49 protein-coding genes (2 of these 49 only partly in view) are annotated in these 57,671 nt (G+C 45.4%); 27 read left to right on the top strand and 22 right to left on the bottom strand.

Annotation, left to right across the window (positions count from 1 at the left end):
* On the top strand, positions 1-488 hold the end of the coding sequence (locus tag ACMA1I_RS12370; protein ID WP_337068656.1) for a glycosyltransferase family 61 protein. 736 nt of this gene lie to the left of the window's left edge; the window shows 488 of its 1,224 coding nt (coding positions 737-1,224); its start codon lies beyond the left edge, outside the window; the stop codon is at positions 486-488.
* A gap of 201 nt (positions 489-689) precedes the next feature.
* On the opposite strand, the gene ACMA1I_RS12365 is transcribed toward ACMA1I_RS12370, so the two are convergent.
* On the bottom strand, positions 690-1,178 hold the full coding sequence (locus ACMA1I_RS12365) for a ferritin-like domain-containing protein (protein ID WP_337068655.1): 489 nt from the start codon (positions 1,176-1,178) through the stop codon (positions 690-692).
* Between the two features lie 426 nt (positions 1,179-1,604).
* Here ACMA1I_RS12365 and ACMA1I_RS12360 point away from each other — a divergent pair, with 426 nt between their 5' ends.
* Positions 1,605-2,489: a cyanophycinase gene (locus ACMA1I_RS12360; protein WP_337068654.1), complete on the top strand. Its 885-nt coding sequence runs from the start codon at positions 1,605-1,607 to the stop codon at positions 2,487-2,489.
* 284 nt (positions 2,490-2,773) lie between these two features.
* Here ACMA1I_RS12360 and ACMA1I_RS12355 read toward each other — a convergent pair whose 3' ends face one another.
* Positions 2,774-3,697 carry an isoaspartyl peptidase/L-asparaginase gene (locus ACMA1I_RS12355; RefSeq protein WP_337068653.1) on the bottom strand — a complete coding sequence of 308 codons (924 nt, stop codon included), beginning with the start codon at positions 3,695-3,697 and terminating at the stop codon, positions 2,774-2,776.
* Between the two features lie 164 nt (positions 3,698-3,861).
* On the opposite strand from ACMA1I_RS12355, the gene ACMA1I_RS12350 reads away from it, so the two are divergent.
* From ACMA1I_RS12350 to ACMA1I_RS12340, 3 genes are all read left to right on the top strand, one after another.
* The gene (locus ACMA1I_RS12350; RefSeq protein WP_337068651.1) at positions 3,862-4,239 is read left to right on the top strand and encodes a DUF3127 domain-containing protein; all 378 of its coding nucleotides are present in this window, start codon (positions 3,862-3,864) and stop codon (positions 4,237-4,239) included.
* Between the two features lie 211 nt (positions 4,240-4,450).
* The gene (locus tag ACMA1I_RS12345; protein WP_337068650.1) at positions 4,451-6,295 is read left to right on the top strand and encodes a glycoside hydrolase family 3 protein; all 1,845 of its coding nucleotides are present in this window, start codon (positions 4,451-4,453) and stop codon (positions 6,293-6,295) included.
* 165 nt (positions 6,296-6,460) lie between these two features.
* Positions 6,461-7,171, top strand: coding sequence for a hypothetical protein (locus ACMA1I_RS12340; protein ID WP_337068649.1), 711 nt, complete (start codon positions 6,461-6,463; stop codon positions 7,169-7,171).
* A gap of 44 nt (positions 7,172-7,215) precedes the next feature.
* Here ACMA1I_RS12340 and ACMA1I_RS12335 read toward each other — a convergent pair whose 3' ends face one another.
* Together ACMA1I_RS12335 and ACMA1I_RS12330 are read right to left on the bottom strand one after the other, a co-directional pair.
* A complete protein-coding gene (locus ACMA1I_RS12335; RefSeq protein ID WP_337068648.1) occupies positions 7,216-7,737 on the bottom strand; it encodes an NUDIX hydrolase in 522 nt (173 codons plus the stop codon).
* A 225-nt stretch (positions 7,738-7,962) separates the two neighbouring features.
* Positions 7,963-9,195, bottom strand: coding sequence for an ABC transporter permease (locus ACMA1I_RS12330; RefSeq protein ID WP_337068647.1), 1,233 nt, complete (start codon positions 9,193-9,195; stop codon positions 7,963-7,965).
* Between the two features lie 135 nt (positions 9,196-9,330).
* Between ACMA1I_RS12330 and ACMA1I_RS12325 the strand changes: the two genes are divergently transcribed.
* A complete protein-coding gene (locus ACMA1I_RS12325; protein WP_337068646.1) occupies positions 9,331-10,596 on the top strand; it encodes an asparagine synthetase B in 1,266 nt (421 codons plus the stop codon).
* 184 nt (positions 10,597-10,780) lie between these two features.
* On the opposite strand, the gene ACMA1I_RS12320 is transcribed toward ACMA1I_RS12325, so the two are convergent.
* The 3 genes from ACMA1I_RS12320 to lpxK all read right to left on the bottom strand — a co-directional run bounded on the left by ACMA1I_RS12320 (position 10,781) and on the right by lpxK (position 14,832).
* Positions 10,781-11,404 carry a tRNA-(ms[2]io[6]A)-hydroxylase gene (locus ACMA1I_RS12320; RefSeq protein ID WP_337068645.1) on the bottom strand — a complete coding sequence of 208 codons (624 nt, stop codon included), beginning with the start codon at positions 11,402-11,404 and terminating at the stop codon, positions 10,781-10,783.
* A 172-nt stretch (positions 11,405-11,576) separates the two neighbouring features.
* Positions 11,577-13,535: a putative porin gene (locus tag ACMA1I_RS12315; protein ID WP_337068644.1), complete on the bottom strand. Its 1,959-nt coding sequence runs from the start codon at positions 13,533-13,535 to the stop codon at positions 11,577-11,579.
* Positions 13,536-13,782: 247 nt separating this feature from the next.
* A complete protein-coding gene (gene lpxK, locus ACMA1I_RS12310; RefSeq protein WP_337068643.1) occupies positions 13,783-14,832 on the bottom strand; it encodes a tetraacyldisaccharide 4'-kinase in 1,050 nt (349 codons plus the stop codon).
* 70 nt (positions 14,833-14,902) lie between these two features.
* Between lpxK and ACMA1I_RS12305 the strand changes: the two genes are divergently transcribed.
* The 3 genes from ACMA1I_RS12305 (at position 14,903) to ACMA1I_RS12295 (ending at position 18,288) form a co-directional block, all read left to right on the top strand.
* The gene (locus ACMA1I_RS12305) at positions 14,903-16,003 is read left to right on the top strand and encodes a Nif3-like dinuclear metal center hexameric protein (RefSeq protein ID WP_337068642.1); all 1,101 of its coding nucleotides are present in this window, start codon (positions 14,903-14,905) and stop codon (positions 16,001-16,003) included.
* 3 nt (positions 16,004-16,006) lie between these two features.
* Positions 16,007-16,738, top strand: a complete 732-nt coding sequence (locus ACMA1I_RS12300) for a zinc ribbon domain-containing protein (RefSeq protein WP_337068641.1) — start codon at positions 16,007-16,009, stop codon at positions 16,736-16,738.
* A 254-nt stretch (positions 16,739-16,992) separates the two neighbouring features.
* Positions 16,993-18,288: an anthranilate synthase component I family protein gene (locus tag ACMA1I_RS12295; protein ID WP_337068640.1), complete on the top strand. Its 1,296-nt coding sequence runs from the start codon at positions 16,993-16,995 to the stop codon at positions 18,286-18,288.
* A gap of 179 nt (positions 18,289-18,467) precedes the next feature.
* Here the strand turns inward: ACMA1I_RS12295 and ACMA1I_RS12290 are convergent, their stop codons facing one another.
* Positions 18,468-18,968 (bottom strand): DUF2062 domain-containing protein, encoded by a 501-nt coding sequence (locus ACMA1I_RS12290; RefSeq protein WP_337068639.1) that lies wholly within the window; start codon positions 18,966-18,968, stop codon positions 18,468-18,470.
* Between the two features lie 358 nt (positions 18,969-19,326).
* On the opposite strand from ACMA1I_RS12290, the gene ACMA1I_RS12285 reads away from it, so the two are divergent.
* From ACMA1I_RS12285 to ACMA1I_RS12275, 3 genes are all read left to right on the top strand, one after another.
* The gene (locus tag ACMA1I_RS12285) at positions 19,327-21,684 is read left to right on the top strand and encodes a TonB-dependent receptor (protein WP_337068638.1); all 2,358 of its coding nucleotides are present in this window, start codon (positions 19,327-19,329) and stop codon (positions 21,682-21,684) included.
* 68 nt (positions 21,685-21,752) lie between these two features.
* On the top strand, positions 21,753-22,097 hold the full coding sequence (locus ACMA1I_RS12280; protein ID WP_337068637.1) for a hypothetical protein: 345 nt from the start codon (positions 21,753-21,755) through the stop codon (positions 22,095-22,097).
* A gap of 460 nt (positions 22,098-22,557) precedes the next feature.
* Positions 22,558-25,350 (top strand): TonB-dependent receptor, encoded by a 2,793-nt coding sequence (locus ACMA1I_RS12275; RefSeq protein WP_337068636.1) that lies wholly within the window; start codon positions 22,558-22,560, stop codon positions 25,348-25,350.
* Between the two features lie 86 nt (positions 25,351-25,436).
* Here the strand turns inward: ACMA1I_RS12275 and ACMA1I_RS12270 are convergent, their stop codons facing one another.
* Positions 25,437-26,549 carry an AI-2E family transporter gene (locus tag ACMA1I_RS12270; protein ID WP_337068635.1) on the bottom strand — a complete coding sequence of 371 codons (1,113 nt, stop codon included), beginning with the start codon at positions 26,547-26,549 and terminating at the stop codon, positions 25,437-25,439.
* A gap of 126 nt (positions 26,550-26,675) precedes the next feature.
* On the opposite strand from ACMA1I_RS12270, the gene ACMA1I_RS12265 reads away from it, so the two are divergent.
* From ACMA1I_RS12265 to ACMA1I_RS12255, 3 genes are all read left to right on the top strand, one after another.
* Positions 26,676-28,055: a DEAD/DEAH box helicase gene (locus ACMA1I_RS12265; protein WP_337068634.1), complete on the top strand. Its 1,380-nt coding sequence runs from the start codon at positions 26,676-26,678 to the stop codon at positions 28,053-28,055.
* Between the two features lie 286 nt (positions 28,056-28,341).
* The gene (rmuC, locus tag ACMA1I_RS12260) at positions 28,342-29,670 is read left to right on the top strand and encodes a DNA recombination protein RmuC (RefSeq protein WP_337068633.1); all 1,329 of its coding nucleotides are present in this window, start codon (positions 28,342-28,344) and stop codon (positions 29,668-29,670) included.
* Positions 29,671-30,331: 661 nt separating this feature from the next.
* On the top strand, positions 30,332-31,288 hold the full coding sequence (locus ACMA1I_RS12255; RefSeq protein WP_337068632.1) for a bestrophin family protein: 957 nt from the start codon (positions 30,332-30,334) through the stop codon (positions 31,286-31,288).
* 164 nt (positions 31,289-31,452) lie between these two features.
* Here ACMA1I_RS12255 and ACMA1I_RS12250 read toward each other — a convergent pair whose 3' ends face one another.
* Positions 31,453-32,679, bottom strand: coding sequence for an erythromycin esterase family protein (locus ACMA1I_RS12250; RefSeq protein WP_337068631.1), 1,227 nt, complete (start codon positions 32,677-32,679; stop codon positions 31,453-31,455).
* 394 nt (positions 32,680-33,073) lie between these two features.
* On the opposite strand from ACMA1I_RS12250, the gene ACMA1I_RS12245 reads away from it, so the two are divergent.
* The 3 genes from ACMA1I_RS12245 (at position 33,074) to ACMA1I_RS12235 (ending at position 36,532) form a co-directional block, all read left to right on the top strand.
* Positions 33,074-33,640: a hypothetical protein gene (locus ACMA1I_RS12245; protein ID WP_337068629.1), complete on the top strand. Its 567-nt coding sequence runs from the start codon at positions 33,074-33,076 to the stop codon at positions 33,638-33,640.
* Positions 33,641-33,937: 297 nt separating this feature from the next.
* The gene (locus tag ACMA1I_RS12240; protein ID WP_337068628.1) at positions 33,938-35,881 is read left to right on the top strand and encodes an AAA domain-containing protein; all 1,944 of its coding nucleotides are present in this window, start codon (positions 33,938-33,940) and stop codon (positions 35,879-35,881) included.
* Positions 35,882-36,019: 138 nt separating this feature from the next.
* The gene (locus ACMA1I_RS12235; RefSeq protein WP_337068627.1) at positions 36,020-36,532 is read left to right on the top strand and encodes an FKBP-type peptidyl-prolyl cis-trans isomerase; all 513 of its coding nucleotides are present in this window, start codon (positions 36,020-36,022) and stop codon (positions 36,530-36,532) included.
* 194 nt (positions 36,533-36,726) lie between these two features.
* On the opposite strand, the gene ACMA1I_RS12230 is transcribed toward ACMA1I_RS12235, so the two are convergent.
* Positions 36,727-37,650 carry a universal stress protein gene (locus tag ACMA1I_RS12230; RefSeq protein ID WP_337068626.1) on the bottom strand — a complete coding sequence of 308 codons (924 nt, stop codon included), beginning with the start codon at positions 37,648-37,650 and terminating at the stop codon, positions 36,727-36,729.
* 166 nt (positions 37,651-37,816) lie between these two features.
* Here ACMA1I_RS12230 and ACMA1I_RS12225 point away from each other — a divergent pair, with 166 nt between their 5' ends.
* The 7 genes from ACMA1I_RS12225 to mnhG all read left to right on the top strand — a co-directional run bounded on the left by ACMA1I_RS12225 (position 37,817) and on the right by mnhG (position 43,815).
* Positions 37,817-40,126: a putative monovalent cation/H+ antiporter subunit A gene (locus ACMA1I_RS12225; protein ID WP_337068625.1), complete on the top strand. Its 2,310-nt coding sequence runs from the start codon at positions 37,817-37,819 to the stop codon at positions 40,124-40,126.
* A gap of 5 nt (positions 40,127-40,131) precedes the next feature.
* Complete coding sequence (locus ACMA1I_RS12220) at positions 40,132-40,674, top strand: MnhB domain-containing protein (protein WP_337068624.1); 543 nt, start codon at positions 40,132-40,134, stop codon at positions 40,672-40,674.
* 6 nt (positions 40,675-40,680) lie between these two features.
* Positions 40,681-41,040 (top strand): Na+/H+ antiporter subunit C, encoded by a 360-nt coding sequence (locus ACMA1I_RS12215; RefSeq protein WP_337068623.1) that lies wholly within the window; start codon positions 40,681-40,683, stop codon positions 41,038-41,040.
* A 75-nt stretch (positions 41,041-41,115) separates the two neighbouring features.
* Positions 41,116-42,636 (top strand): proton-conducting transporter membrane subunit, encoded by a 1,521-nt coding sequence (locus tag ACMA1I_RS12210; protein ID WP_337068621.1) that lies wholly within the window; start codon positions 41,116-41,118, stop codon positions 42,634-42,636.
* 1 nt (position 42,637) lies between these two features.
* Positions 42,638-43,132, top strand: a complete 495-nt coding sequence (locus ACMA1I_RS12205) for a Na+/H+ antiporter subunit E (protein WP_337068620.1) — start codon at positions 42,638-42,640, stop codon at positions 43,130-43,132.
* Positions 43,129-43,398, top strand: coding sequence for a monovalent cation/H+ antiporter complex subunit F (locus tag ACMA1I_RS12200; RefSeq protein WP_337068618.1), 270 nt, complete (start codon positions 43,129-43,131; stop codon positions 43,396-43,398). The genes ACMA1I_RS12205 and ACMA1I_RS12200 overlap by 4 nt, the downstream gene beginning before the upstream one ends.
* A gap of 3 nt (positions 43,399-43,401) precedes the next feature.
* Positions 43,402-43,815 carry a monovalent cation/H(+) antiporter subunit G gene (gene mnhG / locus ACMA1I_RS12195; protein WP_337068617.1) on the top strand — a complete coding sequence of 138 codons (414 nt, stop codon included), beginning with the start codon at positions 43,402-43,404 and terminating at the stop codon, positions 43,813-43,815.
* Positions 43,816-43,823: 8 nt separating this feature from the next.
* On the opposite strand, the gene ACMA1I_RS12190 is transcribed toward mnhG, so the two are convergent.
* On the bottom strand, positions 43,824-44,648 hold the full coding sequence (locus ACMA1I_RS12190; RefSeq protein ID WP_337068616.1) for a metallophosphoesterase: 825 nt from the start codon (positions 44,646-44,648) through the stop codon (positions 43,824-43,826).
* Between the two features lie 189 nt (positions 44,649-44,837).
* On the opposite strand from ACMA1I_RS12190, the gene ACMA1I_RS12185 reads away from it, so the two are divergent.
* Positions 44,838-46,619, top strand: a complete 1,782-nt coding sequence (locus ACMA1I_RS12185) for a chloride channel protein (RefSeq protein ID WP_337068615.1) — start codon at positions 44,838-44,840, stop codon at positions 46,617-46,619.
* 426 nt (positions 46,620-47,045) lie between these two features.
* Here the strand turns inward: ACMA1I_RS12185 and ACMA1I_RS12180 are convergent, their stop codons facing one another.
* A complete protein-coding gene (locus tag ACMA1I_RS12180; RefSeq protein WP_337068614.1) occupies positions 47,046-47,606 on the bottom strand; it encodes a TetR/AcrR family transcriptional regulator in 561 nt (186 codons plus the stop codon).
* A 610-nt stretch (positions 47,607-48,216) separates the two neighbouring features.
* On the opposite strand from ACMA1I_RS12180, the gene ACMA1I_RS12175 reads away from it, so the two are divergent.
* Complete coding sequence (locus ACMA1I_RS12175) at positions 48,217-49,092, top strand: alpha/beta fold hydrolase (RefSeq protein WP_337068613.1); 876 nt, start codon at positions 48,217-48,219, stop codon at positions 49,090-49,092.
* A 254-nt stretch (positions 49,093-49,346) separates the two neighbouring features.
* Here ACMA1I_RS12175 and hisIE read toward each other — a convergent pair whose 3' ends face one another.
* The 9 genes from hisIE to mgtE all read right to left on the bottom strand — a co-directional run.
* A complete protein-coding gene (hisIE, locus tag ACMA1I_RS12170) occupies positions 49,347-49,958 on the bottom strand; it encodes a bifunctional phosphoribosyl-AMP cyclohydrolase/phosphoribosyl-ATP diphosphatase HisIE (protein ID WP_414703907.1) in 612 nt (203 codons plus the stop codon).
* Positions 49,959-50,093: 135 nt separating this feature from the next.
* Positions 50,094-50,882 carry a hypothetical protein gene (locus tag ACMA1I_RS12165; RefSeq protein WP_337068612.1) on the bottom strand — a complete coding sequence of 263 codons (789 nt, stop codon included), beginning with the start codon at positions 50,880-50,882 and terminating at the stop codon, positions 50,094-50,096.
* An 84-nt stretch (positions 50,883-50,966) separates the two neighbouring features.
* A complete protein-coding gene (locus tag ACMA1I_RS12160) occupies positions 50,967-51,287 on the bottom strand; it encodes a hypothetical protein (protein WP_337068611.1) in 321 nt (106 codons plus the stop codon).
* 195 nt (positions 51,288-51,482) lie between these two features.
* A complete protein-coding gene (locus ACMA1I_RS12155; RefSeq protein WP_337068610.1) occupies positions 51,483-52,838 on the bottom strand; it encodes an IS110 family transposase in 1,356 nt (451 codons plus the stop codon).
* A 370-nt stretch (positions 52,839-53,208) separates the two neighbouring features.
* The gene (locus tag ACMA1I_RS12150) at positions 53,209-53,829 is read right to left on the bottom strand and encodes a hypothetical protein (RefSeq protein ID WP_337068609.1); all 621 of its coding nucleotides are present in this window, start codon (positions 53,827-53,829) and stop codon (positions 53,209-53,211) included.
* Between the two features lie 89 nt (positions 53,830-53,918).
* Entirely contained in the window at positions 53,919-54,677 is a 759-nt protein-coding gene (gene hisF, locus ACMA1I_RS12145) for an imidazole glycerol phosphate synthase subunit HisF (protein WP_337068608.1), read from the bottom strand.
* On the bottom strand, positions 54,671-55,393 hold the full coding sequence (hisA, locus tag ACMA1I_RS12140) for a 1-(5-phosphoribosyl)-5-[(5-phosphoribosylamino)methylideneamino]imidazole-4-carboxamide isomerase (RefSeq protein WP_337068607.1): 723 nt from the start codon (positions 55,391-55,393) through the stop codon (positions 54,671-54,673). Before hisA ends, hisF begins: the two co-directional genes overlap by 7 nt.
* Positions 55,390-55,971: an imidazole glycerol phosphate synthase subunit HisH gene (gene hisH, locus ACMA1I_RS12135; RefSeq protein WP_337068606.1), complete on the bottom strand. Its 582-nt coding sequence runs from the start codon at positions 55,969-55,971 to the stop codon at positions 55,390-55,392. The genes hisA and hisH overlap by 4 nt, the downstream gene beginning before the upstream one ends.
* Positions 55,972-56,388: 417 nt before the next feature.
* Positions 56,389-57,671, bottom strand: partial view of a magnesium transporter gene (mgtE, locus tag ACMA1I_RS12130; protein WP_337068605.1) — the 3' portion only. 61 nt of this gene lie beyond the right edge of the window; only the last 1,283 of its 1,344 coding nucleotides appear in the window; the start codon falls outside the window, past its right edge — the gene reads right to left on this strand; the stop codon is at positions 56,389-56,391.

Here is a 57,671-nt window from a genome sequence, read left to right as displayed (position 1 = left end):
GCGATTACCTGAAGAATGCCTTTTTGCCTCTTGTGGCCAATGAGACTTCTGATATAAGTACACCTTCACGAATTTATATTAGCAGAAGCGACTCCAACATGAGAAACGTGCTAAATGAAACAGACCTTGTAAAAGAGCTGCAGCCTTTTGGATTCGAAAGTATAGTGTCGAGCAAGTACACGATAAAAGAGAAGCTGCTCATGTTCTCAAAAGCGGAGGTAGTAGTGTCGGCAACTGGAGCTGGTCTGGTTAGTATTTTATTTTGTCAGCCAGGCACCAAGGTTATTGAGATCTTTAATGAGGGTTTTGTAATTGAACCGTTCTATGATATCGCTACTAAAACCGATCTGGATTACGATTACATCATTTGCCCGAGCCAGAAAAAAATTACAGATGCAGCCAAAGGTCAGCGCGAAAATTTACTGGTGGACCTTCACAAGCTAAAGAGCAAGCTTGGAAAACGACTGCAGCCAATCGAAAATAACTGAATACCTCAAGTTTAGGGTTTTGATTAGCCGTTTGTAGGCTAATTTCTGCTAATCTTTAAGTTTAAAGATTGGTTCATAAAGTAAAACTTGTATAAAAACAAAAATCCTCTTTCACCTTCTGACCGGCTTGTTTGGCTCGGGGAAGGAAAGAGGATTTTTCTATTTCATCTCAGCAGTATAAGCTACCGGAAGTATTCTAGCCTATTGCGCTTTAAGGTTGATGGAGGTTTCCGCAATCTGGGTCAATAACTGGTCTGTCATTTTCTCTTCTTCCAGCGTTTCGTGCAGCAGGTCCATTACATCGGTTAAGCCAAGTTGTTTAGCATAGGTACAAACGGTGCCATAGGCAGCAATTTCGTAATGCTCCACTCTTTGGGCCGAAGCAATCAAAGCGGCATCCATCACCTCGGCTTCAGCTTTCTCCTTCATCATAGATTCGGCTTCTTTAATAATGCCCTCCATGGCTTTACAATGCTCGCCTGAAGCTTTCTGGCCCATCAGTTCAAATACTCTGTCCAGACGGTCAATCTGGCGTTCTGTCATTTCCAGGTGATCCTGAAAGGCAGTACGCAGCTTGTCAGAAGAGCAAGCTTCCATCATGACAGGCAGAGCTTTGGTAATCTGATTCTCTGCGCTGTAAATGTCCTGTAACTCGTGCAGGAATAGGTCATTCAAATTATTAAGTTTCATAGCTTGGAAAGGTTAAGGTTCATTTATCTCCGAAGCAAATCGCCTCGTGATGTTTCTATACGACATCCTTCCCTTGAGGTTAAAAAATATAAATTAATTAGGGTTAAAGGCCAAAATAACTTGGTAAAGGGTTTTATATAGGCTTTTTTTTATATATTATAATGTACAGACATGTAATTATACTAGGGGCAGATAAGTATTAATTGGATGCTTTTACAACGAATTTTAAAAAATACTGGTACTTCTTCTTAGCAGGACGCAGGAGCTGCCGGTATAGGTGCAGAGACGATTAAATTTTATGCTACCCCCACCGTCGGCAACCAGATGGTCAATAATGTGCCTGCATGCTTGCAAAAGGCGCAGCAATTATGTTTTTTGTGTCAAACGAAAGTTTTAATTCTCATAATCCTGAAAAATATAGTTACAGTGGAAAAACCAAAAGGTAAACTTATAGCAGTTGGTGGAAACGAAGACAAAGGCAGTTATCCTAATTCCAAATCAAAGAAAAAGTATTACCTTGACTTTTTTGAATTAGGAATCTTAAAAAGATTTCTGGGCGAAATTCCGGTACAACACCCTCGAATTGAGGTAATTACTTCTGCTTCGCTTATTCCGGAAGAGGTCGGCGAACGTTACCAAAGTGCCTTCGGCATTTTAGGCTGCGAAGAAATCGGCCTGATGCATATTAAGGATGCCTCTGAAACACACCAACCTGCTTACCTGGAGCGCTTGCAAAAAGCCGATGGCATCATGTTCAGTGGTGGCGACCAATCCAGGCTGACGCGCTTTTTTGGCAACTCCCCCTTCCTGGAAATTATGAAGGAGCGCTATTGGAACGAGAACTTTGTAATAGCCGGGACCAGCGCGGGTGCCATGGCCATGTCTGAGATCATGATCAGAGGCGGAAGTGCCAAAGAAGCTCTGCTGAAAGGCTCCGTCCGTATCAGCCAGGGACTCGGACTAATAGGAGGAGTTATTATAGATTCACATTTTATTATCAGGGGGCGTTTTGGTCGATTAATGGAAGCCGTCGTGTCTCACCCCAGAACAGTTGGTATAGGGTTGGGTGAGGATACAGGCGTACTCATCACAGAGGGCCACCTGATTGAAACTATTGGATCTAACCTGGTGGTGATTATAGACGGGCATGAGCTGGGCTATTCTAACATATCAGAAATAGAAAGAGGAAAGCCCGTTGCCATTGAGCATATGCTCATGCACGTATTAGCAAAAGGCAATGTGTATGATATTAACTCCAGAGTATTTTATAAAGACAAAGAGGCACTACAGCTTGCACAACTGAAAGAGTAAAATCGTTGGCCATTGTAAATGCTTTTCCGCTTCTCCTGGTTCTCTGTTGCTGGTAGCCTCAGCAGAAGCAGGACGAGTTACATCAACTAAATTCTGCTAATGAAAAGAGCCTTCCGGAGCTTTTTTAGTGTCACCAGGCCTAAGGCTATTCCTCTTCAATTTAGCTTTTATAGACCAGTAGAGTTTGTTGTTTAGTACATGATAAAGCCAGCCCCAATTCTTCTAATGAAAATAGCCTTCCAGAGCGGTTCTTAGACAAAGAATGGCAAGGGTTTAACTTGAGTTTATTTATAGATTCCAACAAAGGTTTCCTGATTTTGCTTTTTACTGGCGCGGTACATTCCTTCCGAGTTGAAAGGCAAAGCAATTTCGCCAGTAGCGTCTACGGCTATCAGCCCCCCCTCACCGCCAAATTCTACCAGCTTTTCGTGTACAACCTGCTGGCATGCCTGGTGCAGGCTAAGGCCCTTATACTCCATTAAGCAGGATACATCGTAGGCCACCACTGCCCTTAAAAAAAATTCTCCATGGCCGGTGCATGAAATGGCGCAGGTCTTATTGTTGGCATACGTGCCGGCTCCAATAACCGGGGTGTCTCCTATTCTGTTAAAATTTTTATTCGTCATGCCTCCTGTTGAGGTTGCAGCAGCCATGTTTCCCTCTGCATCTAAGGCTACTGCCCCTACTGTCCCAAACTTTTCGTCAACGGTGTGGTCGAGCACAAACAGGTCGGTTTCGCGGACTTCCCGCCACTGCCTGTGGCGGAAAGCATCGTAAAAATACTCTTCCGGCTCAAAGGCCACCTGGTGCTTTCGGGCAAATTCCTCTGCTCCGTAGCCGCTCATAAATACATGGTCCGAGTGATCCATAATGGCTCGGGCAAGCGTTATGGGATTTCGTATGCTTCTCACGCCAGCCACTGCCCCGGCATCCAAGTTTTTACCGCACATAATGGCCGCATCCATTTCGTGCCGACCATCCTTTGTGAAAACGGAGCCTTTACCGGCATTAAACAGCGGCACATCCTCGAGCAGCACAACAGCTTGCTCTACGGCATCTAAGGCAGATCCACCGGCAGCAAGAGTGGCATAGCCAGCTTCCACCGTGTTTCGAAGAGCAGCTTTGTAGGCTTTTTCCTGCTCGGGTGTCATGGAAGCTGGTGTAATTGTGCCGGCTCCACCGTGTATGGCAATGGCAAATGGGTACATAATTGCAATGTTTGGTAGTTGGTCGTATTCGTTTACGCCTCTTTGGCAAAGGCAGTTTTCAGGAGGTTCTAACCTCAAAAAAAATTAAGGCTAAGGGGTTTTTAGCTCCCGATTTTAGATCAAAATGAGTACCTTTGTACATTCTAAATAAATAAATTTTAATTATGTCGTTTGAAATCCAAGGTAAGCTTTACGAAGTGTTTGATGAACAACAAGTGAGTGATAAGTTCAAGAAGCGGGAATTTGTACTGGAAATTCCGGATGGGCAATATACCCAATACCCTAAGTTCCAACTTACTCAAGACAAGTGCTCTCTGCTGAACCAATACAAGGCTGGTGACGAACTTAAAGTAACCTTTAACCTGACTGGTAAGCCATTTGTGAAAAACGGCACTACTATGTATTTTACTAACCTGCAGGCTTGGCGTGTAGAGGCTGCAGGTGCAGGATCTTTTGGTGCTCCTGCCGGTTCGCAACAAGCTCCCGACGCTGCTGCTCCATCGTTCTACAGCAGCGATGCTGATAATGATCTTCCTTTTTAATTTCTGAAAATTGAAATAAGTAAAGCGGGCTAAAAGGTCCGCTTTTTTTATGGATGAACATGTTCAAAAAATGCTTGGCACAGGCACCCGCCATTATAGGTATTCTCTTACAGTAGAGCCACAAACACAGAAATACTCACCTGACCGAAAGTAAAAGAACAGAACCAAAAAAGCTAAAGGCAGTATGTACTTGTTGCATCAATGATTTTATATGTTCTCCTTAAATTTAAAATCAGGTTTAGCCATTTTATCAAGATTAAGCCTCTGCACCATCAGTTTTGTAGCTTTGCTTTTGAGCGCGTGCGAGAGCGCAGGCACCAAAAAAAACGTTCTCTCCAAAAAGATTGGAGTTATTGTCGCCACTCCTCCGGAAAAGCCTCGAGCAGCGGCAACGAACCTTCTGGAGGCACTGGAGCAGCCTTCTGCCTGGGTCGACTCCGTGTACAGTACCCTAACAGAGGAGGAGCGCATAGCTCAATTGATTATTATCGAAGCCTTTTCAGACAAAGGAGCCAAATACGAAGCGGAAGTGCTGAACATGGTATTGAAGTATAATATCGGAGGGATTATCTTTTTTCAGGGAGGCCCGGTTAGGCAGGCCAAGCTCACCAACAAGTACCAGGCGGCAGCAAAAACCCCTTTACTGATTTCTATGGATGCCGAAACCGGCATCGGCATGCGTCTGGACAGTACCGTGGAATACCCCTTCCAGATTATGCTAGGCGCTGTGGAAGACAATGGCCTGGTGTACCGCATGGGGGCTGAAATAGGTCGGGAGTTTAAGCGGCTGGGCATGCACGTAAACTTTGCACCGGTAGCGGATATAAATAACAACCCGAACAACCCTATTATAAGCTACCGCTCTTTTGGAGAAGACAGGTTAGCCGTAACTGCTAAAAGCCTGGCTTTTATGCGTGGTATGCAGGAGAATGGCATTATTGCAACAGCCAAGCACTTTCCAGGTCATGGCGACACCGACATCGACTCTCATCACGACCTTCCTATTATTCCATTCGAAAGGCAAAGGCTCGACTCACTAGAGATGTACCCCTTCAGAGAACTGATCCGGAATGGTGTGGGTGGCATTATGGTAGCGCACATGCACATACCACAGCTCGACCCCACCGAGAACCTGCCTTCTACCCTATCCAAACCCATCGTAACTGACCTTCTGAAGCAGGAGCTTGGTTTTAAGGGCTTGGTATTTACAGATGCCATGGTTATGAAAGGAGTTACCAAGTATTTTCCGCCAGGCGAAGCAGAGGCACGTGCCCTGATAGCTGGTAACGATGTGCTGGAGCGGCTGAATAGCGTAGAGAAAACCATTGCGGCCATACAGCAGGCTATACAAAATGGCGAAATTTCCTGGGACGAGATTGAAATACGCTGTAAGAAAATGCTTTCGGCAAAGCAATGGGTGGGGCTGGACAACTACCAGCCGATTGAACTGGAGAACCTTTACCAGGACCTGAACCCAGCGGAGGCAGACAGCACTAATAAGGCAATAGCAGAAGCGGCTCTTACCTTGCTGAAAAATGAAAAAAGGGTACTGCCGGTAAGGCAACGGGGGAATTTTAAAATTGCTACGGTATCTTTTGGTGCTACGCGGCCAACGGTTTTTCAGAGGGAAATAAAAAAGTATGCTCAAACCAGCGACTTTATCATTTCCCGAAAAGCTAATGCCAAAGAAGTAATAAAACTGCAGCAACAGCTGCGGTCCTACGACCTTGTGCTGGTGGCGCTCTATGGCCCCAGCGTGCGGCCGAGCAACAACCTGGGCTACTCGCAGCACACTACGGCTCTTATTCATCACCTGGCAAAATCGCAGAAATCATTTATAACCTTGTTTGATAACCCGTACACGCTCAACCAGTTCGACGGCATACAGAAAAGCAAAGGACTGCTGTTGGCTTACCAGCCTCACTTGCATGCTCAAAAAGCCGCCGCCAGATTATTGTTCGGAGGCTTGCCAGCACGTGGTAAGCTGCCTGTTACGGTGAACGACTATTTTAAATATGGCGATGGCATTAGTAAAGACAAACCTATCTTACCTTAAGTTTGTCAGAAAGCCCTGAGGCTGAATAATAAAAAAAATCCTCCCAAAGGCCTTTTTGTTTGAAAAATTTACCCGAACTGTCATATTGAGGTCTGTGATACAAAGCAAAACAAGGGTTCTCTGTTGCCGTAATAAGAACAGAACCTGATGGCAAAATGAAAACAGATGAGCAAGCAATTAATTAGCATAAAATATTTTACCCTAATCCTGGCGAGTTCCCTGTTATGGTCTTGCGAAGGAAACAGGACGGCAGAAAATACTACCGAGCGGGTACTGGATCTGTCGGAGTCGACTGACACAGTTCAGGTAGTAAAAACCGGAAAAACTGCCGATGACCATTTGGCCGATTTCCGGGAATGGATCAATTCCAAAACAGGAGACGGTGACTCTTCCGGCACTAACCGGGGTGGTGCTGCCAAAGAAGAATTCAAGAAAAGAACTGCTCAGGTAGAAACCCGGCTAGACAGCCTGTCGGCTAGATCTAAGGCGGAGTATGAGCAACTGAAGGGAAAATACCAGCGATGGGAAGAGCGCCAGGAGCGCCGACAAAACACGCCGCTCGATGCCCAGAAGCTGAGCCAATGGCAGGACCAGTTGCTTCGGGAGTTCAAGGATTTAAACGGCATAACCAACCAGAATATGCGCGAAGCTTATCTTACTTTTATGGGAGAAGTAAGAGCCAAGCGCCAGAACTGGAATCAGGACGATTGGGATTACGTGGACCACGTGTATGGCCTGCTGAACCAGCGCATGGGCCAAATCGACAACCAAATTGCGACTGCTGATAAAGTTAAAATTAAAACCTTACAGGCTGAATACCTGAGCCTAGAGGCAGCCGCTGACACGCGCAGCATGCTGGGCAGCATGAGAGATTAAGTCAACCCACAGGTGCTCCAGCAAGTACCTGTGGGTTGCATACTTTATTTTCCTGCTTGCTGCAGGCGCAGCCATAATTGGGCAATGATGGTTTTGGCATCTGTGAACTGCTGTTCTACAAATTCTTCGGGGCTGTAGCGCACAATCTCAATGTTTTCGTGCTCCCCTTCTTTACCTCCGCCTGCTCCATGCTGGTGCGATACTTCGGCATAATACAAAAGCACCCGCTCCGTACAGCATCCCGGCGAGGAGTAGAAAGTGTAGAGGTAGTCGAGTTTGTTTACGTGATAGCCTATTTCTTCTTCAATCTCCCGTGTTATACTTACTTCCGGAGACTCTCCCTCGTCTATCATGCCAGCCACTATTTCCACCATTTCTGACTCCGAGCCAATTCTAAATTGTTGGGTGAGCACGTAGCGTCTATCTTCCGTGTCGTATACCAAAGCGGCTACTGCCTCTCCCCTGTCGAACTGTTCGCGGGTAAAGGTGTGTCCCTTCTGCTCCACTGTAAGCTCGTACATTTTGAAATAACCATCGTAAACTTTTTCGCGTCCTTTAATTTTCATAGTACTTGAATTAACCAAGGCAACATTTGCCGCCCCTTAATAGCTTTTATGTTAAAATTGGAATGTGAGTTTAGAAACTACTGGAGGAGCTCCCAGAACAGCAAAAGGTTTGGTAACTGGTTAGCAATCTTTCCAACTAACACTCTTTCTATAATTCTGCTAATGAAAATGGCCTTCCGGAGCTAAAACACACTTTTTGCAATCAGGGCACTACTCCCTTGGTTATTACTCATACCGCAGCGACTCAATAGGATCTAGTTTAGAAGCGCGGTACGCGGGGTACGAACCAGATATAACACCTACCGTTACACAAATGGTAAGGCCTACTACCACCCACATCCAGGGTACAATAAAGCCACCCTGGCCAATCATGGCAGAAATTCCATTGCCAGCCAGAATACCCAAGACAATTCCTACAAACCCGCCCAGCAAACAAATAACCACGGCTTCTATCAGAAACTGCTGTCGTATCTGAAAAGCGGTGGCACCTAAGGCTTTGCGAACTCCTATTTCCCTGGTCCGTTCGTTTACAGATACCATCATTATGTTCATCAGACCAATAGAGGCCCCTAGAAGCGTAATAAAGCCAATTATAAAGCCACCTGCCTTCATATAGCCCGATATCTCGTCTAGCTTTTGCATGGCGGTGTCGCTGCGGCTAATTTCAAAAGAATCGTCCTGCCCTAACCAGTCCTGCCGCACGGCGCGCATTACGCCGGTTGCCTCGCCCATTACATAATCCAGCTCCTCTGGGGTAGGCAGAATAGTTTTAATTTCATAGCTCAGGCTGTTTCCGTTCAGCGGTATTTGCCGGCCTGTTTCCAAGGGTATGATAATTGTTCTGTCGGCGCTGGTGCCGCCCATACTGCTGCCGGTTTTCTCGGTAACGCCTATAATCTTGAACCTGCGCCCCAAAAAGGTAATATGGTCGCCAATTGGCTCAGACTTCGGAAAAAGCTTATCTACAATCTCTACTCCTACAATGGCCACACTCGTGCCGTTCTCTAGTTCAAAGGCCGAAAAGCTGCGCCCGCTGGCTATGTTAATGTTGCGGCTAGGCATATAATTCTCATCGCCGGCTACAATATTTATGTTCGGATTCGTTTTATCGGTGTTGCTCTTTACTACCGTGGAGCCCGATACATGCGCCGATAAACTTACCTGCGCCTTTTCCTCCATCAGGGTTTTATACTTGGTGGCCTCGTTGTAAGAAATGGCTGCATACACTTTACCGGCCTTGCCCTCACTGTAGTTGCTCCATTTTTGCTGGATATCGAAAGAGTTGGCACCAAGATTGGAAAAAGTCTGTTGAAGGGAGTACTTCATGCTGTCTACAGCCGTAAGAATACCTACCAGCGACATGATGCCAACAGAAATAATTAGGCCGGTTAGGATGGTGCGCAGCAGGTTGCTGACAATTGCCCGTAGGCCTTCCCGTATGTTTTCTATCAGGTTCATTCGCGGAAACAGAATTGGTCTTTTATGGCAGTTTCCCCTTTAGAATTGTATTAAAGGAGAGACATCTAAGATAATTGCATTTTCTGAAAGAACATCCATTTTTAGTATATTTGTTGAGACCACACTATTGCATCCATGTTAATTCGCTTTTTAACCATATTGCTGACCATTGGTATTTTCTCCGCCAAGAGCCTTGCCTCAACCGTGCTTATACCCATGGACGAAACACAAAAAGACCACCTGAAATCTTACGGCGTTGCCTATTGGGTTCTATCCAAAAACCTTCAGGTAGACTGGCTGCTGAACTACCGTGGCGGCAGCTTTGCATTTCAGTATGCGCCGCAGCTGGAGAGCGAGCTGATTGTGCGAGGTGTTAGCTACCAGGTTATTTCAGATGCCCAATATACTACTGTGCTTTCGCAGATAAGCGATGCAGAAGCCAATATGGATGTAATGAAGCTGGAGAAGGTGCCAAAGGTGGCGGTGTATACTCCAAAGTCTAAAATGCCCTGGGACGATGCCGTAACGCTTGTGCTTACCTATGCTGAAATTCCTTACGACAAAATTTACGATGAGGAAATCATGCGTGGCGACCTGCCCAAGTACGATTGGCTCCACCTGCACCACGAAGACTTTACCGGCCAGTACGGTAAATTTTATGCCAGTTACAAGCATTTTCCGTGGTACCAGGAGCAACAACAAACCGCTGAGGAGTCGGCCAAAAAGCTTGGGTTTAGCAAAGTGTCGCAACTGAAATCGGCTGTGGTGAATCGTATAAAAGAGTTTTGTGCTGGCGGCGGTTTCCTATTCGCCATGTGCTCTGCCACCGATACCTACGACATTTCACTGGCCGCAGAAGGAGTTGACATAGTAGATGTGATGTACGATGGTGATGGCGTAGACCCTAAAGCGCAAGAGAAGCTGGACTACTCTAAGACCTTTGCTTTTCAGGATTTTAAGCTTGTGCGGAACCCACTTGAGTACGAGTATTCGAATATAGATATGCAGCCGCAGGAGCGCAATGTTTCGGAACACAACGACTTTTTTCAGCTGTTTACTTTTTCAGCTAAATGGGACCCTATTCCGACAATGCTCTCCCAGAACCATACCCGCACTATTAAAGGCTTTATGGGGCAAACCACTGCCTTCCGGAAGAGACTTGTGAAACCAGAGGTAATTGTAATGGGCGAGAACAAAGAACTTGGTGAAATCCGGTATATGCACGGCACCTACGCCCAGGGCACCTGGACCTTTTATGGCGGCCACGACCCCGAAGATTACCAGCACCTGGTTGGCGAAGATCCCACTGACCTTGCCTTGCACCCCAACTCCCCTGGCTACAGGTTAATCCTGAACAATATCCTTTTCCCGGCTGCCAAAAAGAAAAAGCAGAAAACCTGATGGTAATGTGCTAATAGTGTGAAATGCTGATGTGCTGATGTGCTAATTATTTATTCTATGGAGGAAAATGTATTGAATTATTAAATTAAAACCTTAGACAGCGAAAAATTTGTAGCCATATTGGTTTTGCTGATTAATTTCTAAACAGCCCAATCAGCACATTAAATCATTAGCAAATTAAAAATTAGTGCATCCTATCGGGGCGGGGTTCCAGGCTGGTTATAATGGCGGCTTCTATTTCTAAAAGTTCTTTTAGGCGGGCATCTACTACTGCGGGAGGCATATATTCTTTGGCAAGTTTAACAAAGCTAACGTAATGCCCTGCCTCCGATACCATTAACTCGTAGTAGAACTTCTGTAGCTCCTCGTCTGCAATGTTTTTCCAGAGCAGCTTAAACCGCTCACAGCTTCTGGCTTCAATTAAAGCGTTAATAAGCAGGTGGTCCATGAGCTGGCGGCCCCGCTGGCCACCTTTTCTAATGTGCTTGGCCAGCTCCACCACGTACTCATCGGGGCGATTGCGACCCAGGCCATAGCCTCGTTTTTTCAGCTCCGCCAGCACCCGCTCAAAATGACTCCATTCTTCCGCAACCAGGTCAGTCATTTCTTCTACTAGCCGCGTTTTATCAGGATATTTCACGATCAGCGAAATTGCCGAAGTAGCTGCTTTTTGCTCGCAGTAGGCGTGGTCAACCAGAATCTCTTCTATATTTTTTTCAGCAATATTCACCCAACGCGGATCGGTGGGGAGCTGCAGTTTCAGAATGGTTTTGGTAGGTTGTAAAGGAAGATTTTCTTCAGTTTCCATTCGCTCTTGTTGCTAAGGGGTACTATTAATATGTTTATAATAAGATATAGGGCATGTTTCTTCTAAGTGTCTACCTGCCGCTTGTTTCCTAAAATTCTGCTAATGAAAATGGCCTTCAAGAGGCTTTTTTCATTATTAAGCCTTGGGCTATGGTTTTCTTGGCTCCATGGCCTTAGTCAAAGAACATCCATTTGATTCCGAAAATAAAGCTGCGCCGCATGTTAGGGTAACCAGGAGTTGACCAATAAGCTGGCGTTATAAGCCCATCGTTTACATGCGACATTTTCAGAAAGAGGTTCAGTGTTTTAATGTCAGCATTCAAAAATACGTCTACTACCGGGTAGGTTGGTATCATAAAGTTGTTCTGCAAGTAGAACTGCTGAGCAACAGGCATATAGGCATCAGCCATGTAGGCCGATGGCATTGTCATCTCCACGCCGAACTGCCCGAAAAGCGCCTCCTTGAACAAAGACCCCTGGAAGTAAAGTTTTGAATTAAGGAGCCACTCCGGAATTCGAATGGTGTGAGCTTCGTCGGTGTTGGTATAGGCAACGGTGTTATCGAAGTGGAGGGAGCCGAAACGAATCCGGTGCTCCAGCTGCGCCCCTACTATACGCTGATTTCCTGTGAGCTGCTCTGGCTGTGCCCCTTTGTTAAATTCGTTAAAGAAAATATGGCGCTTTATGTTGGTATAATATCCTTTAAATTTTACATACTGCCTACCTCCTAATTTACCAACGTAGCTAGCCTGGATGTAATCGGTAACGCTGCTCTGGAAATTGCTGTTGTCCCATTCGAAATGGTTGCTATACAGGCGCTGCTCTGTAAAAGAGGGAGATCGTAACACCCGGCTGAGCATAAACTTCAGGCCTTCAAAGTAAATTAATCCCGAAACTTTATAGTCGTTGGTCATCTGAAACTCCCCATCGAGCTGCAGCATAGCCTTATTCTCGTAATGCATTCGTAATTGGCCGCCTAAGAAAAGTTGATTTATGCCGAACTCGTGTCTTAGGGTGCTGGTAGTTGTTTTGTTAATAAATTTTAATACACTATATTCTTGCTTGGCATTACGGTACTTTAGGTATCCTTTAAAAAAAGAATATTTGCTGTTGCCGGTTACACCAAATTCATTTTGCGTTTCCCGGTAAAAGCTGCGGTCATCGGTAAGAGTGAGGTGATGTTTAGTTTCGGGATAGAAAGAAGGTATGGTATCCAAACTATTACTCGGATTAGGTATTCGTTCAATTCCATTATCCTGGAAGCGGACTTCCTGGCGGCGGGTATCGAAAGCATGGTACAGCTTGAGGTCTTCGTTCGCCAGTTTATAGATTTGAAGGATGTGTATATTATTCCTGAACTCATGGCTCGACGCCTGGTTCAGATATATAGGAACAGTTTCAAAATCTGAATCAAAAATATTCTCAGATTCACCTAGAGGGAAATATCCCTTGAACTTAGCAGTATCGCTTGGCGGTCTGTATCCTCCATATTCCGCCTGTTCATGATTAAGGTGAGTGAAATTGGCGAATAGGTCGTACTTCTCGTTTTTGGTGCGATAGTGGGTGTAGAACTTTACGGCTTGCCCATCTACTAGTCTGTCGCCACGGAGAGTTCTGGATGGCCCAACCTGCCTGTTGGCTGCCATAAGTTTATAAGCAACGCCCACATTCCAGTTCTCAGATATGTTGCGGGCATGTTGAGCTTCAAACACCTGCTCACCCCGCTGCCCCTGCACGTAATGCAGGTGCGTGTAAGGCGACCGCGTATCGAAGTAATTGATGCGAAGGGGATCGTAGGCGTACCGGTTAAAGGCGTAGCGGCCAGACCGTGCGCCAATCTCGCTTGGTAGCTGAAACAGCAACGGCTTGGCAGCTGCACCAATATTGCCCAGATCCTGATAGAAAAGCGTGTCCTGGTACCAATAACGCTGGTTATGCATGTTATGAATCGCCGTATCAACGCGCTGTTCCCGGTAGGTTCCTTCCAGCACATCGCGCTCAAAGAGTTGGAGCGTGGTTCTGGGGCCATAGAGTACTTTGGTCGAGTCATCAATAATCTGGGCGAAGGCAGCCTGTGTGCCAGCCATCAGAACGAGAGTCAGTATTAATCCTGCAAGTAGCTTTCGTATCACAGTTCAAAATTAGTGTTTTTCGCACAACTAGTGTGCACCAGGCGCAATTTTAGCGCCAAAGCAAAATCTTTTGAGCAATTGTAGCTTCTAAATTACAACCGCCTGAAACCCATTAAGGCAATTATTCAAATAAAAAAGACCTTCCAGAGCCGGTTAGAGGTTTTGAGTGCCTGTAACTAATTCCAATATTCAGAGACAATTGTAGGTAATAAACTTAATATTATGTAGCTCCTGCGCTGCCAGTTGCTTACTTTAGTCTGCTCTGTACGTGTTGAACTACCAGCTTATCAAATGCTTCTTTTTCATTTAAAAACTCCACTTCTATGGGCAAATAGAACAGAGGCATAGCCTTTGTAAGGACGCTTAGCTCCGGTGAAGTCAGTTTTACGGCATCTTTCCGAGTTGTTAGCAGGCTGCTGCCCCTGTTTATTGGTTGCTGTAGAATCTCCTGCATCCGTTCCACCTCCTGCCGCGTGTAATGGTGGTGGTCCGGAAACGCCAGGTGCTGCCGTATAGTATACCCCTGATCTTTAAGAAAGGCAACTAAAGGCGCTGCATTGGCAATACCAGTCAGCAAAATGATCTCTTTCTTCAAGGCAGTCGAATTGCCTATACTTATAGCCTCTCCATAACGATAACCTGTGAAAAATATTGGCGTTTGCTCGTGCGTGTACTTTCTAATAAGTAGCCTTATCTGTTCCTGTGCCTCCAGGCTCAGATGAGCGGGGCATTTGCTAACTAGAACAGCATCGGCTCGTTTTGCTCCTATCCGTGGCTCACGTAGCAGACCGGTGGGCATTACATAATCGTGGTAAAACGGACGCGTGAAATCTGTTATGAGCAGGTTTAGCGAAGGTTTTACCGGCCGATGTTGCATAGCATCGTCTAAGAGAATAACCTCCGGCTTGGGTCCTTGCTCCAGCAGCTGTTTAATGCCTACTACCCTGTCTTCGCAAACAGCCACTGTAACCCGCTTAAAATCCTGGTAATATTGAAAAGGCTCATCTCCTATGGTGGCTGCGGAAGCCTGGCCATCCGCAAGCACAAAACCTTTGGTACTGCGTTTATAGCCTCTGCTGAGCGTGGCGACCCTATAGGAGCGTAATAGCCGCAGCAGGTATTCTACATGAGGTGTTTTGCCTGTTCCCCCCACCGTCAGGTTTCCTACTGCAATTACCGGCAGTTCAAACTCCTGCGCGTGCAACACCTGTTGGTCGTACAAGCTGTTGCGCACAGCCATAATGCGACCGTATAAGAAGGAGAAAGGCAGAAGGAGCTGTTTCAGTTTTTTTACCATCGTATTTTATCGGTAGCAAAAATAAACTAATTTTAACGTACCTACGCTAAAGATTCAGAAAACACTTTTTATGGCAACTATTGCTGAGGTAATTCAAGTTTTGGAAAAGCTGGCTCCCCCCACCTATCAGGAAAGTTACGACAATTCGGGCCTGCAAACCGGAGACCGGCACGAGAAAGTAACAGGAGTGTTGGTCACATTAGATTGTACAGAAGCAGTTTTGGACGAAGCTCTTGAGAAAGGATGCAACCTGGTGGTGGCACACCATCCGGTGATTTTTAAAGGCCTGAAGCAGCTAACGGGGCGTAACTATGTAGAACGCACCATCATAAAGGCTATCCAGCACAATATTGCAATATACGCCTGCCATACCAATCTCGATAATGTGCACACGGGCGTCAATCAGAAAATAGCGCAAAAGCTTGAACTCCAGAATTGTAAAATACTGGTAAACAAGCCGCAGACACTTATGCAACTGGTTACGTTCTGCCCTCCAGAGAACACCGCAGAGGTACTGCAGGCCATGCACCAGGCGGGAGCCGGGCAAATTGGCGACTACCGGAACTGCAGCTTTCAGGTGCAGGGCACGGGGCAGTTTTTACCTACAGGCAATGCAGCACCGGCCATAGGCGAAGTTGGTACACTGGAGAAGGTGCCGGAAGATCGGCTTGAGGTTCTCTTTCCAGCTCATCTGCAACATGCTGTGCTGGCTGCGCTGCGGCAGGCGCACCCCTACGAAGAGGTAGCCCATTACCTTACCTCGCTCGAGAACCTGAACCAGGAAGTAGGAATAGGCATGATCGGCGATTTGCCGCAGGCACTGGCGGAGAAAGATTTTTTGGCCTGGCTAAAAGAGAAAATGGATTTGCAGGGACTCCGCTACACAACTGTAGGAGATAAGAAAATCAAGAAAGTAGCCGTTTGTGGTGGAGCAGGCAGTTTTCTGCTTAAAGATGCAATGAGGCAGCGGGCAGATGCGCTGGTGACAGGCGACTTTAAATACCACGAGTTTTTTGATGCCGAAGGGAGGATCATGATTGCCGACATCGGCCATTATGAAAGCGAAGTATATACAAAGGAGATATTTTATGATACACTTTCAAAAAACTTTGCTACTTTTGCAGTCTATTTATCAATTGTCAACACTAACCCTGTCAGATACACTTTTTAATACATGGAAAGTACGGTAGCCAGCAAATTAGAGGCACTTTTAAAGCTTCAAAGCATAGATTCACAGCTCGACGAGATCAGACGCGTAAGAGGTGATTTACCAGAAGAGGTTCAGGACCTGGAAGACGAGATCGAAGGCTATGAGGTAAGGGTTCGGAAGTTTGATGACGAAGTTGCTGGCTTAAACGAGTCTATTGGTATCCGCAGACAGTCTATCAAAGACGCGGAAAGCCTTATCCGCAAATATGAGGACCAGCAGACGAACGTACGTAACAACCGCGAATACGACGCCATCACCAAAGAAATTGAACTACAGAAGCTGGAAATTCAAATAGCTGAGAAAAAGATCAAAGAAGCTTATTACCAGATTGAGCAGAAGAACAGCGAAATAACCGGTACCAAAGACCGCCTGGAAGAACGACGTAAAGACCTGATCAACAAGAAAGAAGAACTTAATCAGATTGTTTCTGAAAGCGAAGAAGAAGAAAACAAGCTGGAGCAGGATCGTGAAGTAGCTTCTACTAACATCGAAGATCGTTTATTGAGCGCTTACACGCGTATCCGCAAAAATGTACGTAACGGTTTAGCTGTGGTAACAGTAAAAAGAGATGCCTGTGGTGGTTGCTTTAACACAGTGCCTCCGCAACGCCAAGCAGACATTGCCGCTCAGAAAAAAGTAATAGTATGTGAGCATTGCGGCCGAATTCTGGCTGGTGTAGAGCAACGTATTTACTAGTAAACCTGAAGCACGAGTTGCTTGAACATACTAAAAAGGATGGCTAACCCCATCCTTTTTTTGTTTGGCAATAGTATGGACTATAACTGGTATGTCATTTACAATTATTCTAATGAAATTGCTCTTCCAGAGGCTAAAACGAGGTATAGTCTTTTATACCTCGTTTTAGCGGCATTATTGCCGTAAACCTCAGCCATTTTTAGGGCCAAGGAATGAAATTTATACTAGGTGAAGAAAAAAATCATTAGTTGCGCATGATTACCACAGAAATTTCAGCCACAGCACTTCCTGTCTCCTTAGAAGACTTCAGGCTAAAAGCGCTTGCATGGGCGGGGCAATTTCCTTTGGTTGCCTATTACAACTCAAACCAGATATCTTACCCATACCAAGGTTTCGAACATTTTCTGGCTGTTTCTTCCGGTGCAGTAGTTCCACTGGTGCAAGAACAGCTATTTGAAAGCATGCGGGAGCAGCTAGGCAGGCAGCAGAACATGTGGTGCGGCTACTTATCCTATGATCTCAAAAACCAGGTAGAGGACCTGCAAAGTCAGAACGATGATGAACTGGACTTTCCTCTGGCACTATTATTTGAGCCAGAAGTTAGAATTACCTTTAACCACGGCAGCATAACTATTTATACAATTGATTCTTACCAGGAACAGATAATAACTGCAATTGCTGCATTTTCCACTCCGACCCCTGCTTTGTCCCGGCCTATTCTAATGGAGCAGAAAGTTGCTCCGGAAGCATACATGGCCAATGTGGAGCGGATTAGGCAGCATATTTTGGAAGGCGATGTTTACGAGTTAAACTATTGCATGGAATTTTTTGCACGGCAGATTCAGGTAGATCCATTGCCTTTGTTTCTTTCCCTAAACCTAAAATCACCCACTCCTTTTGCTGGATTTTTAAAATACCACCACAAGTACCTGTTATGCGCATCACCGGAGCGTTTCCTGAAAAGGACAGGTAGTAAACTTATTTCACAACCCATTAAAGGCACGATCCGGCGCGGTAGGACGCCAGAAGAAGATGCTTTGCTTCAAGAGCAGCTGCGCCACGATGAAAAAGAGCTTGCCGAAAATATGATGATCATGGACCTCGTCCGGAACGATTTGCGAAAATCCTGTGCTACAGGCACCGTTAAAGTAGAGGAGATGTTCGGCATTTACGGATTTCGGCAGGTATCACAAATGATTACGACTGTTACAGGTGAGCTTCGGGCGGAATGCGACTTAGTGGATGCTTTAAAAGGAGCTTTTCCGATGGGCAGCATGACCGGAGCTCCAAAAATTAAAGCCATGGAAATAATTGAGCAGCTGGAATCTACAAAACGAGGGCTTTTCTCAGGAGCATTCGGCTACATAACCCCTAGCCACGACTGCGATTTTAATGTAGTCATCAGAAGCTTACAATACAACGCCAGCACCGGTTACTTATCTTTAATGGTCGGTAGTGCCATCACCTACGACTCCGATCCGCAACGCGAATACGAAGAATGTCTTTTAAAAGCAAAAGCGATGCTGCAGGTGCTAAGTGCCGTACTTTAGTGATGTGTTTACATATCATTATAGAGGGCGTTTGAGCCCATAACCTCCCGTTTTATTATTGTAAAAGAGTTGAAGTAATAAAGCGGGTCTTACTCTTGTTGGGGAACATTACTGAATCCAGATTTCTCTAATAGAAAACGTCTTCCAAAAGTATTTGCAGCTCTTGGTGCTGCTCCTCGTTAGATCTTATCTGTTTTTAGAATATTAGTGGCGGGGATAAACCTTCTGAAAATTGGGAGCATCACAAAATAAATTACAGCCCCAATTGGAACAGCCAGAATTGCCCAGGCCACCACTGCTACCAGGTTTACCTGCCAAAGCATATGCAAAGCTTCCAGCCAATCGGCTTTAAACATGGCAATTATTTCCTCAAGTGAAAACCGCAGATTTTCCAGTTTAAGCAAGGCGATGCCTAAGCGGGCAAACGGAATGAATAGCAGCAATTGTAATGGTTGCATTAGGTAACTTATTAAAACAGCTGCAGCAATATTTAGCCGTAGCCTGGCAGCGGCTACCGTTACCAAAACTGTTGTTGTACCGAAAGCCGGTATAATTCCAAATATAGCACCTACTGCACAAGTTAATGCCAACTTGTGAGGTGTTATGCCTTGCCAAAGGAGGTTGAGGAGTGGCAGCGTGATGCGACGCCTAAAAAAACCAGGATTGTTTGTGCCCGTCACTTGAGTAATTTATATCAGGAAGACCCTCTAAAGAGAAAAATAGTTGCTACCAGCTAAAATAAATTTAGTCAACAGCCTTTATACACCGTTAGCCCCAAAGTAACCCGTGAGCCTCCTCTACTTTTGTTGCAGCGCCGAAATAATTGACCTGTATAGATAAAGGAAGAGCAAAGTTAAATTCATCCTATAGTTATAACTGATTATTTGAGTTATTGGCTGCGCAATTAGTAATCCAGTGTCTTGATGTTGTGCTGTTTACCGATTAAGCTATGCCGATAAAATTATTTAAAGAACCTTTAAACTTACATGATTTTTTCTGGTCTAACATATAATATATACAATATTATATGCCGCCTTCATGAAGAACCTGCTGCTTCTCCTCTCCTTCTTTTGTGTTAGTATAGTACAGGCAAAGGCACAGCATGTAACCGTACAAGGTGTGGTGTATAGCAAAACAACTGACGAAAGCCTTCCTGGAGCTAGTATCGTGTTGCTCCGTTTGCCAGACTCCATCCGAACCGTAACCATTACAGACAAAGAGGGTGCATTCTGGTTTGGGATAGTGGCACCTGGGAATTATTCCTTGCTCATTAACTACATCGGTTTTAAGCCTTTTGCTAAACAGCTGCAGGTACAGCAACGAAACTTGGACCTGGGGCTATTGCAGTTAGAAGACGAGGCTACTACCATGAAGCAGGTAGAGGTTATAGGGCAGATACCCTTAGGAGAACAGATGGGAGATACTACTGAATTTAACGCAGCCGCCTTTAAAGTAGCCTCCGATGCCAGTGCAGAAGACCTGGTAACCAAGCTGCCAGGCGTTACCATAGTAGATGGCAAAATTCAGGCGCAGGGCGAAGATGTAAGACAGGTACTAGTGGATGGCAAAAGATTTTTTGGTGAAGACGCGGACGCTGCCCTTCGTAATCTGCCAGCTGAAGTCATTGATAAAATTCAGATTTTCGATAAGAAAAGCGATCAGGCCGAGTTCAGCGGATTTGATGATGGAAAAAGAGCCAAAACCATTAACATTGTTACCAAACCTAACCGCCGCCAAGGTCAGTTCGGAAAAGTGGCAGCTGGGTTTGGAACTGAAGAGCGTTTTATGGCTGGTGCCAGTGTTAACGTGTTTAAAGGCGACAGAAGATTTACCGTAACTGGTATTTCGAACAACATGAACATGCAGGATTTCTCAGCCGCAGAGGCTCCTGGTGGCGGCATGCGCGGCAGAAGAGGCCAGCGCGGATCAAGTGCAGGTGGCAGTGGCGGCGATTCGGCAGGCATATCCAGCATCCATAATCTCCGGCTCAACTACAACGACATGTGGGGCGAAAAAATAGAAGCCAGTGGCACTTACTCTTACAGTCACAACCGGAACACCAATAACACCAATCGGTTCCGGGACTACATCAATACTTCCTTCCTGAACCAGGAAACATATGATAATAGCTACAACACCAGTACCAATGAGAGCCATCAGTTTAACTTTCGGCTCGAGTATAAAATGAATGAACGAAATAGGTTATTTATTAATCCAAGCTTCACCCTTCACAACTTCAATGCCTTATCCAGGTCTGCTGGCGTGTCGCTTTACGATACCTTGTTTGCAGAGGCCACAGCGTATGAAGAAGCTGTTTATAATCAGACGGAGCTGAATCGCTCGTACACGCAGAACAACTCAGAAAGTGGCAGTTATAGTTTTAACAATAATATTAACTACAGTCATCGATTCCTAAAACCGGGGAGTACGCTTACGGCCAGCCTCAGCACAAGCTACAGCCTGAACGATGGCACTACTTTTAGCCTGAATGATGTGGTGGATGTGGAGCGCCCGGACCAGAACAAAAACCTTGACCAGCAGATCCTGACCGACAGAACAAATTTATCGTGGCGGACGAATCTAGCCTTTGCGGAGCCGGTGGGGCAAAAAGGCCGGATGCAACTGGAGTATCAGTTCAGCAACCGCACCGATGACTCCGAGCGCCTTACCTTTAACTTGGCGGAACAAACTGGGCTATACGATTTTTTCAGCCCTTATTATAGCAACTCCTCTGTTAGCGACTACCTTACACAAGAAGCCAAAAGCAGTTATCAATACAACTCCGATAAAGTGCGTGTGCAGCTGGAGAGCCAATACCAAGTGGCGAATCTGCAGAATGAGCACCTCTACCCTTCCCCCTACCAAATGAATACTACCTTCCATAGGGTATTGCCGAGCGCTCACCTGGAATACAAGTTTACAAAAACAAAGAATCTCCAGCTCGATTACCGCACCAACACCAATGCCCCCTATATTACCCAGTTGCAGGACGTGCTGGACAATACCAATCCTCTGCGGTTCCGGATTGGGAATCCTAACCTCGTGCAGTCTTACCAGCATAACCTGAATTTACGCTTTCGCACATTTAATTCAGAAACAAATCGGGTTTTCTCTGCTTTTGTATCCAGTAGCCTTGTAAACAATTTTATTACCAATAGTACACCAGATGCCACACCGGCTGATGTATCAGAAGGCGTAGAAATATTGCGCGGTGCCCAGATCATCAGGCCAGTAAATCTGAACGGCAACTGGAACGCCAGAAGTTTTTTCAGTTACGGCCAACCTATTCGCGCTTTAAAAACCAATGTGAACCTTACCGGCGGGGTCGGCTATACCAGAACCCCAGGCCTGATCAACAGGGAACTTAATTTTCTAACACGACCAACTACCGCTTAGGGACCACCTTCAGCAGTAACATCAGCGAAAAAGTTGATTATAGCCTTTCCACAAGCGGCAGCTACAATGTGGTAACTAATTCCGTAGCATCCAGAGCAGGAGCCAAAAACAAATTCTTTAACCAATCTACGCAGCTCCGGGCTCAATTTGCCTTCTGGAAAGGCTTTGTGTACCGCTCCGAACTGGCACACCAGTTAAATGCAGGTTTATCGTCGGGTTACAACACCCGCTTTACCCTCTGGAATATGAGTCTGAGCAAAAAAATGCTAAGGAACCAGCACGGAGAATTAAGCCTGAGCGTAAATAATGTGCTTGGAGAAAACCTGAGTATTCAGCGGAACATCAACACCAACTATATCGAAGATGTGCAGTCTACGGTGTTGCAGCGGTTCTTTATGATGACCTTTTCTTAAAATATCCGCAAATTTGGAGGAGCCGGAGCAGCAAACCACGAACGCGGCGAAAGAAATGATTTCCGGCATGATGCTCCGGCGGGCGGTGGCTCCAGGGGCAGTCGTAGTCGTGAGTCCTTTTAGCAATTAATTTAATCTTCTGAAACAGGCGTAGAGGGCTGTGCCTCTGTGAAGAAGTTTGTCTGGTTAAGGTTCGCAGTTCGTTTTTTAATTCTGCTAATGAAAAGAGCCTTCCGGAGGTAAAATTACCCTTGCAGCAGCATGAACCTGCAAGGGCATTTATCAAATCAATTTCTACCTGTCTTCTAAAATTTACACTTTTAAAGAACTATAAAGCTTTTACCATCAGCTTCTTGCTGATAAGCTATTATGCTAATGTAAATTAATTTTTGTGAGGCACTAAACTTTCGAGTTTGCATGATGTCCAACATAGCAATAAGGCGATACAGTTATCAAAAGAATGAAAAAAACACTTCTACTCCTGATTTTACTAATCAGCGTGACGCAGACTTTTGCGCAGACGAAAACATTTACAGTGTCTGGCACTGTAAAAAGTCAGCAAGACAACTTTACTTTACCTGGAGCCAGTGTAGTGCTGACCCGCTCTACCGACTCCGCTAAAGTCGGGGCCGCTACCAATGCAGATGGTAATTTTACCATAGAAAATGTAGCACCCGGAGAATATACCCTCTCTATTAATTATGTTGGTTTTAAAGCCTTTAATCGTGCTGTGCGGGTACAGAATGCCAATGTTAATTTGGGCCAGCTGGGACTGGAAGACGAAGCCATAACCACCCGCGAAGTGGAAGTTGTAGGCAGAGTGCCGCTGGGTGAGCAGAAAGGCGACACCACCGCCTTTAATGCCAGAGCTTTCAAAACTGCTCCAGATGCCAGTGTAGAAGACCTGGTTACCAAAATGCCTGGTATAACCATTCAGGATGGCGTAATTCAGGCGCAGGGCGAAGAGGTAAAGCAAATCATGATTGATGGCAAGCGCTATGGTGGCAGCGATGTAAGCTCAGCATTGCGTAACCTGCCTTCTGATATGATCGAAAGTGTGGAAGTATATGACCGCCAAAGCGACCAGGCTGCCTTTAGTGGTTTTGAAGACGGCAACCGAGAGAAAACTCTCAACTTTGTAACCCGAAAAGACCGTCGCAAAGGGCAGTCAGGAAAAATATCGGCTGGTTACGGTACCGACGACCGTTACATGGTGGGTGCCGCATTAAACTTCTTCGACAACGACCGCAAGATTACACTGATGGGCTTAACCAACAACATCAATATGTTCGACTTTTCTATAGGCGAAACTCCTGGTGGTGGCATGCGTGGCCGTAGAGGAGGTTGGGGCGGCGGTTCTCCTAACGGCATTATTTCTACCAACACAATTGGCTTTAACTACAACGACATGTGGGGTAAGAAAATGGAGGTCAGCAGCAGCTATAACTTTTCATCCAGAGATGTGTTTAACAGGCAGGTACGGTCGAGGTATTATACCGCCGGTATAGACGAAGGTGATAGGCTGCAGGAAAACACCTTGAACAATAACCGAGAAGATGCGCACCGGTTCAACTTCCGACTTCAGTACAACATAAATGAAAACAACAGGTTACTCGTCACACCAAATGTAACCTTGCAGCAGAATAACTCTTTCGTTGACCGTGTATCGCAGCTTTACAACAGCGAAGGGGCGCTTCGAACAGTTTCCAATAACTCCAATACATCAGAAAACACAAATCTGAATTTCAGCAACAACATCCTGTACTCTCACCGGTTTGGCAAGCCAGGTCGAGTGTTTACCACTAACATAAATACCAGTTACAACTACACAGATGGCGAAAATTTTCTGATAGAGAACACTACAAATAACGAAGATCCATCCCGCAACGCCAGCCGCAACCAGTTCAACGATTTGTATAGAGACAATTTCTCCTGGTCCGGCAGCGCTTCGCTCTCGGAACGTGTAGGTGAGAAAGCGCTGGTGCAGATGGAGTACACCATTGGCAACCAACGCAACGATTCCGACAGAAAAACTTTTGATTTAGATCCTGAATCCGAACTGCATAATCAATTAAACGTGCCGCTCAGCAGCACGTTTAAGAGCGACTATATTTCGCAAAGCATTGGCCCGAGCTACCAGTACAGAACCGATAAGACCAGGCTACAAGTAAACGCTAAATACCAATATGCTACTCTTGAAAGCAACACTGTTTATCCGGAAGTTTTTAGCATCAAACGTAATTTTTCCAACGTCTTGCCTTCGGCGGAATTAGAGTATAAAATCTCCCCTTCCCGCAGCCTGAACATTAATCTCCGTACCGGAACCAATGTGCCTTCGGCCGAGCAGCTACAGGAAGTGCTGGATATATCGAACCCCTTGCAGGTAAGTATAGGTAACGCCAATCTGGATCAGGATTATCAGAACCGCTTGTTTGTGCGCTACAGAAACTTTAACCCAGAAACAAACAAAGTATTTTTTATAGGTTTGTTTGGTACCGCAACACAAAATTACATTGCCAATAGTGTGTATACCACTCCACCAGCAGAACTGGTAGAAGGCTACGAGCTACAGCCAGGCGCCCGCCTTATTCGTCGTGAGAACATGGATGGTTTCTGGAATGTTCGCACTTTCTTTAATTATGGTCAGCCCATTAACCTGTTAAGCTCCAACATTAACCTAAGAGGTTCTGTAGGCTATAACAGAACTCCTGGCCTGATTGATAATGAAGTGAACTTCGCAAACCGTACTGATTTTGGTGTGGGTGTAAACCTGAGCAGTAACATAAGCGAGAACCTCGATTTCAATATTTCAACCAACACAAACTACAATATTGTTAAAAACACGCTGGCTTCTTCTGCACGCAATAACAATAACTTTTTCACGCAGTACTCCAACATGCGCCTGAGCTGGATTTTCTGGCAAGGATTAGTGTACCGCACCGAACTTACCCACCAATACAATTCAGGTGCAACGGCAGGTGCCAGCAACAACTTTACCCTTTGGAACATGAGCCTAGGCAAGAAATTCCTGAAAGACAATAAAGGAGAGATCAGCTTGAGCGTAAACGATGTTCTTAACCAAAACGATAGCTTCCAGAACAACATCACAGAATCTTATGCAGAAGACGTGCGGTCTACGGTGCTACGCCGCTTCTTTATGCTGACCTTTACCTACAACATCCGTAGTTATGCCGGCGCACAATCTCCAGAATCAAATCCTGGTCGCGGCAACGGTGGACCGGGCCGGTTCTAAGTAGTAATTGATTTAAAACAGCAAGAGGCAAAGCAGTATACCCGCTTTGCCTCTTGCTGTTTAATTACAAAAGCAGCGGCGGTAATTTATTTGTCCTTCTTTCCTATTCCAAACAGTTTCTTCACCTTTTCTAAATTAAATGCATGTTCTTCGGTGCCATCAGTGCCAAGTAAATATGAATAAGGAGATAGCCTGTCGGAGTTGTCGCAGAATATTTTAAACATGCCTAGCAGCGGCACCGCTACAAACATGCCGGGTAATCCCCACATCATGCCACCTATAATAATGCTCACTATCGTAAACAGCGGATTTATTTTTACCCGGCTGCCCGTAATGTTAGGCGTAAGTATATTATTTTCGGTGAACTGCACCACCAGAAAAAGTAACAGCACAGCAAGCGATTTCTGCAAATCGCCCTGCACCATCAGCGTGTAAAGCAGCGGAATAGCCCCACCTATGAGTGTTCCGAAATAAGGAATAAAATTCATCAGCGCAGAAATGATTCCGAGCAAAATGGCATACTCTACCCCAATGAGGAGCAATCCGGTAGAGTTGATAACGCAAAGGATCAGGATAACGATAACTACACCACCCATATAGCGCTTGGTGACAAGGGCAATCTCATCTATAATGCGCTGCGTTCTGCTGTGCGTATAGGGGGGAGTAAGACGGAGAATAAAGTTCTCGAATTTATTCCGGTAATAAAGTATCAGGAAAATATATACCGGCATAAGACCAAACTTTGTAACGGTTCCGGTTATGGCCAGCAGCACCCCCGTCAGCACGCCACCGCTAAATTCCAGCGCCCCCGATACCTGCTTACGAAGCCAGTGTTCATTGCTTTCATTTTCGTCTCCAAATTTTCGGTCCAGGGCATGCTGCAGCTTGTCCAGGTTTTCCAGCGCCTTTTCCTGCAGGGCCGGGAAATCATCGAGGAACATGGCCAGTTGCTTGTACAGCAGCACCATTACAAAGGCCAGCAGGGCCATAGCTACTAGTATGGTTAACAGGGTCGCAATTATTCGCGGCACTCTCCATTTCTCCAGCCACTTCACTACCGGGTACAACAGGTAGGCAAACAGAATGGCCATAAAAATAGGATATAAAAATTCCCTTGCCTCTACCAGTACATATACCAGCATGATGAGGAAGAGCAACCCATAAGTCATTTTTTTAAGCTGAACGTAACTTTTTCCCATACTCTCCTTACTGATTAAGCTTTAAAAAGATATTCTTTTTACGATATATGCTTCTACAGGTGATGCGAACGAAGATTCCAAACCCTGATAATTATACTTACCTTTGTTGCCAACGTAGTTACATACATGTCTTCTTTCAACGAATTAAATTTAAAACCCGCTTTGCTGCAACGCCTGCAGGAGTTAACCTTTCATACCCCTACTCCTATTCAGCAGGAAGCCATTCCGGTGCTGCTCCAAGGCCAGGATGTGGCGGGGCAGGCTGAAACCGGCAGTGGCAAAACCGCTGCCTATGGTTTGCCCATTCTGCAAAACATAGATACTGACCTGCAACAGGTGCAGGCGCTGGTAGTGGTGCCTACTCGCGAACTGGCAGTGCAGGTGCGACAGGAACTTAAAAACCTGGCGCAGCAGCTCACAAATCTCAAAGTAAGTGCCTTTTATGGCGGTCATGCCTTCTCGCAGGAAAGAGCTTCTCTGGCATTTCCGCCGCAGGTGCTGGTGGGTACACCCGGCCGCCTCACCGACCACCTCAGCCGCCGCACCTTAGACCTGGGCCATCTGAAACAAATTGTGCTGGATGAAGCCGATAAGCTGCTAGAAATGGGCTTTGAAGAAGAATTGGACCAGATACTGGACGTGTTGCCTGCTAAGCGGCAAACAGTGCTATTTTCGGCTACAATGCCAGATAAGGTAAAAGAGCTTATTTCGAATTCGCTTAAAAACCCCAAATTTATAAAAGCTACTACCACTGCTATTCCCGACCAGCTGCACCTGGTGGGTTTAAAGGTTGAGCAAAACGAGAAAAAGGAGGCGCTGGCGGCCTTGTTGCTAAGCAAAGACCCCACCGGTACTGTGGTTTTTGCCAATACCCGCGCCACCACCGATGCACTTACCTCCTTCCTACAGGAAAAAGGGCTTACGGCAAAGGCCTTGCATGGCGGTATGGAGCAGATAGACCGCGACCGCACCATGACGCTTTTCCGGAATGGCAGCACCACTATTTTAGTAGCTACCGATCTGGCTGCCAGGGGCCTCGACATAGACGCCCTAACCACCATCGTGCATTTTGAGTTACCTGACGACGAAGCAGCTTACCTCCACCGTAGTGGCCGCACAGGCAGAGCCGGGAAGAGTGGCACCGTATACACGCTTTCTTCTAAGCGTGACGAACAGAAGCTCCGCGACTGGGGACACGTGCGCATGGATGAATGGCTAAAGCTGGCGGATCTGCAGATAAATGAAACGAAAGCCATGCCAGAAGCAGCTGCTTTTGCCACCCTCCATATAAACGCAGGCCGAAAAGATAAGCTTAGTCCGCGCGACATTGTGGGGGCTCTAATTGCCGAAGCAGGCCTGGCGGCAGCGGCTATAGGTAAAATAGAAGTACAGGACCGGCAAAGTTTTGTAGCTGTGCCTGCTGCCCAAAGTAAAGCAATTGCCACTAAACTGGGCGAAGGCAAAATTAAGGGCCGGAAATTTAGAGTAACGCTGGTGCAAGATTAATGGCTAATTATTGTTTGTTGGGAATTCAAAACCTGGTATACTGTACTCAAGGCTTGAGGACTGCTCCAATTTCAATCAAGTCTTTTGTTTTGGTTCCTGTTTTCGTTGTCTTATAATTCGGAAATCTACCATATCCATTTACAGAAAGTTCCGGCTCAATAAATAAGAGTCCAAATGTTCCCTTTCACTAGTCCCAGCAATCAATAATAAGCAAACATTAACCATCCGATGAACTAAAAAAGTTAGCATTTAGCTAAAAATACTAAAAAACTGTACCTTTACCGCTATGGAGATCATAATTGGTATTGCGGCTTTTTTAGGAGGATTGGTAGTGGCCTTTCTGGTGCAGCGGGGCAGGCAGAGTCAGTTGCAGGAGGCTGCTAATCAGGCACAGGTAAAGATGGGGGTGCTGGAGGGGCAGGCAAAAATACAGCTTGCCGAAAGTGAGAACCTGAAGTTACAACTGCGGGAGGCTCAGACCGAAACGCTGGAGCTCACCAATGCCCTTACCAAAACTGAAACTGATTATGAGCACCTGCAACGCCGCTTACAGGAGCAGGCAAAGGAACTGGAGCTACTCCGGGAAAAGTTTCTGCAACAGTTCCAGAGCATTTCGAATCAGGTGCTCATGAGCAACGCCGACCACTTTAACAAAGCCTCTTCTGATAACCTGGAACGCATTTTATCGCCCTTAAAAGAGCGCATTAAAGAATTCGAAGCAAAGGTTGATTTAACTTATGAAAAGACCTTTCGGGAAAGTGTGTCACTAAAAGAGCAGATAACTCAACTAGCCACACTGAACCAGCAAATGAGCCAGGATGCTCTGAACCTGACAAAAGCTCTGAAAGGGGAAAGTAAGACCCAGGGCAACTGGGGAGAATATCTGCTCGAAAGTCTGTTGGAAAAATCCGGGTTACGGAAGGGCATCCATTTTGAGCGGGAAGAGGTGCGCCAGAACGAAGAAAATAAAATTTACAGACCCGATGTAATCATTCGTCTCCCGGAAGGAAAGCACCTGGTAATAGACTCAAAAATGTCGCTGGTAGCTTATGAGGCCTACTGCAGCTGCGAAGACGATCACCAGTTAGAGCTTTACCTGCGCAGTCACATCAACTCCATCCGGACACACTTTACCGATCTGAGCCGTAAAAATTATCACCGGCTTAACGGTATCAATTCCCCTGACTTCGTGATGATGTACATTCCGCTGGAGCCGGCATTTAACCTGGCATTGCAGCACGACCACGACCTTTTTACAGACGCTTTCGATAAGAATATTGTACTTGTAACCACCTCTACTTTACTCGCCACGCTCCGCACGGTGGCAGGTGTTTGGCGACAGGAAGACCAGAAACGCAACGTACTCCGCATAGCAGAGGAAAGCGGTAAGCTCTACGACAAGTTTGTTGGTTTTGTAGACGACCTTAAAACCATAGGCAAGCACCTCGAAAATAGCCAGAGCTCCTACAGTGCGGCTATGAATAAACTTACTGAAGGCAAAGGCAACCTGATCCGCAGAGTCGAAATTTTAAGAGAACTCGGCGCGAAAACAAGTAAGACCTTAGACGAAAACCTGTTGCAGGAGGCAAAGTCTTTGGAAAGTCATGAAGATTAAAGCTTGTTAAAAGAATTGCTGTGCAATTGGCATGTGCTTGACTAAGTTGTTTTCTGACAGCTATACATTCATCCTTCGCCAAATGGCTGGCTCTGACATCTTAAAAGCAAAAAAAACTCCTGGATCAATTTTTCTAATGAAAACGGTCTTCCAGAGCCTTAGCTAGCTTTTCTGAAGTAAGGGTTGGGCGGGGTATATTTTAGGCTTCTTGAGCACTTCAACCTATGCACCACTTCGAATGTTGTTCAGAGACTTTCCGTCTTCTTCTTTTCAGCTTCTTACCTTAAAAGTTGTTGGCGCCTTTGCTGGTACATTTTTTTCAAAACAGCAAAAACACCAGCCTATATTCTTCGCTTCTATACGTCATCCCATCTTTGTGTCTTTTTTCACCACGAGCATTAGTTGCCAGTGCTGGCAGAGCTTGTCTAGATCAAGGTGATAAGCGGAGGGTAAATATGATATGAGTAGAATGGCTGATATAACTTTTCTAATTCGATCAAATTTTCGATTTTCTTGAATGAATATTAATTAGCCAAAAAACTGCTCCACTGCGCTTTTTTACAACTTATATTTTAAATAAACCGACTTCAGTTAAAACAAGCTCCTAACCAAATTGTTAATTTTTAGTAATACCAGAGAATATTTCTTTTAGAGCACCTTTATGATTGTAAATAGGAACCTAAAGTGGCACATGATTTTCCATTACACTTGGAAGAGCATGCTCTACTATATTATATTGTCTGTAGTAGTTTTTTTACTGCACGATCATTTTCAAATAATGCACCTGCATCTCCCATTTAACACCATTTCTGCCCTTAGCACGGCGCTGGCCATTTTCCTTGGTTTCAAAAACAATAATGCTTACGACAGGTGGTGGGAAGGCAGAAAAATATGGGGCTTGCTTGTGAACTATAGCAGAGCCTGGACCCGGCAACTCATTAACATGATTCTTCCCACAGCTCCAAGCGAGGCCTCGGAAGTAAAAGCCTTTCAAAAACGGATGGTGTACCGGCACATTGCTTTTGTTCATGCTTTGCGCGTCTTTTTAAGACGGACCCACGGCTACAACGAAACCAGGCAAAGTGAGATTTACCAGGAAGAAAATGATTACGCCGACACCAAGAGCTTTTTATCTGAAAGAGAATTTCAACTATTCTGCCACAAGAACAACCCCCCAAACTATCTGCTGGAACTACAGGGTGAGGATTTGCGCCGGGCTTTTGAGAGAGGTTGGGTGTCTGATTTTCGTTTTGTGAAGATGGAGGAAACACTGGTGGAATTTAATAACATTCAGGGACGAAGCGAACGCATTAAGAATACTCCCTTTCCGAGGCAGTACAGTTTCTTCTCGAGAGTCTTTGTGTTTATACATGCCTCACTACTGCCATTCGTCTTTATTGAGGAACTTGGTTGGGTGAGTATGCCCATTTCAGTTATCATCTCATTTGTATTCCTGTGCCTCGACCTGGTTGGAGAGCGTTCAGAAGACCCTTTTGAGAATCGCTTGGAAGATGTTCCACTCACCGATATCAGTCTTACCATCGAAACCAACGTGAAAGAGCAATGGGGGGATAAAGATTTTCCGAAGAAAAAGAACGTGGAAGGCGTGGTTCTGTAGGCAGGAATATATTAAATAGAAAGACCTTGGTGCCCTTAAATTAAAAGGTTAAATCAAGTTATATAACCTTTTAGTTTAAGGGCGAATAAATGCTTCGGAAGTTACTTTTTATTAGAATAATAGGCAATAGCACCATTAGCCGTTATTGTAGGCTAAGACAGATGCTAATGCTTTACCTCATACAAAGACCTAACATTATTAATCAAAATAATAGCATCAAAGTCCTCTTTGGTTTTAAAAGAGGCTGTTTTCTCAGATACGTCATAGCTATGAAGTTTGTAGGAGTTAGGAAAATTAACTGGAAGGGAATTTTCTAGGCGTGGTCCGGTAATATTAAACAAGAGCACCCCCTCTGAAGCTGGATTAGTAAGATTCCTTATGAATTTTGATTCTTTATTTTCAGTTACATTAACGGTAGTGCCAGAATTTTTCATTACAAAAACGCTTCCGCCTACAAAATCTAAGGCAACAGAAGCGTATTGCTCTCCATACTCCTGTTTTAAATGATGCCCCATCGGAACCTGTAACATACTCTTGCCGCCACTTCTTATATGGCCATTGTGCGCCCAAACAAATATTGTTTTCCCATTGGGTATTAAATTACGTTCAATAAAAGCTACATTCTCCGCTAAAAACTTATCTCTTATTTTCGCAAAAGCGAATGGTCCTGCAGCATCAAAATCCTTCGATTGTTTGAGTACATTTAACAAAATTTCACAGGTTTTGTTCTCCTTGTATGCTAAAAGATCGGTATCCCTTAGCTTTTTGAGTGGACCTTCTACATGCGCTATATAAGCGTTCAGTAAAGTGTCCTTTTTAGAATTTCCTGCTTTTAGCAAAGCATCCATTTGAGGAAAAGCGGCGGCACCTCCTTTGCTGACACAGGAATTTAAGTACTCGTAGGCGTTTTTTTTGCTTCCCTGAACATCCATGCCATAAAACTGTACCGGAGCTGCACTGTTTTCAGGTTTTAGATTGTATTCTCTTAACCACTCTACTAGGTCTTTTACAGGTGGAGGCTTGCCTATTCCATTCATCAAGTCCTTTATATTTCCTTGTCCGGTCGTAACAAATTCATTTATTTTCAGGCCTTGCACAAAAGGGACTTCAAGAATAACAGCGCTGCAAAGTTTATGGCTGACCATATATTTAATGAGCTCGGTATTAATGTAATAGAAGTCCCAGGTTCCATGAGAAGATTCACCAAAACCAGCAACTCGTTTGCCTTGAATTAATTCTGCTACAGGCTGATAATTAATAGCATCATGCTGCTTGTGATTTTCATAGCGCCCGCTTAACTCCTTTACATAGACCTGGTTCTGAGCCCTGGAAGTAAATACAAACATTGTCAGAATGGCCACCCATACATACCTCCATATACTTACATTCATCGTGTTATTTAACTTAAAGAAGCGTTAGAAATACTTTTTGTCCTCTCATTAATACCTAACCTAAAATTAACAATGCAGCCGGAGCAGTGGCATTATTACCGGTAGCAGAAAATGCTAAGGATGCATAATAACTTTCTTAGGTCCCCTTAAGTTAAAACATATATATTAAAAATGCTATTGCTTTACCTCTGTTTACGCTACAATGTTTGGTTTACGATAAATTTGGATTACTCTTTATCTTAATAAGCGAAGTGAAATACAAGCTGTTCTACTAGCTGTGGAATGGGCTTAGCCATTCCTTTTTGTGCCTCGGTTTAGAGGGAGAGAAAAAAATGATGGCTGATTCGATCTCGTTAACCATATTTGTATCTTGATTGGTACAAATTGGAAAGGGATGAAGAAGAAAATATTAGCCGTGTTAGTTGTATGCATGTGCTTTACAGGTGTTAAGGCCCAACAGGATGCGAGGCTAGCCAGTTTAATGGAAGAGCGCGAGCAATTGGTAATGGAGTATCAGTTTTATAATCAGCAGAACAGCAACTTCTGGGGTAAAAAATCCAAGGCTGACCTGATGCATATAATTGAGACACTCAAAAAAATCATTAATAAAGACTCCGAACTTATTGGGGCAGTAAAAGCCGCCAGTATTAAAAAAGTAGCTGAAAACACTGTAGAGATTCAACGTAGCGGCAAGCAAGTGCAGGTAGATCAGCGCCAGATAAATGATCGCATTGCAGGCTTGCAAAGCCAGATTAATACACTGGAGAGTCAGCTCAAAAAGCGGGAACGCAGCCTTCAGGATTTGCAGACCGAACTCGCAGCCTCAGATGAGAAGCGCTATGGAAAAGATAAGGTGATAGCCATACTGGCCGTTGCCGCTTTTATAATTTTCTTGTACGCGGTGTTGTTGCAAATAAGGCTGGGGAAAGCTACTACCAAAAGTAAAAAGAAGAGCCGGTAAGCCAGCAGAAATATTTAGCCCTCGAACATATACCAGTTCTGCTTACAGCAGTATCGGTATTTTCTATGGGGGGCTACCCATTTTCAGAGCGCTATAGGCTCCGGAAGGCCCATTTTATTAGAATAATTACAAGAATTAAATTTTTGCCGTACAAGTTGAATCTGAAAATCTAAATTTCAGCTACTTAGGGAGCAAAAGCAGTTGAATTTATGTTATAACATTTGCTACTACAGTATAAGTTAAATTTTGGTTAAAGCGAGGGCTGGCCTTTATCTCCAGCCTTCCTTTTTGATATACATGACAGAAAAAATCTTACAAGAACTGAAGCAGGTTCAGGAACTACTCAAAATTGAGCAGGAGGAAGACCGTCAGCAGTTTAAGGCTAAAAGCCTGAAAAGCTCTATCTCTGAGCGAAAAGCAATGGGCTTTTGCTGGTACCCAGTGGTTATTTCTAAAGAAGAAATTGGCTTTGGCAATAAAGTAGTGCTGGAGCTGGAGCGAACCTCCGGCCGCGACCAATTACACCTGTTTCAGACAGGAAAAGCAGCAGCTTTGTTTTCGAACCATGGTGAGCGCACCACTTTGTCGGGGGTTATTGTAGGCCTGCGCCGCAATAAAGTATTGCTGGCAACGAACAAAGAAGACCTTCCTGATTGGATAGACGACGGAAAGCTAGGCATCGACCTGACCTTCGATGAAATGAGTTACCGTGAAATGGAGATTGCCATGCGCAAAGTGATGGAGGCCGAAGGCAACCGACTGGCGGAGCTGCGCGACATCCTGCTGGGTGAAAAACCGGCTGCTTTTACATTGGACCCTGTGGCCGAAATTCCGGTGCTGAACAAATCGCAGAACGAGGCCGTCCGTAAAATTGCACAGGCAAAAGATGTAGCTATCATACACGGACCTCCCGGAACCGGCAAAACCACTACCCTGGTACAGGCAATTCTGCAAACATTGCAGACACAGCGAAGGCTGCTCGTAACGGCTCCCTCTAACACAGCAGTAGACCTGCTGACAGAGAAGCTGGCCAACGAAGGCGTTAACGTAATCCGGATCGGGAACCCGTCCCGCGTTTCGGATGTGCTGCTGGAGCACACACTCGACGCGCAGGTAATGAGCCACAAGGCCTACAAAGATTTAAAGGAGTTCCGGAAAGCGGCAGAAGAGTATAAGCGCATGGCTTACCAGTTTAAGCGCAAGTTTGGACATGAGGAGCGGGCACAGCGGCAACTCTACAAATACGAAAGCCAGCGCATGCTGGAGCAGGCTGACCAGGTGGAGCATTATATTACCGAAGACCTCCTCGACAATGTGCAGGTAATTACATGTACCTTGGTGGGCTCAGCCAATAAAGCCATTCGCCACCTTAGCTACGACACTGTATTTATAGATGAGGCAGCGCAGGCCCTGGAGCCTGCCTGCTGGATTCCGGTTTCGCGGGCCAATCGGGTAGTATTGGCTGGCGACCATTGCCAGCTCCCTCCTACCGTTAAATCGTTTGAGGCGGAGAAAGGTGGCCTTAGCCGTACCTTATTCGAGAAATGCATAGAGCGGCAGCCGGAAGTTTCGGTTATGCTTAAAACCCAATACCGTATGCACCACCACATCATGCAGTTCTCGAACCAGCAGTTTTACAAAGGGGAGCTGGAGGCGCATGAGAGCGTGCGGGAGTCGGACCTGCACCAGTACGACCCGCACTTTCCGGCTGGTCTGGCTGTGGAGTTTATAGATACCGCAGGTTGTGGCTATAACGAGTCTGACATGGCAGAGACACAAAGCTCGGCTAACCCGGAAGAAGCTGACCTGTTGCTCAACCACCTGCAGCTTACGCTCAAAGATTATGCTCCCGCCGAAGAGGCTGTTCCATTGCGAATTGGCGTTATAGCCCCTTATCGTGCGCAAATAAATTACCTGGAAGACCGGGTGGAGCACATGCCGCTGCTGCATGAGCTGCGCAGCAAGCGCCAGTTGTCGGTAGGTACCGTAGACAGTTTTCAGGGGCAGGAGCGCGACATTATTTACATGAGCATGGTGCGCAGCAACGACAAAGGCGAGATAGGATTTTTGAGCGATATACGCCGCATGAATGTAGGCATGACACGAGCAAAAAAGAAACTGGTGATTGTAGGCGACAGCGCCACCCTCACCCAGCATCCTTTTTTTGAGGCTTTTATTCAGTATGCCGAATCTATTAACGCCTATAAGAGTGCGTGGGAACTAAATGAATGCCTGCCTTAAACGGATCAGGATAAATCTCGTAAGCAAACACAAAAGTCCGGTTAAAAGGACGCTGAAACTCAATTTATAGCTTTAAAGCTATGCTTACTCCATTATAGTTTCTACCTTTCGGGTGTCTTACAAAAAAACCAGTAATCTATGAAAATCGAAAAAGACAAAGTGGTATCGCTCACATACGAGCTTCGTATTAAAGATGAAAACGGCGAGCAGACATTAATTGAAACAGCAACAAAGGAGCAGCCGATGGTCTTTTTGTTTGGCGCGAGTGGCTTGCCAGAGCAGTTCGAGGATAACCTGGATGGCCTGAGCTCCGGAGATGCCTTTAGCTTTTCGCTGGATGCGGAAGATGGCTATGGCGACTTCGACCCGAATGCCATGGTTGATTTGCCGAAATCAGTTTTTGAAATAGAAGGCAGTATACCAGATAATATGCTGGAAGAAGGAAACTTTATTCCAATGGCCGATAACGAAGGCAACCAGCTGCAAGGCCGTGTTATTAAAGTGGAAGAAGAAACCGTAACCATGGACTTTAACCACCCACTGGCAGGCAAAGAATTGTTCTTCGAAGGCAAAGTAGAAGAAGTACGCGAAGCCACCAGCGAAGAAATTGACCATGGTCATGTGCATGGCGAAGGTGGTCATCATCACTAAGCAATAATGTATTGCCCTGGCCGGGCCCTTAAGCTACCTTTGCATAAAATAGCTCCGGAAGAGGCTTTTCATTAGAATAATTGAAAACTTACCTGGCTACTGGAATGATAGATTCTTCAGCAATGCCAGAGTTAAACAAAAAAGGAGTGGCTCTGCAGCCACTCCTTTTTTGTTTAATCTTTATTTTACAGTTTTTAGGCATCTAGTAAGGCATCCAGGAAGCCCACCTCTTCATTCTCATCGCGGAACACGAGTAGTGGAATATTGTCATCATACCGAAGAATTTTCTCGGTCACACTGCCAACAATAAACAACGCGGCAGTCGATTTTCCTTTTGCCCCGATTACAAGTAAATCTGCTTTCGACCGTTTGGCTTCCAGCACAATCACCTCTCCCAGGTCATCGTTGTATTCCTGCTTCACCAACCGGAGACTGGCACGGTCCTGTAGCTCCGGAAACTTCTGAAGTACCTGTTCAAACTTCTCATTGGCAAAGCCCTGCATCCGAATATCAAACGACTTATAGCTCTCGCCCAGGGTAATGTAGCCAGAGGGAACCTCGTATACATGCAGGCACTCAATGGCCATGCTAGGCCTGTTAATGGCGGAGTGCAGCATACGGTCCAGGGCCATCAAAGAGTATTCTGAAAAGTCGGTGGCAACCACAGCTTTAGAGAGTTTCGGCTCGTTATTTTCAGGTACAAAAAGCACGCTTACTTTACCGGTGCGCAACAGTTTCTGAGGCAGTACACCGCTTCCTCGCAGGTGCAACTTACGCCCTACAAGCAACAGGTTCACCTGCTCCCTCTTCGAGAGTTTCAGCATCTCTTTCACAGGGCCGCCTTCCATTACCTGCACCTCCACTTCTAAACCCGGCAACTCCCGGAAATAAGTCATTACCTTTTCCTGAATGAGAGTCCGGATAGAGGATTCTGTTGGCACCACCTCCCGCTCCATGCCTTCCATGAGTTCAGCCGGTATTTCGAGACTTTTTTCAGTATGAATAAAAATTACTTTTTCAATAGTGGATTGGGTGCTGATAAAGGCAGCGTACCGGATAAGGGTGTCATCCATATCGGTGAGATCCAGGGCTACCATTATGCGTTTTAAAATATACATAGTATCAAGTTTTATTTGTGGTTGTGGTTGAACAATTGGTACTGATACAGGCCCATTTGGTTGGCTGGCCTCTGAGCCCAATGTAACTAAATTTCTGCTTTCGGGTACTGTAGTCTTAAGCTACATACGAATTTATGCATATAACCTTTACATTTTTCTTTCAGATATGCTGATTATTATACTCGCTGGCCTCTTACTAGCCTTTAGTGCCCCGGTTCTGCACAAGTGGCTGGGCAAGTATTTGTATGTGCCCATGGCCCTGTACCCTTTGTCGGCTTTCGTGTACTTTTTAACGTTGTTGCCGCAGGTACTGGCCGGCGAAACTGTTACCGCAATTTACCTGTGGGCTCCATCACTCAATATTAACCTTCATTTTTACCTCGACGGGCTAAGTCTGTTTTTCGCCCTGCTGGTAACTGGCTTTGGCACCCTGATTATGACTTATGCGGGCGGCTACCTGAAAGGAGACAATCTGCTGGGCCGCTTTTACCTTTACTTAACTTTGTTTATGGTTGCCATGACCGGCGTGGTGCTTTCAGGGAATATTTTTTGCCTATTTGTTTTTTGGGAATTAACCAGTCTTAGTTCTTACCTCCTCATTGGGTACAAGCATGCCAAAGAGGAATCCCGGAAATCGGCTTTACAGGCCTTGCTGGTTACGGGTGGCGGTGGACTGGCACTCATGGCAGGGTTACTGCTCATGGGCTCTGTAGGAGAAACATTTACTATCAGCGACTTGCTCAACCGTGGCAGCCTGATCACGGAGCACAACTTGTACCTGCCCATGCTGGTGTTGGTGCTGCTGGGAGCCTTTACCAAATCGGCGCAGTTCCCGTTCCATTTCTGGTTACCCAATGCTATGGCTGCCCCTACACCCGTAAGCGCCTATCTGCATTCGGCCACTATGGTAAAGGCAGGAATTTATCTCCTGGCAAGGTTTACTCCTGTGCTTGGTGGCACAGATGCCTGGCAGTACACGCTCATGACCGTAGGCGGTATAACTACTTTATTAGGGGCTTTGCTGGCCATGCAGCACAAAGACCTCAAAGCTATTCTGGCTTACACCACCATCAGCGCCCTTGGCATTCTGGTTACCATGACGGGGGTAGGCACTGCCCCTGCCCTGCAGGCTATGCTCGTTTTTTTACTGGCGCATGCGCTGTACAAGGGCACGCTTTTTCTGGTTGCTGGCAACGTAGACCATGCCACCGGCACCAGAGACTTAGACTTTTTACGCGGCCTGGGCCGAAACATGAAGCCCACGGCCATAGCCGCATCTTTGGCTGCTCTTTCCATGGCTGGGGTATTGCCTTTTTTTGGCTTTATTGGTAAAGAACTACTCTACGAGGCTGCGCTTGGCGCCACTACCTTCAAAGTTATGCTGTTTGCTGTCTCCTTCTTTTCGGGGATGGTGTTTGTGGCCATTGCCATTGTGCTGGGTTTTAAATTTTTCTGGCAACCTACCGCCACTCCCACACCGTTGGAACATCACCTGGCCCCTGCCTTGCAGTTACCCCCATTATTGGTAGCCTCTGTAGGCTTGTTATTTGGCCTGTTCCCCGCTTTTTTTGTTACCCCTCTTTTAAGAAGAGCAGCAGAGGCCATGCTGGGAGTGGAGCAACTGTTTGAACTGGCTTTATGGCACGGGTTTAATTTGGTGCTTGGCTTAAGTGGTCTTACGATGGTACTGGGTTATGTAGCTTACCGGTGTTCCAACCGCCTGCACACGTACGCCCCCCGCCTGAACCCGCTGTACAAAATGGGGCCTCAGCGCCTATACGAACTTTTTCTGACGGGACTGCTGAAAGGGGCGACCAGTATTACTCAAAGACTTCAGAACGGGTACCTGCGCAGCTATATATATATAATTATCTCCACGTTAATAGGGCTTGTGATCCTGGTGCTGCTAAAAAAGGGACCTGTCCTTGATTTGAGTGAAAATTGGCGTGAGATGGGAAATGCCAGGCTTTACGAACTGGTGCTGCTGGTGCTCCTGGTTCCTGCTCTTCTATTTTTGTTTCGTACGCGCTCCCGCCTTACTTCCATTGCTATATTGGGTATGATCGGCTATTCTATCGCGCTCTTTTACATACTTTTTGGAGCACCTGATGTGGCAGCTACGCAGCTCCTGATCGAGACTCTGACGGTGGTAATCTTTGTGCTGATTCTGCATAAACTGCCTGAATTTAAGTTTCTCAGCTCCCGGTATCAGAAGGCAAAGTACATGGCTATTTCAGTATTGTTCGGCGGGGTAATGGCCTACCTTACCCTGCTCGTAAAGCAGTATCCGCTGGTCTCGGGTTTGAAAGCATACTATGGCGAAAACAGTTACCTGCTGGGGCATGGCCGGAATATAGTCAATGTAATTCTGGTAGATTTCAGGGCTCTGGATACCTTGGGCGAAACCACTGTACTGGCTGTTGCGGCCATTGGTATTTATGCCATGCTCAAACTTAAAATGGATAATGAACACTAAGCCCTATGAAGACACTAATACTGGCAGTTGCCATTCGCCTGTTTATACCGCTTTTCGTGATCTTTTCAGTTTATATTCTGTTCAGGGGCCACAATCATCCTGGAGGAGGATTTATTGGTGGTTTAATCTGTGCGATTGCTTTCATCTTTCATACCATGGCGCATGGTCCAAAGGACACGGCTTTTACTTTCTTCACTTTTAAATATTATCGCCCCGCCATAGCAAAAGAAAAAAATAGGGTGGCTCTGCCTCTTTGGATATTGTATAAGAATTTTTTCTTCAAAAAAGAAGTAAGAACCTCACAAAACTGGCATGTACGGCTCTGGATGGTAGACCCAATATTTATTATTGCTTCAGGTCTATTTCTGGCGGCAACCAGTGGTGTATTTGGTTTATTGGGCAATCAACCTTACATGACTGCCTTATGGGCAGATTTCTACCTGCCCATTTTTGGTAAACCCGGCACACCTATTATGTTCGATTTTGGGGTATACCTGCTGGTGCTGGGTGTGGTCCTGAAAATAACTTTTGTAATGGCCGAAGAATAAACAACTATGGAAATACTATTGCCACTACTCGTCGGAATACTTTTTGCGTCAGGTCTTTACCTGATCCTTCACCGTCATTTTTTTAAACTTATCCTGGGCGTTATTTTATTCGGATTGGGTACCAACCTGTTTTTGTTTGTGATCGGCAGGCTAACCAGGGGCAACACTGCTATCATAGACAATGGCGATAAAATGGCGGCAGAACCCTTTGCAGATCCTGTTCCGCAGGCTTTGTTACTCACTGCCATTGTCATCGGTTTTGGTATTCAAGCTTTTGCCATCGTTCTTATTAAGCGCGTTTACCAGGCATTCGGTACCAATGACCTTGATGACCTCGACAAAACAGATAAAATTCAGGAGGAGTAGCCTTAAATTTAAATTGGCTACTTTTTTAGGTGCCCTTAAATATCCAACTCTAATTTTTGCTGACTAACCTATTTTATGCCACAATCGCTACTAATACTACCCTTACTTATTCCTCTTTACGGCGCCATCTTCTGCCTTTTTTTCTGGCGGAAACTAGGCGTGCAGCGGGTAATTGGTGTGGTAACGCAACTAAGCCTTTGCGCTGCATCCGCCTTTTTGCTTATAGAAACAGACACCAACGGCATACAAACTACGCAAATTGGTAATTGGGAAGCCCCCTTTGGTATAACACTCGTTGCAGACCTGTTTAGCTGCCTGATGGTGCTGGCAAGTTCAGTGGTAGGTATTGCTGTGTTTCTGTTCTCGCTCCGCGGCCTAAGCAATGCCCGCCAACTTTTTGGATATTACCCTCTGTTGCTTCTTCTCCAGATGGGCGTAAATGGCGTTTGCCTGACAGGAGATTTGTTTAACCTGTTTGTCTGGTTCGAGGTTCTCCTGATCTGCTGTTTTGTACTGATTGCCCTGGGTGGCAGTAAACCGCAACTGGAAGGGTCTATTAAGTATGTGACTATTAATTTTTTAGCATCCAGCTTCTTGTTAATAGGTATTGGCATGGTGTATGGCATATTGGGTAGCCTTAACATGGCAGAATTGGCTTTGCTAATCAGGTCGGCAGAAACTAACCATGGGCTTATTACATTGGCCGGAATGTTCTTTTTGGTGGCGTTGGGCATTAAAGCCGCCATATTTCCGTTATTTTTCTGGCTTCCCGCCTCCTACCACACTCCTCCTATCGGAATTTCTGCCTTCATTGCCGGGCTCATCACCAAGGTAGGTTTATATGCGCTGGTCAGGCTGTTTACGCTGCTTTTTGTGCTGAACCAGGATATTTTATTGCCCTTGTTACTCGTGCTCTCAGGATTAACCATGGTAATAGGTGTGTTAGGTGCCGCTTCTCAGGTAGATTTCCGTAAGATCCTTTCTTTCCATATCGTCAGCCAGATTGGGTATATGGTCATGGGGCTGGCCATTTTTACGCCCCTAGCCATTGCAGGAACCATTTACTTTGTTATTCATAACATTCTTGTTAAAACCTGTTTGTTCCTCATCAGTGGAGTTGTTTACAGAACCAATGGCTCCTTTGCGCTTAAGAAGTTAGGGGGTGTTTATCTGTATCAGCCTATGCTTTCTGTCATGTTTGTGATAGCAGCCTTCTCGCTGGCCGGTATACCGCCTTTTTCCGGGTTCTGGGGAAAATTTATGTTGGCAAAAGCAGGTCTGGAAGCAGAAAGTTATGGATTGGTCGCCACCTCACTAGGGGTTAGTTTGATTACTATTTTTTCGATGACTAAAATCTGGAATGAAGTTTTCTGGAAAAAGAAACCGCAGCCAAGCGAAGAGGCCCTGCAGTTTATTACCGAGGCCAACATCAAGAATAAGTGGGTTTTGCGACTCTTACACCTGCCTGTTTTGCTTTTGATCTTTTTTATCCTGTTTATAGGGTTGTATGCTGAGCCGTTGGTAGGGCTGGCGCTCCGGGCATCAGAACAGCTCCTTAACAGCGAAATATACATTAACGCCGTACTGCATAGATAACATGAAGACATTCCTGATACATAGTAGTATATCGTTCTTAGGGGCCTACCAGTTTTTTAAACTGAGTGACCTGCTGCCTTATAATGCCACCACAGCGGCTGGTGTGTTCCTGGTGATCTTGGTGGTACTGTGGCTAACGAGTCCTCTCTATCACCGCGCCTACTTTAGAAAGCTTCCCAAAGTTTTAAATTTTGTGCTGTTCTTTTTAAAAGAAGTGGTGGTGGCAAACCTTAAAATCGCTTATGATATTATTACACCAAAATACATGATGAAGCCAGCCGTGCTGGCACTTCCGCTGGATGTAAAAGAGGACCTGGATATAACATTGCTGGCTTGCATGATTTCGCTTACGCCTGGGTCACTTACCCTGGATGTACGCGAAGATAAAAAGGTGCTTTATGTGCACACCTTATATGTAGAAAACGACGACCTCGACAAACTGAAACGGCTAATCAAAAACGGATTTGAACGACGCATACTGGAACTGACAACATGAGCATATTTTCTGTTACTCTTATTATTGCCATTGGAGCTCTTAGCATTTGCCTGGTGCTTACAGCCATCCGCTTTGCCATAGGCCCAACCTTACCCGATCGCATCACTGCTTTCGATTTGTTTGTGGCAAATGTGATAGGCATTATAGCTATTTATACGGAGCTTACCGGCAATGCCGACTTTATTGATGTTGCCATCATCTTATCGCTGTTTGGTTTTTTAGGCTCTATTTCCTTTGCCTACTTCTTAATGAAAACAACCCGCTGAACTATGTTTGAAAACCTGGATCTTTTACTGGTAAGAGAAATCATCAGCTCTATCTTTATTCTAGCGGGCGTTGCCTTTATGCTGATATCCACCATAGGCCTTCTGCGCTTTCCTGATTTTTATATTCGTATGTCGGCTATCACCAAAGGAGCAACCTTGGGCGTGGGCCTCATATTAACAGGGCTGGGTATTTATTTTAACCAACCAAGCATGATGCTGAAAGTGCTCGCTATCGTTTATTTTACCTTTATTACGGCACCAGTGGCGGCACATGTGATTGGCCGCACAGCCGTGCAAAATAAAATTCCGTTCTGGGATAGAACCAACCTGAAGGAGCTGCAGGACTATATTAAAAAAGAGCATCTTTCAGAAAACCAGGATGCACCGGATGAGGACATGAAAACAAAAGAATATTAACCTGCTAGCTATTTCTCTTGCGGAGATTTGTCTTGTTGTGATTCAAGAAAAGGTCGCATTGACTCGGCGTAGCATGTAAACGATGACACCGATTGTAGCTGTAGATCAGGATAAGATATAGCCGTTAGTCTGCCTCCGAAAACACAGCCGGTATCTATGTTGACTGTATTGTTTTTCCAGCGTGGTTCTTTTACAGGCGTATGCCCATAAACTACTAAAGCCGAGCCCGTGTAATCTGCAGCCCAATCCAAACGGATAGGCAAGCCTAGGTGGTCGAGTTCGCCATTGGTAGGACCAAACAGGCAGAGTTGCCGAACCGATTTGCTATGCCTCCCATGATAGGTTTCTGCCAAACCAGCGTGAGCCACTACTAATTTACCTTCGTCCAGCACAATATGGTGCGGAAGCTCTGTCAGGAACAGGCATACTTTGCTTATAAAGCTTTTGCTGTACCTGCTGAGTTGCTCTAGTGTGAGTTCCAGGCCATGCCGTATGTGCACGCTGTTGCCTTGCAATTTGCGTTTCAGTTTATCGTCGTGATTGCCGCTTACACACCAGGCTACTCCTTGTTCTACCAGGTCCATAACAAGGCGCAGCACTTCTGGCGAATTAGGGCCTCGGTCTACCAGGTCTCCTACAAAAAGTAGTTTATATCCTTCCGGTGCAACTGCCTCATATTTTTTTAAATCATTATTTTCTGTAATTCTGTAGCCCAGGCTCTGCAACAGCATAAGGAGTTCATCAAAACACCCGTGTACATCGCCAATAATATGAAATGGGCCATGTTTTTCCGTTAGAATCAGGTTTCCTTCTAAATCATTCTTCGAATCCATTTTCAATCGCTTTTTCACCATTGTCTACACACCTTTATTATAACACCAAATCTATAAGAAGGGTTAATAATTATAATACTATTTTTGCACGATGAACAGTTATCATTGAAGCAAGGCTTTTATAAATTTTGCCTGCTTCAAATTCTGTGCTTCTAACATTAAAATTACAGCTCCTGTACCTTAAGAGGAATGCCCTACTATAAGAAATACAAAATACCGCTGCTCTGGCTCAGGCGGCACACTTCTAACCGCGACTTCGTATTAATTTCGAGTGTGGTGATAGGGTTAACAGCCGGTGTGGCTGCAGTTGCTCTTAAACTGCTGGTACATTATATACAGGAGCTATTGGCTTATGGCAACCGTTTATTGGACCAACCGCTCTGGCTGGTGGTGTTTCCGATTGTAGGTATTTTTATTACTGTTTTGCTGGTGCAGACGCTCTTTAAAGGTCAGATCGGAAGGGGAACAGCTAATATCTTATATATAATATCTCAAAAATCGAGCATGGTGGAGCGGCACAAAATGTTTTCGCATGTGCTTACCAGTGGCATTACGGCTGGATTTGGAGGCTCCGCTGGTTTGGAATCGCCTATAGTAGTTACCGGTTCTGCGATTGGTTCAAATTTTGGCCGGTCGTACCACCTGAACTACCGCGACCGAACGTTGCTGCTGGCTTGTGGTGCTGCGGCTGGCATTGCTGCCGTTTTTAATGCACCCATTGCAGGTGTACTTTTTGCCGTGGAGGTCCTTCTTGCAGACATTAGTATTGCAGCCTTTATTCCACTCATTATCTCGGCGGTGGCCGGAGCCCTCTGCTCGAGAGTAATTTTAAAGGAAGATATCTTGTTTTTCTTTGGTGAGATCAGTTCTTTTCAGGCGGCCAATGTACCTTTTTATGTCGCGTTAGGACTAATTACCGGTCTGCTTTCTGTGTTTTATACCCGGATGGCACTTCGAATTGAAGAACTGTTTGAGCCTTTCCAGAACCAGGTGTACAAGCGTGCTCTTATTGGAGGTGGCCTGTTGGGACTCCTTATTATGCTGTTCCCACCTTTATTTGGTGAAGGCTACCAAAGCATCAAAATTCTGGAAAGCGGTGATATTTCTCCTTTGTTACAAAATAGCTGGCTTTCGTTTATGGGCACAAACCAGTGGCTGCTGCTGGGTTTTGTTGGGGCGCTGGCACTAGTAAAGGTTTTTGCTACTACCTTCACCATAGCCTCTGGTGGCAATGGTGGTAACTTCGCACCCTCCATGTTTGTGGGGGCACATGCCGGTTTCTTTTTTTCGAGACTGGTAAACATGCTCCAACTAAAGCCTATACCGGAAAGCAGTTTTACAGTTGTGGGCATGGCCGGTATTCTGAGTGGTGTGATGCACGCTCCGCTTACCGCGGTCTTTCTAATAGCTGAAATAACCGGGGGTTACACGCTCATGATTCCGCTCATGCTCGTCTCTGCTACTTCTTTTGCACTGGTTAAATATTTTGAGCCCTACTCGCTCGATACTAAAAAGCTGGCTCAGAAAGGAGCCCTGCTTGCCCGTAACAAAGACATGACCGTGTTGCGCATCATGAAGATTCAGCACCTGATTGAAACCGATTTTCAGGCTGTTTCACCTACGGCTACATTAGGAGAGTTGGTGGAAATTATAGCTCACTCCAAACGAAATCTATTTCCGGTGGTAAATGAGAAGCAGCACCTGGAAGGGATTATTTTACTTGAGAATGTACGGGAGATCATGTTTAAACCCGAAAAATATGAAATTGTAAAAGCTGGTGAACTTATGATTCAGCCACCGGTGCTGGTGCAGCACGACGATAATATGGCTGATGTCATGAAGAAGTTTGATGAAGCTGGTGTTTGGAATTTGCCAGTGTTAAAAGATCAGAAGTACCTCGGTTTTGTCTCCAAATCCAGCATCTTTACGAAATATCGCAAGCTGCTGATTAAGACAACAGAGCTAAACTAGTGTATAACTGCCTCTTAAGAGCGGCTTAGCTATAGGTGAAAAACATTTGTAAAAGGCTCAGGAAGGCTCAGTTGATTAGAATAATTTGGTTGCTGATCATTTCATTTAAAGTTGACTACATTTTTTAAATGTTTTCTTTGAGTGTAGAAGATGCTGTTACTGCAGGTTAATTTCAATTATTTAAAACAGCAAGGCTCTCTTAATACAGTGTCTCCTAAAAAGCCTCTAGAAGGTTATTTTTATTGGATTAATTAGATCTGATGGCAATTTAAAACGAAAGTATGCAGGAATATTTAACTGGGCTAATAAATCAATTTGTGGCCAAGAGTTCCAACTTACGCTTGAAGATTGCGTAAAATGAGTAAAGGTAAAACTTTTGATTACTAAAAGGTTTTTATACCTTTGTTACCAGCGTGTACTGATGCTTTACTTATTGTATTTCATCAGAAGCAAAGTGGCAACGTCATCAATCGGATACGTGTCGTTTGTCATATAATGCTGCACCATGCCATCTATAGAGGCAAAAAGTAATTTCGCTTCCAGTTCAGGAAAAGGAATACCACTGTTGATCAGGTGGTGCCGAACCTTTTCTTCCGCTGCAGCCAATTGCTTTTTTATTTCCGACTCCAATTGTTGAGCCTCATCCGATTGTAGATGCACTGTTTGCAGCAATTTGCAAAACGCTTTGTTAGCTTTTAGGAATTTCATCTTGTGCCGCACAAATTGCTCTATGGCTGAGCGCGGAGCAGGTTCTTCCAAAAGTTGGGCATATGCCTCTTTTACCGCCACACTTCCCTGCTTCAGAATTTCTAGCAACAACTCATCTTTACTTTCAAAATAATTATACATCAGGCCCAAAGATATTTCAGCTTCTTTTGAAATATTTCGGATTGACGTAGCTTCAAATCCTTTCTCAGAAAATAATCTCAGTGCTGTTTCGATAATTAACTGTGTGGTCTGGTCGCGTTTCTGCTGAAATTTACTCATAATTTGATTATATGAACACGTGTTCAAATATGTCGAATATTTTATTGTAATACAAGAGCCTTTTAGTTGTAATATTAGATATTGCTAACATTTTTAGCAAATATAGTGAAAGACATTTTAAAGCCTCTATCCTATCCTTCTCTTTCTGTACTTAAATCTCATTTCACGTTCAACTATTAAAAAAGATTATGCCTCGTTACATATCTTTTTTGGGAATAGGTGAAAAACTGTTTCTTGTTTTAAATGCTCCATTGATTTATCTGAAGCCCATAGGTTGTTGATATATTGTTCAATTATTTTCTGTTTTTACATTTCTGTTTAAAGTATGTTCAAAAGTAGTTTAGCTGTTGCTCTGCATTGAATCATTGTTCAGAGGAGGTAGAGGCAGGAATGGTAATTAAACATTTGTTCATGCTCCTTTACGGGTTGAGGTATTTTGAACATGTGTTCATGATTAAGTGCTCGTTTCTTTTGTTGTGATCTATGATTCATGCTTAGCTTATAATTCCACCTATATGAACCATCGTTTATTAATAGTGGGCGTGAGGCTGGTATTTTAATGTTAAAGGACTTCGCTTTATTTAGTTCAGGAAAAACCTTAATTTCAGTTATGAAAATACCTGTCTGGCTTGATCGCATTTTATATCCTTTTCAGCACCACCAGCTCAACCTTGCCGATGGTAAACTTCATTATGTTGATGAAGGAACAGGTGAGCCCATCGTGTTTGTGCATGGCACTCCCACCTGGTCTTTTTTATGGCGGCAACAAATTAAATCGCTCAGTAGAAATTTCAGGTGTATTGCCCCTGATCATCTCGGCTTCGGATTATCTGATAAACCAGGTTATGTAACCCTCACACCAGAAGTTCATGCTGCTAACCTTGAGACTTTTTTGCAGCACCTTAACCTGCCAAAGTTTACTTTGGTGGTTCACGATTTTGGAGGACCAATTGGGTTAGCCTATGCTTTAAAATACCCAGAGAAAATCAAGAACCTGGTAATTTTAAATAGCTGGATGTGGAGCCTAGAACAAGAAGGAAAAATTACGCGAATTAGTAGATTTATGGCTGGGGGTATAGGTAAACTACTTTATACTCGCCTGGCTTTTTCGCCTAAACTGCTTTTGCCACAGGGGTATTTTGAACGCAAGCACCTTACCAAAGATGTACATCGGCATTACTTGAAACCCCTCTCCTCCCCCACCGCCAGATTAGGTTCCTGGCACTTTGCAGTGGCACTTTCTGCATCTGATAAGTGGTTTGACTCGCTATGGGACCAGCGGGGAAAATTAATTACTATTCCGAAGCTGATTATTTGGGGGGAGAAAGACAAACTTTTGCCGCTTACTTTACTGGAGAAATGGCAAAAGGTTTATCCTGATGCAGTAGTTAAGCGCATCAAGGCAGGTCACTTTTTACAGGAAGAGAAAGGCAGCGAGGTAACCCAGGCTATTTTAGAAGCCTTCCCAGTAAAGCCTACACTTTAAAAAAAATAATAAGCACAACCTGGAACGCTATACAACTGGACTAAATCTTTCCATTGCCTTTGTCATAAAATAATAACCCTGAATATCCACCTCATGATAAGGAGAGAGATTCAGGGTTTTAGGAGGTACTTTACATAATAATGAAACTAAAGATTATTTGAGATTGATAGTTTAGAAACTGTCGAAACTATCAGAGGAAAAATGCAAGTACAGGAAACAGGTAGATCGATGAAGTAATTATGTCCTTCCAAAAACTACTTTGCTTTATGTCGTTCCTGCAGTATGGTTACGACATCTTTTAGCTCCAGATCAGTTGCTGCTAAGAGCACGAGCAGGTGGTAGAGCAAATCGGCGGCTTCGCCTTTCATGGTCTCAAGTTCTCCGGCCACTGCATCTATTACTGTTTCCACTGCTTCCTCTCCAACTTTCTGTGCTATTTTATTTATCCCTCTGTTAAACAGGAAATTTGTATAAGATCCTTCTTCCGGATTTATTTTACGTTGATGAATAACTCCTTCCAGCTGTGCTATAAACCGGATGGCGGCAGCACGGTTCGCGCTCTCTTCTTCGCCGAAGCAACTTGTGGAGCCGGTGTGGCAAGTGGGCCCGTTTGGTTTCACCTTAATGAGCAATGAATCGCTGTCGCAGTCTTTGGCTATGCTGATCACCTCCAAAGTATTGTTGGAAGTTTCGCCTTTGGTCCAGAGGCGGTTTTTGGTTCTGGAGAAAAAAGTAACCAGTCCCTCCTGCTGTGTTTTTTCCAGCGCCTCCTGGTTCATGTACCCTAGCATAAGTACCTGCCCAGTTAGGTCGTCCTGAATTACGGCTGGCACTAGGCCACCTGCTTTTTCGAAATCTAATTCCACTTTAATTTAATTTTAAATGAGTTTAATAGTTGCAGCATTCTATGGTGAGAGTACACACTATAAGTTTTAATTTGTGCTGTAGTTGTATGTTCGCGAATATTGGAGGCCACAAAATATGTAATACTAAGTACTAATTTAACTTATTACTGGAAAACCAAGCAAATATATTTTTTTACCTTTGCGCGTTATGGTTCCTCTTTCCCACCTATAATCATCAGAATACAAGCCCTCCAATAGCACATCCAGATCTTTTAATGTGTAAGTTCGGACATTAGACACTGCACCATCCCAGGCAAAAAATAATGGAATAATAGGTAGTAGGTAAGTAAAGATAATTTGCTTCCATGTCAAAGGCCTTACAAAGGGAGTAATCAGGAAGGCCATGATAAAATTCAAAGGTAAGGCTACCCACCACATCAAGGTCGGTAAACTATTGTCGCTTATTTCATAGATGCAGATAGGCTGCCTGCTTTCTTTAGCATTGATCAGGATGTTTCTAGCTGTGTTAGGCCTCATATGATGAAAACTACACACCATTGTTCTCACACCAATCAAGTCGGATGGTACGTTGGCGGCATCTATGGAATTGGTTTTATAAGCTATACCAGAGCTTGCTTGTCTGTTGATTTGAGTGGCTAAGTCTCTATTGGGGTACAAGTCTGTTAAAGTTAGGGTTAAATTCTTAAGCTGGTATTCTCCCTTCAAAGTCTCAGCAACGGCTAACATGGCCCCGCCACTTCCTGAGCATAAATCAATGATGGATGGCCTGGGTGAATACCTGATTACTTTATTCACCAAATCCGCTAAATCCTTGGTGGTGCCTAAAAGTCTGTGCATCACCACAATGAGTCTGGTTAAACTAATCCGGAGCCAATCCGGAAACCATGGCATGTCCTCAAATTCAAACAAGTGGATTCTTTTCATTTTGATATTGGCTACGGCGTTTAGGACAGGCTACGAACGAGGCGTAGCCGAGTATGGAGCCTGTCCTAAACGTTGTAGCATGTTTTATTTTATCTCTGTTCCGAATCCACTTTTATAGAGGAAGTAGGTTATACCTGTCTTACCATCAGCGTTAATCAGCTTCTTTTTCTCAATCTGGTAGTTTTTTACTTTTAGGTACTCAAGAAGGACTCGATTGCTTACTTCTGCTCCATTGTCAAAATTGAGTCTAATAGGGAAAGTACTTCCGTTCGGATTCTGAGTATGAATGTAGATGGCATCTTCTATGCTATCCTTTTCATCTATTTCAATCCAGTATTGGTAATCCTTAGGGTAGTGCTGCAGTTTGGCTTCTACCATTGCTGCCAAATCAAAAAGTGCATCCAAGTGCTGCTTTCGTGCCTTCCACGACCTATTCCCTAAGCCTATATTGTCAATGTGCAGGTGAAAGAAGTCAAACCAAGACTGCTCTGAACCGCAAAAGTCTATAAACTCTGGTAGTGTCTGATTTTTTAAGTTCCTAAAGTACTTTCTTAATCCCCTTCTTTTCATTGATTATAAATCCTGACTAACGTTTATTTCTCAGGCCGTTTCGAAGCCTAATTCTTCAGGTTTCAGGTCTAATTTAGCGATGTTTTTCTTTATCCGCTGCACCAGCTTGAGCTTTCTTTTCTCATCGAGGAACAGGTACTGGGTAGGCGGGTTGTAAGGCACGCGGTAAGTGAGCATGTGCCAGATGATCACCGCCAGCTTCCGGGCCGTAGCGCTCACGGCTGCCTGCCTTCCTTTCCGGAAAGCCACTCTTTTGAAGAAGTCCGACAGGTGCGTCTCGCGCAGGTTGCCGATGGCATTGGCAGCGTTTCTAAGAGCAATTTTGAGTCGGTTACTGCCCTTAGGAATATGGGAGCTGAGCACCCGGCCCCCGCTCACCTTTGTGTTGGGGCAGAGCTTGAGCCAATTGGAAAACTGCTTGGCCGTGGGAAACTTGTAGATGCCCTCGGCGCCCACCTCACTCATGAGCGCCATCACCGTAGAGTGGCTCACCCCCTCGATTCGGAGCAGGTCCACCCCGCCATAGTACTGAAAGGCCAGTTGGTTGAGGTCCATCTGCTGCGGGGCGTTCTTGTTCACCCGCTTATAAGGCTTGGGGGCAGCCTTCAGCTCCCGCCTCTGCTCGTCTGCTCCAATCTGCTCTCGGAGCAACTGCTCGATGGCTGTGTCGCAGGCGGCGATCTTTGCCTGCAGCACCTGGTAGAGTTCCAACTCCTGGGAGAGGGCGAAGAGCAGGTCCCGGCGGCCGTTGCCGCAGAGGGCCCGGGCAATCTCCTCTCTGGACTTGCGGCAGTTGCCGTGCCGGAAGCAGGCCAGCCGCGCCGGGTCGGTCTCCCCACGGCAGACGGCCTCCATGATGGCCATGCCCGTCTGGCCGGTGATGTCGCGCACCACCACGTCGAGCCGCAGGTTCAAAAGCCGCAGGTACTTCTGCATCTTCTGCGTGGTCACGGCGCACGTCTCCAGCAGCGAGGCGCGGTGGCGGCAGTAGGTTCTGAGCTGCTCGGTGGCCGCATCAGGCAGAAAGCTGCCTGTCAGCAGCCCGAGCGAGTGCAGGCGCTGGATCCACTGGCAGTCCTGCACGTCCGTTTTGCGGCCCTTGATGTTCTTGGTGAACTTGCCGTTGCAAAGCAATACCTCGAGGCCCTCCTGCTGCAGGGCCGTGAACAGGTTCTGCCAATAGGTGCCCGTGCTCTCCATGGCCACGGTGGTGATCTGCTGCTCGTGCAGCCACTGGGCCAGCTGCCGCAGGTCAGCATCATAGACGCCGAACTCCCGCACCTGGTCTGCTCCCTGGCCCACGGCCACAAAGTGGGAGCGGCTGCCTACGTCGATGCCGGCGGCGCGGGGGTTGACGATCTCCATGGGCATCCTTCTCTTTTTCATAGCTGTAAGGAATGAAGTGAAAGAAAAATGATCCCAGGGGAGTGTACTCTTTGGTTTTGAAAGTATCCTGAACGGGGTTCCCTATATTATCGGGACCACCACTGAAATCACCTCATGGCCCTCCTGCAGCAACAAAAAGGCTTTCTACACCCCAACCAGAATGTGACCCGAGCTTCGAAGCATCAATGAAAATCCGGTCTTGCAAGGGATACAAGGTAGATACGCAGAAACGTTAGCGAAAGAAATCAATAGTTAATATAGGGGGAATGTGCTGCAACGGTTAGTATAAACGACGAGCAAGGCCGTCGGCCGAAGGGTGACGTTTATGCATTGTTAGCGGAAGTTTTTCTTTTTAATCCATGTTTCAATGTTAAAGGGAATTGGGCAGCTTTTCTAAATTCCAATCATCAACAACATAATAGTTCCAAAGTCCCCTCCTCGCTGTAAGTCTAAGTTGGAAATCCTTTGGGGCTAAATCTTGATAGTTTTCAATATATCTGTTGCTGACTTCAAACTTGTAAAACTTTCCTGAGTAGTAGAATCCAACATCGCTTCTTCCTTTTTTCCCAGTTCCAGTATGAAATTGCGCTACCTGTAGACTAATGTTTTTTTCTCTATTTGTGGATGCTACCTTCTCGTTTATAAAGTCCCAAGTCAGTCGGGCTATAAATCCGATACTCAAATAAGACCCTATGGCTCCTTGGACAATCATAAAGCCTATGAATATAATCTTCAGGAAATAATTTTTGATGGCCGTTAATCTGTTTATAACATATTCTCTCCTGTATATCCCTAGGATAGTTAAGCCTAAAATTAAAGGCAGAATATTAACAAATAATAAATGCCTAATGTCATTGCCAATCTTTAAAGTATCAAAAAACAAAAAGTAACCAATGTTGGTAGCTCCTAGAGCTATAAATATTCTATAGTGAATATCATCAGTCCTTTTTTCTCTTCTTATGAAATCCTTCTTTTTGCTAATAGTTTTCATTATTGAAATTACCGCTAACTAGCAGCTAAACGTAATAAACATACGCTTATCTGCACTATATGCGGGGTAAATTTAATTCAAGCTGTTCTTTAAACCCGCACATCCACTCCCTGCTCCTTCAAATAATTTTTCAGCACCGGAATTTCTAATTCGCGGAAGTGGAACAAGCTGGCAGCTAAGGCAGCATCGGCTTTGGCCTGGTGAAAGACATCGGCAAAATGCTTCATAGTGCCGGCTCCACCAGAAGCGATAACGGGCACCGAAACGGCTCTGGCTACCTCGCCAGTAATGTCGAGGGCGAAACCAGCTTTGGTGCCATCGTTGTTCATGCTAGTGAGCAGAATTTCGCCGGCTCCAAGTTCTGTTACTTTTCGGGCCCAGTTCACGGTGGCGTGTTCGGTTTCTACGGTTCCGGCACGGGAGTAAACTTTCCAGCCAGTGGCCTCTGTGTATTTGGTATCAATGGCCACCGTCACACACTGGCTGCCAAAGCGGTTAGCCAGCTCTTCTACCAGTTGCGGGTGGCGAATGGCCGAGGAATTAACAGAGACTTTATCAGCACCAGCCTGAAGCAAAAGTTCTACATCGGCTACAGCCCCTATGCCTCCTCCTACTGTAAACGGTATATCGATGTGGCGGGCTATATCGCGTACGAGGGCGGCAAAGGTTTTGCGTTCTTCGTTGGTGGCGGTAATATCCAGAAACACAAGTTCGTCGGCTCCTTGCTCCGCGTACCAAGCCGCCAGCTGCACCGGATCACCTGCATCACGAATGTTTTCGAATTGAATGCCTTTCACGCAGCGTCCGTTCTTAATGTCGAGGCAGGGTACTATGCGTTTGGTTAACATAAAAATCGATTCAAGTCTTTTAATGAAATTGTGCCTTCATAAATCGCTTTGCCAATAATGGCGCCATACACACCCATTTCCTGCAGCTCCTCCAGGTCGGCTACTGTCGTTACACCGCCGCTGGCAATAATGGCGGCTCCTGGTTGCGTTGTTTTCAGGTGGCGGTAAGTTTCAGTTGATGGTCCCTGCAGCTTGCCGTCTTTGCTCACATCGGTACAGATAAATAGCTTTGCCCCTGTCTGCACATAATCAGATATAAAATCCTGCAGCGCATAGGTGCTCTCTTCGGTCCAGGCACTGATGGCGATGTTAGCTCCTTTAAAATCGGCTCCCACAATTATTTTTTCCGGACCGTACTGCTGCAGCCAGTTTTTAACTGTTTCCGGTTCACGCACGGCAATGCTACCGGCAGTTATTTGAGAGGCCCCCGCATCAAAAGCCTGCTTCAAAGCCTCTTCCGACTGCAGTCCTCCTCCAAAATCGATTGTGAGATTGGTGTTAGCGGCAATGGTTTCCAGCACATGCAGGTTTACTGGCTTACGGGCACGGGCACCGTCAAGGTCCACCAGGTGCAGGCGCTTTATGCCATTTGCTTCAAATCGTTTGGCTACCTCAAGTGGGTTGCTGTCGTAGGTGGTTTGCTGGGCAAAATCGCCTTCGGTGAGGCGTACGCACTGGCCACCGATCAGGTCGATGGCAGGAATTATTTCCATCATAGAGCTAAGAAGTTCTTTAAAATTCGGCTACCAGCTGGCCCGCTTTTCTCGGGGTGGAACTGGGCAGCATAAAAGTTTTTGTATTGAAGGGCAGCCGAGAATGGCTCCGGGTAAGAGGCTTGGGCAATAGTATGTTCGCCAAGTGGTACGTAATAGCTGTGCACAAAGTACACATACTCCTGCTCCTGCAGTCCTTCAAAGAGTGGTGTTTGCAGGTGGTGCAACTGGTTCCAGCCCATGTGCGGCACTTTCAGGTCGGTTTTAAACCGGAGTACCTTTTCCGGGATAATGCCTAGTGTTTCGGTGTCGTTCTCTTCGGAGTGCTGGCACAACAGCTGCATGCCCAGGCACACGCCAAAAAAGGGCTGCTCCAATGTTGGCAGCAATTTATCGAGGTTGCGGGCGCGGAGCTCGGCCATAGCCGACGATGCCTCTCCCACTCCAGGAAAAATTACCTTGTCAGCTGCTTTTATAACTTCGGCTTCGCAACTCAGCGTAGCCTGCACCCCCAGCCGTTCCAGCGCAAACAGCACCGACTGCACATTACCGGCCTTATAATCAACAATAACTAAATTCATTCTTTCAAATTAAAAATTAGAAATTAAAATTGGGGATGAGCTCAGGAGCCTTTCCAATTTCGGGTATTTCTGGTACTGAAACAAAAAAGCCTGGCTCTTACGGAGTCAGGCTTTTGGATATATTTTTACAAATTTAGCAAATCCATAGGCTATCGGCTCCGAAACTGATGCTTCGCAGATGATGGTGATGCAAATGTGCCAAAGTCCCTGTCATGGCGTAAAGATATAGTATCTCTTTTATAATGTATAACGAAATGAAAGAAAATGTTTGAGTTCTTCAAGATCATCAACCATTTTCAGATTATTGCAAGTGATGCATCTTACTCTGCTACCCTTTTGGTGTCTATTAATCAGTCTGACATCCAATCACTTCTGCTGTTACTCCAATTTCTCTTCCACTTTGTCTCATGGGATGGCTTACAACAAGGTGCCACTAAGCAGAGCTGCTGCAATAGAGAAATAGATAACCAAACCAGTTACATCTACAAGCGTGGCTACAAAAGGAGCCGATGAAGTCGCTGGGTCGAGACCCAGTTTGTGCAGCAGGAACGGGATCATGGAGCCTGAAAGGGTTCCCCACAACACAATGCCGACCAACGAAAAACCTATGGTTAACCCGATCAGGTGCGCATAAGGGCCATAATCGTATAAACCCGCCTGTTGCCACACCATAATTCGAACAAAACCAATAACACCCAGAATTACCCCGAGTAGCAAACCAGACAGAATTTCTTTGCGCATTACATACCACCAGTCTTTGAGATACAGCTCTTTAATGGCCATGGCACGCACAATAAGGGTAGCTGCCTGAGAACCTGAATTACCCCCACTCGAGATGATAAGCGGAATAAACAGCGCCAGCACCACAGCCTGCTCCAGTTCATCTTCAAAATAACCCATGGCAGAAGCTGTTAACATTTCGCCCAGGAACAGGATAATGAGTACACTGGCTCGTTTGCGTACCAGCGACAGTAAGGGCGTTTCGGTATAAGATAGATCCAGGGCTTCCAGACCACCAAATTTCTGAATGTCTTCAGTGTCGCGTCTTTCTATCTCATCAAAAATATCGTCGTGGGTGACAATGCCCACTAATACTCCATTTTCCGAAACTACCGGCATAACCGCCCTATCGTATTTATCGAATTGCTCGATGGCTTCTTCTCGGGTCATGGTGGTGGTAAGCGATACGAACTGGTAATCCATCAGCGACTCCATGGTTTGCTCCTCGTCTGCCATCAGCAGCTTACCAATCCGGATGTCGTCGATGAGTTTATTTTCTTTGTCGACAACATACAGGTGGTTTAGAGTTTCTGCCTTTTTGCCATAACGCTTGATGTTCTGCATGGCCTGCTTTACGGTCCACCCTTTTTTTGCCTGTATATAATAAGGAGTCATGACGCGGGCAATGCTTTTTTCGGGGTATCCGAGCAGGTTTAGTGCAATGCTCTTTTCCTCGTCCGAAAGCAGGTTGATAGACTCCTTGATGAGCAGGTCCGGAAAGTTCTCAAAAATCTCGGTACGGTCGTCGGGAGCCATATTTTCCAAAATTTCGGCTGTTTCCCTGGAACCGAGTTCTTTTAAGATTTCCTCCTGCACCGTGTGATTGAAATAAGTAAAAACCTCGGCCTTCAACTGGCCAGGCAGGAGCAGAAAAGCAATAATTCTTTCCTTCTCATTTAGCTCATTTATTATTTCAGCAA

This window comes from Pontibacter sp. 13R65 (assembly GCF_047525655.1).
Taxonomy (GTDB): domain Bacteria; phylum Bacteroidota; class Bacteroidia; order Cytophagales; family Hymenobacteraceae; genus Pontibacter.
The sequence above is the reverse complement of the archived record's forward strand: the minus strand, read 5'-3'. Positions and strand labels throughout refer to the sequence as shown.

Coding starts and splice junctions, on each gene's coding strand:
- ACMA1I_RS12365 (WP_337068655.1), bottom strand. CDS start 1,178: ATGAAACTTAATAATTTGAATGACCTATTCCTGCACGAGTTACAGGAC.
- ACMA1I_RS12355 (WP_337068653.1), bottom strand. CDS start 3,697: ATGTACCCATTTGCCATTGCCATACACGGTGGAGCCGGCACAATTACA.
- ACMA1I_RS12350 (WP_337068651.1), top strand. CDS start 3,862: ATGTCGTTTGAAATCCAAGGTAAGCTTTACGAAGTGTTTGATGAACAA.
- ACMA1I_RS12345 (WP_337068650.1), top strand. CDS start 4,451: ATGTTCTCCTTAAATTTAAAATCAGGTTTAGCCATTTTATCAAGATTA.
- ACMA1I_RS12340 (WP_337068649.1), top strand. CDS start 6,461: ATGAGCAAGCAATTAATTAGCATAAAATATTTTACCCTAATCCTGGCG.
- ACMA1I_RS12335 (WP_337068648.1), bottom strand. CDS start 7,737: ATGAAAATTAAAGGACGCGAAAAAGTTTACGATGGTTATTTCAAAATG.
- ACMA1I_RS12330 (WP_337068647.1), bottom strand. CDS start 9,195: ATGAACCTGATAGAAAACATACGGGAAGGCCTACGGGCAATTGTCAGC.
- ACMA1I_RS12325 (WP_337068646.1), top strand. CDS start 9,331: ATGTTAATTCGCTTTTTAACCATATTGCTGACCATTGGTATTTTCTCC.
- ACMA1I_RS12320 (WP_337068645.1), bottom strand. CDS start 11,404: ATGGAAACTGAAGAAAATCTTCCTTTACAACCTACCAAAACCATTCTG.
- lpxK (WP_337068643.1), bottom strand. CDS start 14,832: ATGGTAAAAAAACTGAAACAGCTCCTTCTGCCTTTCTCCTTCTTATAC.
- ACMA1I_RS12305 (WP_337068642.1), top strand. CDS start 14,903: ATGGCAACTATTGCTGAGGTAATTCAAGTTTTGGAAAAGCTGGCTCCC.
- ACMA1I_RS12300 (WP_337068641.1), top strand. CDS start 16,007: ATGGAAAGTACGGTAGCCAGCAAATTAGAGGCACTTTTAAAGCTTCAA.
- ACMA1I_RS12295 (WP_337068640.1), top strand. CDS start 16,993: ATGATTACCACAGAAATTTCAGCCACAGCACTTCCTGTCTCCTTAGAA.
- ACMA1I_RS12285 (WP_337068638.1), top strand. CDS start 19,327: ATGAAGAACCTGCTGCTTCTCCTCTCCTTCTTTTGTGTTAGTATAGTA.
- ACMA1I_RS12275 (WP_337068636.1), top strand. CDS start 22,558: ATGAAAAAAACACTTCTACTCCTGATTTTACTAATCAGCGTGACGCAG.
- ACMA1I_RS12270 (WP_337068635.1), bottom strand. CDS start 26,549: ATGGGAAAAAGTTACGTTCAGCTTAAAAAAATGACTTATGGGTTGCTC.
- ACMA1I_RS12265 (WP_337068634.1), top strand. CDS start 26,676: ATGTCTTCTTTCAACGAATTAAATTTAAAACCCGCTTTGCTGCAACGC.
- rmuC (WP_337068633.1), top strand. CDS start 28,342: ATGGAGATCATAATTGGTATTGCGGCTTTTTTAGGAGGATTGGTAGTG.
- ACMA1I_RS12255 (WP_337068632.1), top strand. CDS start 30,332: ATGATTGTAAATAGGAACCTAAAGTGGCACATGATTTTCCATTACACT.
- ACMA1I_RS12250 (WP_337068631.1), bottom strand. CDS start 32,679: ATGAATGTAAGTATATGGAGGTATGTATGGGTGGCCATTCTGACAATG.
- ACMA1I_RS12245 (WP_337068629.1), top strand. CDS start 33,074: ATGAAGAAGAAAATATTAGCCGTGTTAGTTGTATGCATGTGCTTTACA.
- ACMA1I_RS12240 (WP_337068628.1), top strand. CDS start 33,938: ATGACAGAAAAAATCTTACAAGAACTGAAGCAGGTTCAGGAACTACTC.
- ACMA1I_RS12235 (WP_337068627.1), top strand. CDS start 36,020: ATGAAAATCGAAAAAGACAAAGTGGTATCGCTCACATACGAGCTTCGT.
- ACMA1I_RS12230 (WP_337068626.1), bottom strand. CDS start 37,650: ATGTATATTTTAAAACGCATAATGGTAGCCCTGGATCTCACCGATATG.
- ACMA1I_RS12225 (WP_337068625.1), top strand. CDS start 37,817: ATGCTGATTATTATACTCGCTGGCCTCTTACTAGCCTTTAGTGCCCCG.
- ACMA1I_RS12220 (WP_337068624.1), top strand. CDS start 40,132: ATGAAGACACTAATACTGGCAGTTGCCATTCGCCTGTTTATACCGCTT.
- ACMA1I_RS12215 (WP_337068623.1), top strand. CDS start 40,681: ATGGAAATACTATTGCCACTACTCGTCGGAATACTTTTTGCGTCAGGT.
- ACMA1I_RS12210 (WP_337068621.1), top strand. CDS start 41,116: ATGCCACAATCGCTACTAATACTACCCTTACTTATTCCTCTTTACGGC.
- ACMA1I_RS12205 (WP_337068620.1), top strand. CDS start 42,638: ATGAAGACATTCCTGATACATAGTAGTATATCGTTCTTAGGGGCCTAC.
- ACMA1I_RS12200 (WP_337068618.1), top strand. CDS start 43,129: ATGAGCATATTTTCTGTTACTCTTATTATTGCCATTGGAGCTCTTAGC.
- mnhG (WP_337068617.1), top strand. CDS start 43,402: ATGTTTGAAAACCTGGATCTTTTACTGGTAAGAGAAATCATCAGCTCT.
- ACMA1I_RS12190 (WP_337068616.1), bottom strand. CDS start 44,648: ATGGATTCGAAGAATGATTTAGAAGGAAACCTGATTCTAACGGAAAAA.
- ACMA1I_RS12185 (WP_337068615.1), top strand. CDS start 44,838: ATGCCCTACTATAAGAAATACAAAATACCGCTGCTCTGGCTCAGGCGG.
- ACMA1I_RS12180 (WP_337068614.1), bottom strand. CDS start 47,606: ATGAGTAAATTTCAGCAGAAACGCGACCAGACCACACAGTTAATTATC.
- ACMA1I_RS12175 (WP_337068613.1), top strand. CDS start 48,217: ATGAAAATACCTGTCTGGCTTGATCGCATTTTATATCCTTTTCAGCAC.
- ACMA1I_RS12165 (WP_337068612.1), bottom strand. CDS start 50,882: ATGAAAAGAATCCACTTGTTTGAATTTGAGGACATGCCATGGTTTCCG.
- ACMA1I_RS12155 (WP_337068610.1), bottom strand. CDS start 52,838: ATGAAAAAGAGAAGGATGCCCATGGAGATCGTCAACCCCCGCGCCGCC.
- ACMA1I_RS12150 (WP_337068609.1), bottom strand. CDS start 53,829: ATGAAAACTATTAGCAAAAAGAAGGATTTCATAAGAAGAGAAAAAAGG.
- hisF (WP_337068608.1), bottom strand. CDS start 54,677: ATGTTAACCAAACGCATAGTACCCTGCCTCGACATTAAGAACGGACGC.
- hisA (WP_337068607.1), bottom strand. CDS start 55,393: ATGATGGAAATAATTCCTGCCATCGACCTGATCGGTGGCCAGTGCGTA.
- hisH (WP_337068606.1), bottom strand. CDS start 55,971: ATGAATTTAGTTATTGTTGATTATAAGGCCGGTAATGTGCAGTCGGTG.